Consider the following 57,671-nt stretch of genomic DNA (forward strand, 5'->3'; position numbering starts at 1 on the left):
GCAGTGACATCGACCCCAGCGGTGCCGTCAACCCAGCGAAATCGGCCGAGGAAACCCTTCCGGCCCAACGGTTTTCGGTCAATACCAGCGGTCGCGGGTCGGACGGGTCGTTGGCCGCTTCCAGGACAACGGCCAGTCCGCCGCGACGCCCCTGGTTGATGTTGATGATGTCGCCTTTTCGCAACGCCGCCAGCGCGTCGGCGGTGGCCCGCCTGCGCTGCAGCCGCGACGCCCGGGATTGCGCACGTTCCCGCTCGCTGATCTTGGCGCGCAGCCGCACGTAGTCGAGGATCGCCGGCTCGCGGTCGGGATTTGCCCGGCGGTCCCAGCCCAGCTCGGCGGCGATGTCGCCCAGCATCTTCTCGCCCCGTTCGACACCGCGGACCAAACCCACCACCGACCGGTCGGCTTGATACTGCGCGAACGACCGCTCCAACAGCTGATGGGCCTGCTGGGGGCCCATCTGATTCACCAGGTTGATCGTCATGTTGTACGACGGCGCGAAGGAGCTCTTCAGCGGGAACGTTCGCGTCGACGCCAGCCCGGCGATTTCGGAAGGATCCGCTGTATCTTCGCCGGGATGCCACAGCACGACGGCGTGGCCCTCGACGTCGATCCCGCGCCGCCCAGCGCGCCCGGTCAACTGGGTGTACTCCCCCGGCGTCAGCGGCATGTGCTGTTCGCCGTTGAACTTGACCAGCTTCTCCAGCACGACGGTGCGGGCCGGCATGTTGATGCCCAGCGCCAGCGTCTCGGTTGCGAAGACGGCCTTCACCAAGCCTGCTGTGAACAATTCCTCAACGGTGTGGCGGAACACCGGCAGCATGCCGGCATGGTGAGCGGCGAGCCCACGCAGCAGGCCCTCACGCCATTCGTAATAGCCCAGCACCGCCAGGTCGGGATCGGCGAGATCGCCGCAGCGGCGGTCGATCACCTCGGCGATCCGCTTACGGTCCTCGTCATTGGTCAGCCGCAATGGGCTGCGCAGGCACTGCTTGACCGCGGCATCGCAGCCAGCGCGGGAGAAGATGAATGTGATGGCCGGCAACAGCCCCTCCCGGTCCAGCGAGGCGATCACGTCGGGGCGGGCCGGCGGACGGTACAGACTCGATCGGCCTCCTTGGCGCCCCGGACCGCGCCGGCGTGGTTCCCAGTCGGTCAGGCGTTCGGCCTCACGCCGATGCGCGATATGCCGGATCAGCTCCGGGTCAACGAGGTGCTGCTTCCCCTCACGGTCGTAGTCGAATAGGTCGAACAGCCGCTTGCCGACCAGAACGTGCTGCCACAGCGGCACCGGCCGGTGCTCGTCGACCACGACGGTGGTATCGCCGCGCACGGTCTGGATCCAGCCACCGAACTCCTCGGCATTACTGACCGTGGCCGACAGGCTGACCAGCCGCACATCCTCGGGCAGGTGCAGGATCACCTCTTCCCACACCGCGCCGCGCATCCGATCGGCGAGGAAGTGCACCTCATCCATCACCACGTGGGACAGCGCACGCAATGTTTCTGAACCGGCGTACAGCATGTTGCGCAGCACCTCGGTGGTCATCACCACCACCGGCGCGTCGCCGTTGATCGACTGATCGCCGGTCAGCAGACCGATGTTCTCGGCGCCGTAGCGGCGCACCAGATCGTTGTGCTTCTGGTTGCTCAGCGCTTTGATCGGCGTGGTGTAGAAGCACTTTCGGCCCGCCGCCAACGCCAGGTGCACCGCGAACTCGCCGACGACCGTCTTGCCCGCGCCGGTCGGGGCGCACACCAGCACGCCGTGGCCGCGTTCCAGGGCCTCACACGCCTGCACCTGGAACGGGTCTAGCCGAAACGTCAGCAGCTCGGTGAACTCCCCAAGCTGGGACTCAGGTGATGTCGTCATGCTGTGCCGCAAACGTCGTCGGGGCGGCTACCGGAGTGGGCGCCTCGATCGGTGCGGCCTGGTCGTCGGGAATCTCGGCTTGCCCTTCCCGCTTGGCCTTTCGCCGGTCGTGCAGACGGGCGATCTGGATCGCGAACTCCAGCAGCACCGTCAGCGCCAGACCGAGAGCCAGCATCGAGAACGGATCCGAGCCCGGCGTGGCGAAGGCGGCGAAGACGAACACCCCGAAGATCAAGCCGCGACGCCACAACTTGAGCTTGGCGTACGGCAACATGCCGATCATGTTGAGCATGATGATCAGCAGCGGGAATTCAAAGCTGACGCCGAAGATCAGCAGCAGGTTGATCAGGAAGCCGAAGTATTGGTCGCCGGACAGCGCGGTGACCTGAACGTCGCTGCCGACCGTCAGCAGGAAGTGCAATGCCTTGGACAGCACGAAGTAGGCCAGCACGGTGCCGGACATGAACAACAGAGCCGCGAAGAAGACGAACACCGACGCGAACCGGCGTTCGTTGCGGTACAGACCGGGGGTGATGAACGCCCACAGCTGGTGCAGCCACACCGGGCAGGCCAGCACGATGCCCGCGGTCAGGCCGACCTTGAGCCGCAGCATGAATTGGTCGAACGGCGCGGTTGCCAGCAACCGGCAGCCGCCGTCGGCGCTGATATCCGCCCGGGCCGATTGCGGCAGCGAACAGTAGGGCTCGCGCAGCCATTCACCCAGGCTCTCCACCCCGAAGAAGCCGTGGCTGTACCAGAGGAAGCCGATGATGGTGGTCAGCGCGACGGCACCGATCGAGATCAGCAGCCGGGTCCGCAGTTCCCGGATGTGGTCGACGAGGGACATCGTCCCGTCGGGATTGGTGCGGCTGCGGCGTTGTCGTGGGTCGAGCCGCGACAGGATCTTAGGGGAGCGCACGGCAGCGTCTAACTACGGCGCATGAGCGCCTGATCGTCGTCGGGTTCAGGCTGGTTTGGCGTCGGTGTGGCTCTGGGCCGGCGGTGTCACCGGGGCCTCGACGCGCTCGGACTGAACCTGGGTCGGCGGCTGCGCAGGCGTGACGGGAGTGTCCGTCTTGCTCTCGTTCTGCAGCTCCTTGACCTCCGACTTGAAGATGCGCATCGACTTGCCCAGCGAACGGGCAGCGTCAGGCAACCTCTTCGACCCAAAGAGCAGCACGACCACGGCGATGAGAATCAGCCAGTGCCACGGTTGTAGAGCACCCAATTTGGTCACCTCCAGACGTTGGTTTGATGCTACCCCACCGGCCCCTGACGAGCCGGGATGCAGGTCAGCCGGTGAGATCGGCGTACGCGGCCAGCGCCGCCTCCGCGCGTGCACGCACCCGGTTCACCAGCGATTCGGGCTCCAGCACCCGAACATCGGCGCCGAATCCCAGTAACACCCTGCCCATCCACTCCTCGGAGGCATAGGTCATCACGGCCTTGTGGTAGCCGTCGGGCAGCTCCTCGAGAATCCGCATCGGGTAGTACTCGAGCATCCAGGACGCCGCCGGGGCCAGCAGCAGGGTCGCCGCAGGGAGGGCGGGGTCGGCGTCGAACAACGACGTGTCCGGCGGCGCCTGCACGGCCGGTTCCGGCGGGACCGCGGCCTGGTCGAGCACGGTCGCCTCAACGATGCGGTCGAACCGGAACAGCCGCACCCCGTCCGCGTCGCGTGACCAGGCGTTCAAGTAGCTGTGGTCGCCGACGATCACCACCCGGATGGGGTCGACGACACGGCTCGACAGGGTGTCGCGGGAGGCCGAGTAGTACTCGATGCACAGCGCGCGACCGTCACGGACCGCCGCGCGTACAGCCGCGGCGGTATCGCTTTCGATGGGCGCCCGCTCCTCCACGGCGGCGACGGCGTGGGTGTGGTCATGGCTGACAGTGCCCGCCGCCGACTCGATCTTGGCGATGGCGGACAGGGCAGCCTGCGGATCCACCACGCCGGGGATGTCGATCAAGGCGCGCAGCGCCACCAGCAGGCCGGTGGCCTCCGGCGAAGTCAGCCGCAGCGGCTCGTCCATCCCCGCCGAGAACGTCACCTTGATGGTGTCCCCGGAGAACTCGAAGTCGATCAGGTCACCCGGTCCGTAACCCGGCAGTCCGCACATCCAAAGCTGGTCGAGGTCCTGCTGGAGTTGCTTGCGGCTCACGCCGAGATCGGCAGCGGCCTCGCCATAGGTGATGCTGGGGTTGGCCTTCAGGTACGGCACCATGTTCAGCAGCCGCACCAGCCGCGTCGAAACGGGGGTCATGCGCGATCCGCCTGCGCCCGCAGCCGCGCCAGCACGTCGTCGCGCAACGTCGCCGGTTCCAACACCAGGGCATCGGCCCCATAGCCCGCAACCTCGCGGGCAAGCCGGTCGCGGGTGCCGATGTCGAGTTCGATGACTTCACCGGCGCGCCCGCCGATGGTACGCGCACCCGCGGATCTTCCGTTGCGGCGCAACGACATTGCCCGGCCATCGGCCACCCACACCGAGGCTTGGACGCCGCTGGGCGTCTCGCCGATGACCTGGTCGACGATCGCCCGCAGGTCGACACCATCCGGCCGGGTCACCGATCCAGACGCCCCAACGGTTTTGATGTCGGCACCGATGCGGGACAGCCGAAACGTCCTGGTGGCGTTGCGGTCCCGGTCATGGCCGACCAGATACCAGCGGCCCTTGTCAGTGACCACGCCCCACGGCTCCACCGTGCGCACAGTGTAGGGATCGGTGGGCAGGGAGCGGTGCCGGAATTGCACTGCATGACCGGCATCGATGGCCGACAACAGGTTCCCCAGCACATCCTCCGACCCACGCAGCCCGGGCGGGCCGGCGGCGGTGGTGATCGCCACGGCGGCGTCAGGGTCGACGTCGACGCCGGCCGCGCGCAATTTCAGCAGCGCACCCTGGGTCGCGGTGATCAGCTCGGGAGACTCCCATAGTTGGGTGGCGATCGCCACGGCCCCGGCCTCTTCGTCGGTCAGCTCGATGTCGGGCAGCGCATACGCATCCCGGTTGATGCGGTAGCCCTCGGTGGGGTCGAACGCCGAGACCCGTCCGGTCTCCAGCGGGATGCCCAGATCACGCAGTTCGTTCTTGTCGCGTTCGAACATCCGGGAGAACGCTTCGTCGCTGGGGCTGTCGGCGTAACCGGCCACATGAGAGCGGATGCGCTCTGCAGTGATGTAGCCATGGGTGGACAGCAGCGCGATGACGAGATTCATCAACCGCTCTACCTTGGATGTCGCCACTCGGAAAACCTTAGCCGGGATCGACGCGTCGCTCGTGCGGCGCGCTCGTCACATGCTGGCGATGAGCCGTTTGACCCGCTCGTCCACCGAACGGAATGGGTCCTTGCACAGCACCGTGCGCTGCGCCTGGTCGTTGAGCTTGAGATGCACCCAGTCCACCGTGAAATCGCGGCCGGCTTCCTGGGCGGCGCTGATGAATTCGCCGCGGAGCTTGGCCCGAGTGGTCTGCGGCGGCGTGTCGACGGCCGCCTCGATCTCTTCGTCGGTGGTGATCCGCGTCGCCAAACCCTTGCGCTGCAGCAGGTCGAAGACCCCGCGACCGCGCTTGATGTCGTGATAGGCCAAGTCGAGTTGGCTGATCTTGGGGTCGGACAGCTCCATGCTGTAGCGGTCCTGGTAGCGCTGGAACAGCTTGCGCTTGATCACCCAGTCGATCTCGGTGTCCACCTTCGCGAAGTCCTGGCTCTCGACAGCGTCGAGTTGGCGGCCCCATAGGTCAACGACCTGGTCGATCTGGGTATTGGGCTCGCGGGTCTGCAGGTATTCCACCGCGCGGGCGTAATACTCGCGCTGAATGTCCAGGGCGCTGGCCTGCCGCCCGCCTGCCAGCCGGACCGGCCGGCGCCCGGTCAGGTCGTGGCTGACCTCCCGGATGGCGCGGATCGGGTTGTCCAGCGAGAAATCGCGGAACGCCACGCCGGCCTCGATCATTTCCAGCACCAGCGAGGCGGTGCCGACCTTGAGCATGGTCGTGGACTCGCACATATTGGAGTCCCCGACGATCACGTGCAGCCGGCGGTACTTCTCGGCATCGGCATGCGGTTCGTCGCGGGTGTTGATGATGGGCCGGGATCGAGTGGTCGCGCTGGACACTCCTTCCCAGATGTGCTCAGCGCGCTGAGAGAGGCAGAACGTCGCGGCCTTGGGCGTCTGCAGCACCTTCCCGGCACCGCAGATCAGCTGGCGGGTGACCAGGAACGGCAACAGCACATCGGAAATCCGGGAGAACTCCCCCGCACGCACGATCAGGTAGTTCTCGTGGCAGCCGTAGGAGTTTCCGGCCGAATCGGTGTTGTTCTTGAACAGGTAGATGTCACCGCCGATGCCCTCATCGGCCAGACGCTGTTCGGCATCGATGAGCAGGTCTTCCAGCACCCGTTCACCGGCGCGGTCGTGAGTGACCAGCTGCACCAGGTTGTCGCACTCGGCGGTGGCGTACTCCGGGTGGCTACCCACGTCGAGGTACAACCGCGCACCGTTGCGCAGGAACACGTTCGAGCTGCGGCCCCACGACACCACCCGGCGGAACAGATACCGGGCGACCTCGTCCGGACTGAGCCGGCGATGGCCGTGGAACGTGCAGGTGACACCGAATTCGGTTTCGATGCCCATGATTCTCCGCTGCACGACACCGAGCCTACTGGTTCGTTTGCACTCACGGTGGCCAAGCGGTACGCGAAACGCGTTCGAAATGCCTGTGGATTGCCGAGAAAACCCGACCAACTGACATGCCACCATGAGCCGTGCCCAAGCCGGTCGCCGTCGATACCGCCACGCTGTGGGTACTCACGGACCGTCTGACCCGCACCGCTGACGAACTTGCCGACATCCCGATTCCCGGCCTCGAGGCGCTACCCGGTTCTGCGCTGAGCAGTTTGAACACGCCGCTGCGTGTCACCGCTGAAGTGCGCCGACTCGCTACGGCCGTACAGGATTGGGTTTGCTCGACACGCCGGTCGGTCGACGAACTGGCCGCGGCCGACGACGCCGGCGCCGAGCGCCTCCGACCACGGTGACCCACCCGAACGTCTCCCAGGTGCTCACCTGGCGACCGGAGGCACTGACCGAACTGGCCGACGCCTGGGACAGTGCCGCGGGCCGGCTGCAGGCCCGGGCTGACGCAGTCGACGACGCGATCGCCGGCACCACGGGCGTGTTCATCGGATCGGCGGCAGGCGCGGCCCGCCACGCGATCGGCCCGACTGCAGCAGGATTGCGCCGGATGTGCCAGGCGCTGGTTCTGGCCGCCGTCGAAGCGCGAGACGCCGCCGACATCATCGGTCGCGGCCGGGATCGGGTGCTGGGGTTACTGGCTGATGCGCGGGCCGAGGGCTGCCCGGTCGCCGACGACGGGACCGTGTGGCCGCCGGCCGAACCGTCAGCGCTGCTGGCGGTCTGCAGTGGCGGATCCGTCACGGTGGCCCAGGCGATGCTCGATAAGCGCGCAGCCACGCTGACGCGCGTGCTGCAGGGTGCATTGAGCGCGCTCGGCGCGGCCGACTCCGACGCCGCAGCGGCGATCGATGCGGCGTTCGATGCCGCAGCGGCCGGCTCGGCAGCGGTCCGGCCGGCCGCGGCGGCCGGCGATCCGGTCGCCGACTGGCCACGGATGAGTCAGGACACCATCGCCGGCCAGATCGCAGCGATGACAGAGTCCGAGCAACAGCGTCTGATCGAACACAATCCTCATGCGGCGGGCAACACAGATGGTGTTCCGTGGGAGCTGCGTATGGCGGCCAACCGGATCAACATCGCCAACGCGATCCTCGACGAACACCGCACCATCGACATTCCCGAAGAGGTGAAGTTACGGGCCACCGTCGCGGCCATGCGTGATCCGGCCGACGCCGAACGGCTATGGGCGACACTGCACGTCGATCCGGCGCTACGGGCCGCGACCATCACCGCCTATGACCGCCACGCCCGGGCGCGCATCGAGTACTACGAGACGCTGCTCGCCGACGTCCCCGATCCGTTGGACCACGACCGCCGGGTACCGCGCCAGATCCTGGCGTTCGACCCCGAGCGAGAATCCCTCATCGAGTTATCCGGTGATCTCGGCCGCGCACGCGCGCTGGCGGTGCTGGTGCCCGGACTGAACACCACATTCGACGGTTCAGCCGACGACGTCGCGACCGCGCGACGATTCGTCGCCGGCTCCGGCGGCGACGTGGCCATGATCAGCTATCTCGGCGGGCACTTCCCGACCGGTCCGCTGCTCGCCGGCGTGGTCGACGCGGCCGATCCCCGCTACGCCCTGCAGATGGCGCCGCGGCTGGCAGCGTTCAGCGAGGATGTCGAACGGCGAGCCGGGGCGATTCCGGTGACCTACCTGGGCCACTCCTACGGCGGGTCGATCCTGGGCACTGCGGAACGATTCGGCCTGACCGCCGATCGGGTGGTCTATGTCGAGGCGGCGGGAGCCGGTGTGGGCGTGCATGATCCGTCTGATTGGCACGATCGTAACCCCGGTGTGTCGCGATTCTCCATGACGGCGCCCGGCGACCCGATCGCCCTGGTGCAGGGCATCCCGTTGGGGCCGCACGGCGCCGACCCGGACCGGATGCCCGGTGTCATCCGACTCGACACCGGGCGCCGCCTCACGGGTGTGCCGATGGCGGGACCGTCTGCACACAGCGACGTCATCAACGAACCGTCCGATGCCTGGCACAACATCCTGGCGGTGATCACCGGCGATCGCGAACACATTCGGGTGAAATGACTTGCTAGCCAGGCAGATCCCGGGTCGTGAACGGATGGCCTCCGAAGGCTTCCATCGCGGCATACGTCGGCTCGAATGATCCGATGCCGGTGTTGTCGTTAGCGCTCTTGAACGTTCCGACGATCGTGATCGTTCCGTTCGGGTTGTACGTGTAGGCCGCGGCGCCCGAATCACCATGGTCGCCGGGATATCCGTCACTTCGATCGGCGCGCACGGACACCACACACGTACTCGACCCGTTGTTCGGTGTGCAATGTGAGGTCGCGCCGACCACGATCACCTGACCGCAGACTTCGTGCATAGTCGCCGTGACCTCGTTCTGCCCACTGTGGCAAACACGTTGCCCCACCTTGATTTCGCCGGCGTCAGCGTAATCGGTCGCGATCAGGCGGGTGCCGTCCGACAGCTGCACCACCGGTGCCAACCTGTCGTCAACAGGGCCGATGACGGCGACATCGGCGTTGCCGGTCGTTTTCAGCACCGGAACCTGTGGGTTGGGGGGCATCGGGAAGTTGTCCGTCGCTTTGACGTCCACGTGGTCGCTTTCCACCGCATCCGGGGTGCTGGTGTCGCGGACCAGATGGTCGACGGTCAGGTGGCCCATGACCGAACCCGAATCGTCGGCCCACCCGTAGCCGATGGTGCCCAGTCCACCGGCTCCCTCGGCAGCGAATCCGCCGCTGACATAAGCCGACTCGTCGATAGCCGGCACTGGCGCGTCAGCCGGGTCCGGGGTAGCGTCGGGCTCCTCGGCCGGCGAATCCTCAGCCGGCGCCTCAGCCTCAGCGACCGAGACGGTGGCTGAAGCCTGCGACTCAGCGGCCGGCCCATCGGATTCACTGGCACAGCCGACCAACGCGACGGCGGCCACCGTCAGCACCGCAAGCACCTGCCAGCGTCTACCCGTCATCTCAGACCTCATCCTCGACGAAGAACCGTGCCGCAACCTGCACGATGAGCGAGCCCTGTGCCGCCGGCCCCGATGACCAGTCGAGTCAGGAGTCGTCTCCTGCCGCGGGCTCATCGACTCGGGCGATGTCCGCTTTGGGCAGAAGCGCTTCCAGCGCCGACCCGGTGATCCGCCGGAACGCCCGCCGCGGCCGGCTGGCGTCCAGGATGGCGACCTCGAGCGTGGCGGGGCCGAGCACGCGCGGTTCGGCCGGCGGTGTACCGCTGCTCCCGCTGCCGCCGGTGCCGTTGATACCTGCCCGCAACGCCTCGACGGCGATCCGGACCGCATCGCCGAGTGCGGCATTCTCGGAGTAGGTCTCCTTGAGCGCGGTGATGATCGGTTCGGTGGTACCGCCCATCACCACGAAATGGGGTTCGTCGGCGATCGAGCCGTCATAGGTGATGCGGTACAGCTCAGGGGCTTTCGTCTCGCCGTAATGGGCCACTTCGGCCACACACAGCTCAACCTCGTACGGCTTGGCCTGCTCGGTAAAGATCGTCCCGAGCGTCTGCGCGTAGACGTTGGCGAGCTGACGACCCGTCACGTCGCGACGGTCGTAGGCGTAGCCGCGGGTATCGGCGAACTGAATACCGCCCCGGCGCAAGTTGTCGAACTCGTTGAACCGCCCGACCGCAGCGAAGCCAACCCGGTCGTAGAGCTCACTGATCTTCTGCAGCGACCGCGACGGGTTCTCCCCGACGAACACCACGCCGGAATCATAGGCGAGCACGACCACACTGCGGCCTCGCGCAATCCCCTTGCGCGCGAGCTCGGAACGCTCACGCATCGCCTGCTCAGGCGAGATGAAATATGGAAAGCTCACTTAGTCCACCCGCGGTGCTTCGTTGCTGGGGCCGCCGCCGGGCCCGAATGAGTTGGTCCTGGAACGCTTTTCGATCACCTCACGAGCCAGCGCCGATATCCGCTGCTCAGGCACATCGGCCGCACCTTCGGCCTCGATGGTGACAGCAGTCGGGAAGATGCCGCGCACCAGATCGGGGCCACCAGTCGCAGAGTCGTCATCGGCGGCGTCATAGAGAGCTTCCACCGCGGCCCGTAGCGCCGAATCAGCGTCGGTAACAGCGGAATACAGTTTCTTGATCGATGACTTGGCGAAGATCGAACCGGAACCGACCGACTGGTAGCCCTCTTCTTCGATGTTCCAGCCGCCGGCGGCGTCGAACGACACGATCCGTCCCGCCGTATCCGGATTCGAATCGTCGAGGTCATAACCCACCAGCAGCGGCAGTGCGACGAATCCCTGGAGCGCCGCACCGAGATTGCCGCGCACCATGGTCGAGAGCCGGTTCACCTTGCCGGGGAACGTCAGCGGGACGCCCTCGACCTTCTCGTAGTGCTCCAACTCGACCGCATACAGCCGGGCGAACTCGACGGCGATGGCCGCGGTGCCGGCAATGCCGGTGGCCGTGTAGTCGTCGGTGATGTACACCTTCTGCACATCGCGCCCGGCGATCATGTTGCCCTGCGTCGAACGGCGATCGCCGGCGATCAGGACCCCGCCCGGATATTTCAGCGCGACGATCGTGGTGCCATGCGGCAGCGCGTCACCCGGCAGCAAACCGGTGGCGCCGGTGCTGGTCGGCAGCAGCTGCGGAGCTTCCCGCCGCAGGAAATCGGAAAAAGAAGACAGATCCGTCAAGGGTGAACTAGTGGTCAGGCGATCGGAGAAAGGCCAGGTCACTGTCCGCCCTTTTGGACATATGCGCGCACGAAGTCCTCAGCGTTCTCCTCGAGGACGTCATCGATCTCGTCCAGCAGGTCGTCGGTCTCCTCGGCGAGCTTGTCGCGACGCTCCTGGCCGCCGGCGGCGTTGCCAGAGAGGTCGTCGTCCTCACCGCCACCACCACCACGCTTGGTCTGCTCTTGAGCCATCGCTGCCTCCTGCTCATTATCGGCGACTGTGTCGTGCCATTCGGCCGGGCCGCCGGTTCCTTCACACTACCGGTCGAGACCGGTATTGCTCCCTCTAACGAATGTCAGGTCGTGAGTTGTTCCACGAGTTGCACTGCGCTGTCGACCGAATCGAGCAAGGCGCCGACGTGGGCTTTGCTACCCCGCAGTGGCTCGAGGGTAGGAATCCGCACCAGCGAATCGCCGCCCAGGTCGAAGATCACCGAGTCCCAGCTCGCCGCCGCGATATCCGCACCGAACCGGCGCAGGCACTCGCCGCGGAAGTACGCCCTGGTGTCCGTCGGCGGGTTGTCGATGGCGTCGATCACCTGCTGCTCGGTCACGAGGCGCTTCATCGATCCACGCGCCACGAGCCGGTTGTAAAGGCCCTTGTCGAGCCGAACGTCGGAGTACTGCAGGTCGACCAGATGCAGTCGCGGTGCCGACCAGCCGAGGTTTTCCCGCTGCCGGAAGCCCTCCAGAAGGCGCAGCTTGGCCGGCCAGTCCAGCAGCTCCGCACACTCCATCGGATCACGCTCCAGCAGGTCCAGCACATGCGCCCAGGTTTCGACGACGAGGGAGGCGGCCGGATCGGGATCCCGGGCGTCCACCAGCTTGGCCACCCGGTCCAGGTAGATGCGCTGCATGGCCAGCGCGGTCAGCTCGCGGCCGTCGGCCAGCGCCACCGTGGCCCGCAGCGACGGGTCCCGGCTGATCACATGAACCGCATGCACCGGCCGGGCCAGCGCCAGATCCGAGAGATCCAGGCCGAATTGGGGGCCTTCCTCGATCAGATCGAGTACCAGCGACGCGGTGCCCACCTTCAGATACGTCGACGTCTCGGCGAGGTTGGCATCGCCGATGATGACGTGTAGCCGCCGGTACTTGTCGGCGTCGGCATGGGGTTCGTCGCGGGTGTTGATGATGCCGCGCTTGAGGGTGGTCTCCAGGCCGACCTCGACCTCGATGTAGTCGGCACGCTGGGACAGCTGGAAACCGGGCTCGTCACCGGAAGGTCCGATACCCACCCGGCCCGAACCCGTGACGACCTGGCGGGATACCAGGAACGGCGTGAAGCCCGCGATGATCGCTGAGAATGGCGTCTGGCGGCTCATCAGGTAGTTCTCGTGCGTGCCGTAGGAGGCACCCTTGCCGTCGACGTTGTTTTTGTACAGCTGCAGCTTGGCCGCACCGGGCACGCTGGCGACGTGCCGGGCCGCGGCCTCCATCACCCGCTCGCCGGCCTTGTCCCAGATCACCGCGTCCATCGGATCGGTGACCTCGGGGGCCGAATACTCCGGGTGCGCGTGGTCCACATAGAGCCGAGCGCCGTTGGTCAGGATCATGTTGGCGGCGCCAACCTCGTCGGCGTCGACCACCGGCGGCGGTCCCGAGGCCCTGCTGAGGTCGAATCCCCTGGCGTCGCGCAGCGGCGACTCCACCTCGTAGTCCCAGCGGGTGCGCTTGGCTCGCTGAATACCTGCGGCCGCGGCGTATGCCAGCACCGCCTGTGTCGAGGTCAGGATCGGATTGGCGGTCGGATCGGACGGCGAAGAGATGCCGTATTCGACCTCGGTCCCAATGATCCGTTGCATGGCCGCCAGCCTACGGGGCCTGCGGTAAGCGGTGTCGCGCGCCTCGCGCGTGGACAGGCTGACTTCCCGCTAGGGTGACCTCACCCAGACGCCTCCACATCGGAGCCACGCAACGATGACATCACCCGACCGCCATGCCGAAGAGCGGTGGTTTCTGGTTCGAGGGCTTCCGGCCGTGGTGCGCCGCGGCGCCCTGATACGGCGGGTGTGGGGTCGCTCGGCTCCTGCGCTGGCCGGCCTGGCGGTGGTGGCCGCGAACTCCATTCTGGTGGTGGCCTTGTCGGGCAAGCACACCATCGACATCGACGGCCATCCGACGGTGACCGAAGGATTCCTGCTTGCCCTCGTGGTGCTGGTGCTGCCGGTGGCCGGGCTGGCCGGCTGGCTGGTGTCGCGGATCGCCACGCCCCTGAAGCGTGTTGTCGCCGCCAACGTATGCCTGGTGGTCATCGTCCTGGGCTGCATTTTCGGCGGTCCCAGCCCGCGGGAGTTCGTGAATCTGGTCATGTCGGCGATCGCCATCGGCATCATCCTGGCGGCCACGGCCTCGGGTATCGGCTCGATTCTGGGCTGGGCGGCGCGTGACACGATGTCGAACCTCGCGCTGGCCAGCGGCATGTTCGTCCGGGCACTGCCGGTCGTGCTGCTCACCTTCCTGGTGTTCTTCAACACCTATGTCTGGTTGATGGCCGCGCTCGTGAGCCGTGGGCGGCTGTGGCTGGCCATCGGCTTCCTGTTCTTGATCGCCTCGGCCTTCTTGATCTCGAGCACTCTGGAACGGGTCCGCCCGATCCTCGAGTCGCCCGAACCCGCGCTCGAAGACCAGGATCGCCTGGCCGGCACACCGTTCGAGGGCATCGCCGACGAGCCCGGTGCCGATCCGTTGTCCCGGCCCGAACGCGCCAACGTGGTGTTCGTCGTCGCCGCCTCGCAAGTGGGTCAGGTGCTGACCGTCGCGCTGGCCACCGGCGCGATCTTCCTGGTGCTCGGTCTGATCGTGCTCAGCCCACCACTGCTGGACTCCTGGACACGAGGTGCGGGCAGCAATGACGGCCATATCCTCGGCATGACACTGCCCATCCCCGACCCGCTGATCCAAACGACCATGATGCTGACGGCGATCACCTTCATGTATTTGGCGGCAAAGGCGGTGACCGACAAGGAATACCGCTCCCAATTCCTCGACCCATTGCTGGACGATTTGCGTCTCACATTGGTGGCGCGGGATCGGTACCGCTCGTCACGCATGGGCAGATGATGACCGCCGCGACGCGTATCACGAGATGAAGATGGAGACACACGATGACAGAGCGCAATGATGTGTTCGATCGGCGTTACGGCGAGGTGCTGCTGGTGACCGCTAGCGAGGGCGGGCCGGAAGCTACTGTCTACAACAGCTTTCCGCTCAACGACTGCCCGGCCGAATTGTGGGACAAGCTCGACGCCGAGGCGATCGCCAAGGAACACGACGCGATCGCGGCACTGTTGAACGGCCCACGGCACTGGCTGATGAGCAGCATCGAGAAGGACGCCCAGGGCCAGCCGGATACCAAGACATTCGGCGGTATCGAGATGATGCGGCAGGCCACGGTCAAGCTGTCGTCGATGAGTCCCGCTCCGTACAGCGTCAATCAGGTCGATCGCAAGGCGGTGTTCAACTTCGACGCTGGGCGGCCGGTCTTCGAACTCGTCGACCCGCAGGGGCGGCGCTGGGTCATGCAGACCTATAGCCAGGGCGTGGACGCCAGCCTGAGCCTGGCCGGTCTGCCGGACTTGGCTGGACGCCTGACCCTGCCAGACGGCTGGCGGTATGAAACCCGCACGCTGAAAGAGCGGTTGAGGGTGGACACCACGACCCGCGATGCGCACGTCACCCAGGACAACTTCGCGAACAGCTATTCGCTGGAATTTTGAATTCATAAAGTGCCCTGTAACGAACTTACGTGGACGACGATATCGCTCCCGTAAGGCGTTTCTTCCCCTATGCTGCGGCCATATTGCGCGGCAACAAATCGGATGAAGCGCGCAACTCGGGGTAAAGGAAACAACATGAAGAAATTTGTGATCACCGGCATCGCCGCGCTGGGACTTGGCGTCGCACTCGCGGCTCCGGCCTACGCGGACCAGGACAGCTTCATCAAGGTACTCGCCAATGACGGCTGGACTGGACCGGTCGCCACCGCGGTGGCCGTTGGCCAGCACATTTGCAGCGATATCGCCGCCGGCGTGCCACAGGCGACCACGCTGCAGACGATCTCGGACAACACCTCTGATGGTGTGGAGCCGAAGGACGCCGCGTTCTTCTACAGCGCCGCAGCCACGAATCTCTGCGGACACTGACCTCGAGGCGACCTGGGCCGGTACGCCCTAGAGGTACTGGCCCAGGTTGCTCTCGGTGTCGATGGCTCGGCTCGCACTGCTGCTCTTGCCGGTGACCAGCGTGCGGATGTAAACGATCCGCTCGCCCTTCTTGCCCGAGATCCGGGCCCAGTCATCCGGATTCGTGGTGTTGGGCAGGTCCTCGTTCTCGGCGAACTCGTCAACGATCGAGTCGAGTAGGTGCTGGATCCGCAGACCTCTCTGCCCGGTCTCCAGGACCGATTTGATCGCGTATTTCTTGGCTCGGTCGACGACGTTTTGAATCATCGCTCCCGAATTGAAGTCCTTGAAGTACATGACTTCCTTGTCACCATTGGCGTAGGTGACTTCCAGGAACCGGTTGTCGTCGATCTCGGCGTACATCCGGTCGACGACCTTCTCAATCATCGCCCTGATGCATTGCCCTCGATCGCCACCGAATTCGGCCAGATCATCGGCGTTCACCGGCAATTCTTCGGTGAGGTACTTGCTGAAGATGTCCAGTGCCGCTTCGGCATCGGGCCGCTCGATCTTGATCTTGACGTCCAGGCGGCCGGGCCGCAGGATCGCCGGGTCGATCATGTCCTCGCGGTTGGAGGCGCCGATCACGATGACGTTCTCCAGCCCCTCCACACCGTCGATCTCGGAGAGCAACTGGGGAACGACCGTCGTCTCCACGTCGGAGCTCACGCCGGTGCCGCGGGTACGGAAGATGGAGTCCATCTCGTCGAAGAACACGATCACCGGTGTTCCCTCAGAAGCCTTTTCGCGGGCCCGCTGGAAGATCAGCCGAATGTGGCGTTCGGTCTCGCCGACGAACTTGTTCAGCAGCTCCGGGCCTTTGATGTTGAGGAAGTACGACTTCGCCTCGCGCGCGTCCTCGCCACGCACCTCGGCCATCTTCTTGGCCAGTGAATTCGCAACCGCCTTGGCGATCAACGTCTTACCGCAGCCGGGAGGACCGTAGAGCAGCACACCTTTTGGTGGCCGCAGTGCGTACTCGCGGTAGAGCTCCTTGTGCAGGAACGGCAGTTCGACGGCGTCGCGGATCTGCTCGATCTGCCGGGTTAGGCCGCCGATGTCGTTGTAGGCGACATCAGGCACCTCTTCCAGCACCAGGTCCTCGACCTCGGCCTTCGGGATGCGCTCGAACGCATACCCGGCCTTGGTGTCGACCAGCAGCGAGTCGCCCGGCCGAAGTCTGCGGGGCCGCTGGTTCAGCTCCGCCTCGGACAGGCCGGCAGCGAGTTCCGGCGGCAGATCTTCCTGGGTCACCAGCGGCTCTGCCAGCCACACAATGCGTTCCTCGTCGGCGTGCCCCACGACCAGCGCACGGTGGCCGTCGGCGAGGATTTCGCGCAGAGTGCTGATTTCGCCGACGGATTCGTAGTTGCCGGCCTCGACCACCGTGAGTGCTTCGTTGAGGCGGACCGTCTGACCTTGTTTGAGCGACTTGACGTCGATATTGGGAGAGCAGGTCAGCCGCATCTTGCGACCCGAGGTGAACACGTCGACGGTGTCATCGTCGTGGGAAGTCAACAGAACGCCGTATCCACTCGGCGGCTGCCCCAGCCGGTCAACTTCCTCCCGGAGTGCGAGCAGCTGTTGGCGGGCCTCCTTGAGAGTGTCCATCAGCTTGGCGTTGCGCGCCGCCAGAGAGTCGATGCGGGCCTCGAGCTGATGTACGTCCCGAGCGCTGCGGGCGCTACCTTGTCCTAACGCGTTCTCAAGCTGCTCACGAAGAACCGACGCCTCCCGGCGCAGCTCCTCCAGTTCGGCAGCATCCTCGCTTGACAGTTGGGGGTCCTGAGCCTCGCTCATGTTGCGCTCCTCTCCCACACCGAGAGTTGGTGCGGCGGATACCTCAACGCTACCGGCCGAACCCCGATCATGTGCGTTCGGGGAATTTCGACACACTGGCAACACTGTTAATCTTTCTAATGAGTCGGGCCGAACGAGAGGACAGCCGTGACCCTGAAACTGCTAGCCACGGGCGTTGCCGCCGCCGCGATCGTCGGCGGTGTCGCCGCCGGTGTGACATCGGTTGCATTTAGCTCGCCGGTGGCGCCGACGGTGCAGCCCGTCGCCTTCGGCGCACCATTGCCGCAGACGCCGGCTCCCGACCTCCAAGGCCAGCTGGTCGCCACCCTCGACGGCCTTCAGGGCGGCGGATCGTTCTCCGGCAACAAGGCCTCCTACATCCAGTTCGGGCTGGGCCGATTCGAGGGCATCGCCGCCGATCGGGCGTTCAGCAACGCCTCGGCCAAGGGCCTGTTCCCGCTGAACTTCAATGTCGCTGACATCGACGAGGAAGGCCCGACCGCGACGGCCAACGTCACCGCGACGGCACCCAACGGTCAGACCGCCACCCAGAGCATCCAGTTCATCCAGGGGCCCAGCCCCACCGGATGGCAGCTGACCAAGCAGTCGGCGCTGGCGCTGATGCAAGGCGCCGGTTAAGTCGCCACTGGATGCACCATCCCTTGTTCGGAGTTCTGAGCGCCGCCACAATCGTGGCGGCGCTCAGCCTCTCGGGGTGTTCGGAGCACGTCGAGTCGAAGTCGACGCAGGGCCCGTTCGAGCGGTCGTCCACAGCGCTGGCTCCGCCAGAGCCCACCGCGGCGGCGCTGCCGAGCCCCGATGCGCTGACCGACGTGCTCTACCGATTGGCCGATCCGACGGTCAAGGGCACCGACAAGCTCCAACTCGTCGAGTCGACCACGCCTGATGATGCCGCGACGATCGACAAGTTCGCTGCCGCGCTGCGCGACGGTGGCTTCACCCCGCTCACCTTCAGCGCCACCGAGATTCGGTGGTCTGATCGCCAGCCCGGTGATGCGCTGGCGTCGATCAACGTCACCACGTCGAATCCGGCCAACCCGGGCAACTTCACCTTCCCGATGGAGTTCCGCCAGGACAAGGGCGCCTGGCAGCTGTCCAGGGAGACGGCGAACATGCTGCTGGCATTCGGCAATGCCCGAGGCGGCGCCAACACCGCCAGCCCAGCCAGTCCTGCGAGCCCGACCCCGACACCCTGAGAGTGGATCTCGGCGCGAAGGTTGTCCTGCGTGACAATCAGGCCGGGATCTGGCGCTTGCGGCGCAACGGGGTCGGCGTGACGGTGCCAGGAGCAAGCCGGCGGGCCGAGATCAGGAATGCCGTGTGGCCACGCATGTTGTGCTGCGGACGCACCGCGAGCCCCACGACGTTCCAGCCGCGCTGTAGCGACTCCCAGGCCCGCGGTTCGGTCCAGCACTGCTGTTCGCGCAACGCCTCAACCGTCTTGGACAGCTGAGTTACGGTCGCCACGTACACCATGAGAACGCCGCCTGGGATCAACAACCGGGCGACGGTGTCGAGCACATCCCAGGGCGCCAGCATGTCCAGCACGATCCGATCGACGGAAGCCTCGGCCAGGTCGGAGTCGACGAGGTCGCCGATGATCAACTTCCAGTTGTCCGGATCCTGCCCGAAGAAGGTCGCCACATTCCGCTGGGCGTGCACGGCGTGGTCGTCGCGCACCTCGTAGGAGATCACCTGGCCGCCGGGGCCGACGGCACGCAGCAGGGAGCACGTGAGCGCCCCCGAACCGGCTCCAGCCTCTAGGACCCGGGCGCCGGGGAAGATATCGCCCTCATGGACGATCTGGGCCGCATCCTTGGGGTAGATGACCTGAGCGCCGCGCGGCATCGAGAGCACGTAGTCGATGAGCAGCGGCCTCAGCACCAGGAACGCGTCGCCGTTGGTCGACTTGATCACACTGCCCTCGGGCAGGCCGATCACGGCGTCGTGCTCGATCGCGCCGCGGTGGGTGTGGAACTCGCTGCCCGGGTTCAGGACCATCGTGTAGTGACGACCCTTGGGGTCGGTGAGCTGCACGCGGTCCCCGACGACGAAGGGACCGGTCGGTCGCGGAGTGGCAGCGTCGTCAGTCACAGCCGTCCAGCCTGCCATAGCGGACTCGCCGCATGACGTGCCGTCTGGTTGTCGGGGCGCCGTCCTAGGCTTCGCTTATGTCACCGGGGTCGAGCGAAGCGACGGGAAGGACGGACGCCGGGACCGCGGAACGACCGCGTCCCGCGCTATCGCCGTCGCGGGCCGCCGACTTCAAGCAATGTCCGCTGCTGTATCGCTTCCGCGCTGTCGACCGCCTGCCTGAGCCGCCGTCGACGGCCCAGCTACGCGGTTCAGTTGTGCATGCTGCGCTCGAGCAGCTCTACGGCATGCCGGCGGCGGACCGCGGGCCGCAGACGGCGTTGTCACTTGTCGACTCGGCCGCCGACCGAGTGCTGGCTGAGCATCCCGACCTCGCCGACGGCTTCACCGCCGAGCAGCGCAGCGAGCTGCTGACCGCGGCGCGCGCACTGCTGACTGGCTACTACCGGCTCGAAGACCCGACCCGGTTCGACCCGCAAAGCTGCGAGCAGCGCATCGAGGTCGAGCTCGCCGACGGAACACTGCTGCGCGGCTTCGTCGACCGGATCGACGTCGCCGGCACCGGTGAGCTCCGAGTCGTCGACTACAAGACCGGCAAGGCGCCGTCCGCGGCCTGGGCGGCGGCCGAGTTCAAGGCGCTGTTCCAGATGAAGTTCTATGCCGTCGCGTTGCTGCGCTCGCGCAATGTGCTGGCGACCCGATTGCGGTTGATCTACCTCGCCGACGGCCAGGTGCTGGACTACACCCCCGAGCTCGAGGAGCTGCTGCGCTTCGAGAAGACCCTGATGGCAATCTGGCGGGCGATCCAATCCGCCGGCGCCACAGGAGATTTCCGGCCCAACCCGTCGAAGCTCTGCAGCTGGTGCAGCCACCAGGCGCTGTGCCCGGCCTATGGCGGCACCCCGCCGCCCTACCCGGGCTGGCCGCAGCAGCTGGGCGAGCCGGCCGCATGACCGACTGTTATTACCGCCGACTCGGCACCGACGGCGACATCCACAGTTTCGAAAGCACCAAATTCACTGCTAGCAACTGGGATTCGTCGATCCAGCATGGGTCGCCACCCCTGGCGCTGATGACCAAACTGATCGAGGAACACGCCGCCGGTTCTGGTCAGCGAATCGGCCGGGTGGTTCTCGATATCCTCGGCGCGATTCCGGTGGCACCTGTGCGGGTCCGGTCCTGGATCCAACGACCGGGCGCCCGGATCTCGCTGCATCAGGCCGAGATGACAGCACAACGACCAGACGGTACCTGGCGAGCCGTCGCGGCGCTGTCGGCTTGGCTGCTCACGTCCAGCGATACCGCCGCCATCGCCTCGGATCGGTACGCGCCTATCGTCGAGGGCCCGCCCAGAGCCGAGGCGCACGGCTGGCAGGGCGCACCCGGATACCTCGAGTCAATCAGCTGGCGTGGACAATCCGACACCGATGACGGCGCGGCCGTCGCATGGATGCGTCCACTGTTCTCGCTGGTCGACGACGATCCCCTCACCGACGTCCAGCGACTGGCCATGGTGGTCGACTCCGCCAACGGGGTCGGCGCGGCGCTCGATCCGACCAGCTACATGTTCATGAACACCGATACCGCTGTGCATCTACACCGGGTGCCTCGGGGAAGCGATTTCGGTGTGCGGGCCCGCGGTTCGATCGGACCGGATGGCATCGGAGTAACGACGGCCGAACTCTTCGACCGCGACGGATTCATCGGCACCTCAGCCCAGACCCTGCTGGTGCAACCGCGTTAGTATTTGCTTGTGCCTATATACACCTAGCGTAATGCTGGCGAGATGCACGTTTTTGAGGCGATCGCCGAACCGAGTCGCCGGGTGCTGCTGGACACGTTGGCCACCGGGGACCGCACGGCCGGTCAACTCGTTGCCGCACTGCCGGACCTGACCCAACCTTCGGTGTCGCGACACCTGCGCGTCCTGCGCGAGGCCGGGCTCGTCGAGGTCCGCCCCGACGCCCAGCGCCGCATCTATGCGCTGCGCGCCGACGGCTTGGTGGCCATCGACAGCTGGATCGAGCACTACCGCCAGTTCTGGACCAACCACCTCGACGCACTCGAACAGCACCTGAACGACACCGCCCAGGAGGACTCAGGACGACCCGCGAGGGCCAGATCGGTATCGATAACGAACGGGCGGTGCTGACTTTCGAGCGCCGGTTGCCACATCCCATCGACCGGGCGTCGGCGAGCACCGCTAGGTGAGGGGAATCATCTCCTGCAGCATGGTCGGTACCAGCTCACTGACGGTCGGATGGATGTGCATGGTGCGCGATATCGCGGTGTAGGGCAACCTAGCGGACATGATGTCGAGGATCGAATGGATGACCTCGTCACCGCCGACGCCGAGGATGGCCGCACCAAGGATCTCCTCGGTGTCGGCGTCGACAACGATCTGCATGAAGCCTTGTGTCTCACCCTTTTCCACCGCCCGGCCGACCCTGGTCATCGGCCGCTTGCCGACCAGTGCGCGCCGCCCGGAGGCGCGGACCTGCTCGACGGTCATTCCGGCGCGGCCCAGTGGCGGATCGATGTAGAGGGCATAGGTGGGCACCCGGTCGCTGACCCGACGTGGGTCGTCGTCGAGCAGGTTGGCGGCCACGATCTCGAAGTCGTTGTAGGAGGTGTGGGTGAAGGCGCCCTTGCCGTTGCAGTCCCCCATCGCCCAGATGTGCTCGGCGCTGGTGCGCAGCTGGTCGTCGACGACGATGTAGCCACGGCCGTCGACCTCGACTCCAGCCAGGTCCAGGCCGAGGTCGTCGGTGTTGGGTCGGCGCCCCACCGCCACCAGCAGGTGCGAGCCGGCGATGGGTTGCGCGCCGTCGGTCGGGATGACCTCGAAGCCCTTGGCCCGCTTGGTGAATCGCAGCCCGGTGGCGCCGGTGACGACGGTGATCCCTTCGGTCGTCAGGATCTCTTCGATAGTCGCCGAGACGTCCTCGTCCTCACGGGGGGTGAGCCGCGGACCCCGCTCGAGCACGGTGACCCCTGCGCCGAATCGGCGATACATCTGGGCGAATTCCAGCCCGATGTAGCTGCCGCCGATGATGACCAAATGCTCGGGCACCGTGTCGAGTTCGAGGATGCCGACATTGGTCAGGTAGTCGATGTCAGACAGGCCCGGCAGATCAGGCACTACCGCCCGACCTCCTACGTTGAGGAAGATCCGGTCGGCCTGCACGACTTCGTCGCCGACCCGAAGGGTGTGCGGGTCCTCGAAGCGGGCGTGGCCGCGGATCAGCGTGCCGCCGGGCATCCCTTCCAGCCATGACTCGACTCCGCTGCGGTCGCCGGTCACGATTCCGTCCTTGCGCGCCTTGACCTTTGCCATATCGACGGCGACGTCCCCGGTGGACACCCCGTAGTCGGCGCCGCGGCGCGCGGTGTGCGCGGTGTGCGCGCTGGCGACCAGTGTCTTGGTGGGGATACAGCCGGAGTTGACGCATGTTCCGCCGACGAGTTTGCGTTCGATCACCGCGACCGTCTGGCCCGCGGCCGTCAGCCTGCCGGCCAATGGCGGGCCAGCCTGCCCCGCGCCCACGACGATCGCGTCGTAGTGGGCTGCCGTCACAGCAGACTGGTCAGGTAGACCACCAGGAAGCCGCCGCCGACCGCGATGATGTCCTCGCTCACCGCCACCGGCAGGTCGCGGCCACCGGTGGCGGCGACCAGCCGCGAGCGCGCTTCGTAGCCGCCGAGGGTGCCCAGCACGGCGCCGATGATGCCGGCACCCAGCGAGCTGAACGTGTGGAAGAAGGCACTGCCGATGACAGCGCCGGCGAACGCACCGGTCAGGAGGCGGGCCAAGAACTGCGGCGCGCTCTTGCGGCTGGGTGTCTTCGGCAGCTGATCGGTGACGAGTTCCACGAACAACAGCACGGTCAGCACCGTCACGGTGATGGGGTGGGCCACCCACTCCGACCACTTATTGCTGACGTCGATCCACCCCAGAAACGCTCCCCAGGCCACCACCGCAGGGGCGGTCATGGCGCGTAGGCCGGCGATCACGCCGATCAACAGAGCCAATAACAGAACGAGAACGTGCGTCATGGCGGTCCTCCGGGCCGGCGGCAACTAATGGGACGCTAACACGCAGTCGCGCCGCGGGCCGGGCCAACTTCAGAAGCGGCAGAACCTGATGTCGGACGCCAGAATCGCCTTGGCCCCGATGGCCGTCAGCTCGTCCATGATCGCGTTGACCGCACGCCGCGGCACCAATGCGCGCACTGCCACCCAGTCCGGATCGGCCAGCGGCGCGATGGTCGGCGATTCCAGGCCGGGAGTGATCTCGGTCGCGCGATCGAGTACCGAACGCGGGCAGTCGTAGTCGAGCATCAGATACTGCTGACCGAAAACCACACCCTGTACCCGCGCGGCCAATTGGTCGCGCGCGGCCCGGTTGGGATCGTCGCCGTTGCCGGCGCGCTCGATCAGCACCGCTTCCGAATCGCACAATGATTCACCGAAGGCCACCAGATCGTGCAGCCGCAGGGTGCGCCCTGACCCCACCACATCGGCGATCGCGTCGGCGACACCCAGCTGTATCGAGATCTCGACAGCACCGTCAAGCCGGATGACCGTCGCCTCGATTCCCTTGCTCGCCAAGTCTTTCCGGACCAGGTTCGGGTAGGCAGTGGCGATTCGCTTACCGGCAAGATCCCCGACGGTCCAATCGCGGCCGGCGGGCGCGGCGTAGCGGAATGTGGAGGAACCGAAGCCCAGCGCCAGCCGCTCGTCCACCGGGGCGTCGGCTTCGGCGGCCAGGTCCCGGCCGGTGATACCGAAGTCGAGCTGGCCGGAACCGACGTAGATCGCGATGTCCTTGGGGCGCAGGAAAAAGAACTCGACGCCGTTGACCGGGTCGATGACGGTGAGATCCTTGGGGTCGGTGCGCCGGCGGTAGCCTGCCTCCGACAGGATCTCGGCGGCCGATTCGGACAGTGCCCCCTTGTTGGGGACGGCAACGCGCAACATGGCAGTCACTAGAGCTTCCGGTAGATGTCGTCGAGGGTCAGGCCGCGTGCAACCATCAGCACCTGTGTCCAATACAGCAGCTGGCTGATCTCCTCGGCCAGGGCCTCGTCGGGTTCATGCTCGGCCGCCAACCACACTTCGCCAGCCTCTTCGAGGATCTTTTTGCCGAGGGTGTGCACACCGGCATCCAGTGCGGCGACAGTGGCGCTGCCCGCGGGTCGGGTGCGGGCACGCTCCCCCAGTTCAGCGAACAACTCCTCGAAGGTCTTCACGGCCTGCGATTGTTCCATGTGGGCCGACTCGCCGTCACGGCGGTTTCCGGTCGGAGCCCGTTCGGTGCCGATGCGGGCACGGAGTGTCCGAGGAGAAGGCGCACCGTCAGGGCTAAGCTGGCGTCTCGTGCGAGGATCCCGGGCAACGACGGTGGCGGCTGTCGCCGCCCTGGCGCTCACCGCCTGCTCGAACCCGATCGTCACCACCAGCGATACCAGTCAGCAAACCGCTCCACCCGCTCCTGCGACGACTTCCGCGCGACCCAGCAATGACAAGCTGGTCAATGCGTTCGACTACTACACCAGGGCCGATGACGTCCATTCGGGCTATTACTTCACCAGCCCAAGCGGCAGCTGGCGGTGCGTGATCGTGCCTCGCACCTGGGCCGGCTGCCAGTCGAGCACCGGCACCGGGCGCATCGGTGTGACAGGCGCACCGCAAACGGTGACCAATGAGACCGGGCAGAGTGTCGCCCCCAACTCGATCCTGGTGCACACGCTGGACGACCCGCTGTTCGCGGCGGTCCCGGCGGACCAGTTCAAGCAGCCGTCGGGGACGGCGAAGACCTTGCCGTTCAACAAGATTCTCGCGGCCGCCGGATTCCGCTGCAACACTCAACAGGAGATCGGTATCTCCTGTGTGAGCGAGCAGACCGGCAAGGGTTTCACGTTCTCGAATACCGGGGTGAGCTGGCAATACACCGACGTTCCGTAGCGGGTCAGGCCGGTGTGGGTTTGTCCTGATGCAGCAGCTCGGCGTGCATGTCTTCCAGGGATACCCCCTTGGTCTCCATGACCCACTTCCACACGAACAGTCCCGACAGGATCGCGCACAACCCGTAGAACCCGTATGCGAGACCCAGGTGCTCGCGTAGCCCCGGGAAGGTCACGGTGATCAACCAGTTCGCCGCCCACTGCCCTGCGGCGGCCAGCCCCAGCGCGGCGGCCCGGATCCGGTTGGGGAACATCTCACCCAAGAGCACCCACACCACCGGGCCCCAGGACATACCGAAGGCCACCACGAACAGGTTGGCGGCGACCAGGGCGATGACTCCAGAGGCACCGGGGAGGTTGGGCTTGCCGTCGACCAGGGTGGCGTTGGCGAAGATGACCGACATGGTGATCAATGTGACTGCCATCCCGGATGACCCGATCAGCAGCAGTGGCTTACGCCCGATCTTGTCAATCAGCGCGATGGCGATCAGTGTGGTCGCCACATTGACCACCGATGTGATCACCGTGTAGATGGCCGACTGGTCCGCATCGAACCCGACCGCCTGCCACAGCACATTGGAGTAATAGAAGATCACGTTGATGCCGACGAACTGCTGGAAGATCGACAACCCCAGGCCGACCCAGACGATGCCGTAGAGGCCGCCGGCCGGCTTACGCAGATCCCGCCACGACGGCTTGTCCTCGCGCTCCAGGGTCTCCTGGATTCGGCTGATCGTGATCTCGAGGTTCTTCTCCCCCAGTAGCATCGTCAGTACCCTGCGGGCTTCGGGAATCTTGTGGCTGGCAACGAGATACCGCGGCGACTCCGGAATGGTGAACGCAAGTGCCCCGTAGAGGACCGCCGGCAGGGCCATCGCCAGGAACATCCAGCGCCACGCGTCAAGCCCGAGCCACAGCTCTTTGTTCGGGCCGCCGGCGATGTGCTGGAGAATCCAGTTGATGACGAACGACAAGAAGATGCCGGACACGATCGCGAGTTGTTGGAGTGAGCCCAGCCTGCCGCGGATGCGCGGCGGCGAGGTCTCGGCGATGTAGGCGGGTGCGATCACCGACGCGATGCCAACGCCGATACCGCCGACGACCCGGAAGACGACAACCGTCACGACGTTCGGGGCCAGCGCCGTACCGATCGCGCTGACAAGGAAGAACACGGCGGCGATCTTCATCACCGAGATGCGGCCGATCCGATCTGCGATCCGGCCGGCCGACATCGCGCCCGCGGCGGCACCGAGCAGAGCCGAGGCGACGGCGAAACCGAGTTCAGCATTGCCGATGCCGAAGTCTTCCTGGATCGAATCGACGGCCCCGTTGATGACCGCGCTGTCATAGCCGAAAAGCAGACCGCCCAATGCGGCCACCGAGGCGATTCGGATGGCCGTACCACCCGAGGAGAAGTCGTCATCGGTGATCGCGGATGGTGTTTGGTCGATGGGTCCTTGGCCTGCCATAAGGCGTCCTTTCCGCAGCACTGCGAAACCTGGTGGCACCTACGATCGCACAGTCGCAGTCACACCACCGCGATATCGGGTCAGCCGTTCAGGCCGAGCGTTCGCCGAGGCCGAGCTGCAGGTCCGCATAGATCTGCCGTAGCTGTGGAATGCCCAACCCGGTCAGCGAAGAAACGTGGCGTCGGCGCGGAGTGCTGGGCACCTCGACCTCGTTGGGCACCACCAACACCGGGCATCCGGCATCCTCGGCGGCGGCGGTGCCGGTGACCGAGTCCTCGACGGCCAGACAGTCGCCCGCGCTGAACCCCAGCAGGTCGGCGGCGCGCAGGTAAATGTCCGGGGCGGGCTTGCCCTCAGCTACCTCGTCGCCGCAAACAGTGATCGAGAAGTACTGCCTGCCAATGCTATTCAGTGCATTCTCGGTCAATGCCCGGCGAGTATTGGTCACCAGCGCCATCGGGACGTCAGCGGCCAGTAGCGTGTCGAGCAGTTCCCGCGCACCCGGACACCAGGGCAATCCGCTGGTGAACAGCTCACCGACGTAGTCATGCATCCAGTCGACGACCTCTGTCATGTGGTCGGGGTCCGGGTCCAGACCCAGATCGTCGAACACGATGCGGATCACGCCTTCGGCCGAACCGCCCACCGTGGCGTCGCGGACTTCGGGAGTCAGCACCCGACCACGACGGCTGTACAGCTCATTGATCGCGACGTCCCATAGCTTTTCGGAGTCGACGAGGGTGCCGTCCATGTCCCACAAGACCGCTCGCACTGAACGATTGTGCCACGTAACCGGTGACGACTTCGAATCGCGAAGTCGCCGTCCGCTGGTGAACGTCGGCACGTTCCACCGCGAATGCCCCGGCATTCACGCCGACGAAACACTAGGGTGGCGAGCGTGGATACCGACCACCAGAATCCGTCGAATGGTTCCGCCGAACGGATCCGCCTCGGCGAATGGGCGGGCGGTATCGCCGACGAACCCGCCCAAATCCCGTCCATCCGGATCGGCCGGCGGTGGATCAGCACCCTGTGGCTCGTCCCGCTCGGCGTTGCGGCGCTGGTGATCGGCGTTGCCGTCGCCCAGCATCTGCGGCAGTTCGAATGGATGCAGGAGTTCATCGATCGCTACCCGGGAACGGTCGCCCCACGTGGCGCCATCGAACCCGGCATTCCGGCATGGCTGAGGTGGGGACACCTCTTCAACATCGTCTTCATGATGTTCATCATCCGGGCCGGCCTACAGATCCTGGCCGACCATCCGCGCCTCTACCTGAATTCGGGCAGCACGCCGGGTACCGCCTGGCTGCGGCTACGCGGACCCATCCCGGCGGACCGCCTCGATCCCGCCAACCCGGCAACGGTGTGGACCGCAAAGGACGACTCGGTGTCCTTGCCGAAGTGGCTCGGCATACCCGGTGTCCGCCACACCATCGGCCTGGCCCGGTGGTGGCATTTCACCTTCGACTGCCTGTGGCTGCTCAACGGAATTGTGTTCTATGTGCTGCTGTTCGGCACCGGCCAGTGGCGCCGGATCGTGCCCGAGTCGTGGGAGGTCATTCCCAACGCCGCCTCGACGGCCGTGCAGTACCTGTCGCTGGACTTCCCCGTCAACGACGGGTTCGTCGCCTACAACGGACTGCAGCTGATCGCCTACTTCCTCACCGTGTTTGTCTTCGCGCCGCTGGCGTTCGTCACCGGGCTCCTCCAGGCACCGGCGATCGCCGCCCGATTCGGTCTCGGGCACGGGCCGGCGAACCGCCAAGTTGCGCGGTCTGTGCATTTCATCGTGCTGCTCTGGATGGTCTTTTTCATCCTGGTGCACACCGTCATGGTGTTCGCCACCGGTCTGATCGGAAACCTCAACCACATCGTTTTCGGAACCAACACCAACTCGTACTGGGCGTTGGTCGTCTATCTCATCGCGATGGCGGTCATCGCCGCGCTCTGGCTGTGGGCGTCGCCGTTCACGTTGCGCCATCCACGGGTCGTCCAGAAGGTCGGCCGATATGCCATCGGCTGGCTCAAAGGCTTCATGGAGTGGTTTCATCCGCACGCCAACTACAGCGAGAAGGACATCTCCCCCTATTTCTGGCCCAATGGCACCCCGCCGGCATCGCAGGAATACCAGAATCTGCGGGCAGGTGGCTGGCGCGATTACCGCCTCCAGGTCGGCGGGTTGGTCGAGAACCCGCGGGAATTCAGCTATGCCGACCTGCTGGCTATGGCCAAGCATGAACAGATCACCCAGCACTACTGCATTCAGGGCTGGTCGGGCATCGCCAAATGGGGTGGTGTACGCGTGGCCGATCTCCTCGACATCGTCCGCCCGCTGCCGAGCGCGCGCTGGGTCGTCTTCTACTCACTCGCCGACGGGTCCGAGCCCGGGGGCGGCCGCTACTACGACTGCCACAAGATCGAACACATGCGTCATCCGATGGCGTTGTTGGCCTACGAGATGAATGGCGATCCGCTCTCCGAAACCCACGGCGCCCCATTGCGGTTGCGCAATGAAGTGGAGCTGGGCTTCAAACAGGTGAAGTGGATCGGGGCGATCGAGTTCGTCGACAGCTTCGAGCGGATCGGCAAGGGACAAGGCGGTTACAACGAGGACCACGAGTTCTTCGGATACCGGATGCCGATCTGAGTGGTGCGCGCAGCGAGGGCTCAACGATACGTATTGGCGTTAGCGGCGATCCTGTTCGCGTTGATGGCGACCGCGCCGGTGCCGCTGGCCTCGGCAGACCCGGACACCGACACTGCGGCTGCTCCGGTGAAAGTGGCCGTCCACCCACTGGAACCCTTCGTCATGCAGACCAGTAGTGGTGAGCTCACCGGGTTCAGCGTCGACCTGTGGAACGAGGTTGCCAAGCGGCTCAAGTTGACCACCGAGTTCGTCGACACCGAGGATGTCCGTGGACAACTCGCCGCAGTCCGCGACGGACGTGCCGATGTCGCGATCGGCGCGATCTCGCTGACCTACGAGCGGGAGCGCTCCTTCGACTTCTCGCAGCCGACCCTGGACGCCGGACTGCAGATCATCGTCCCGGTCGAGGACACCCGACCGGCAGTGCCCGGACTGGGCGGCTACCTCGAACTGTTGTTCTCGCGCACGATGCTCATCTGGCTCACCGCCGCAATTGTCGTCAGTGTGATTCCAGCCCACGTCTTTTGGCTGATCGAACGTCGTCGACCCCCCGCCGACCCCGACGAAAAGCCAAAAGTGTCGCGATCCTATTATCCCGGCGTCTTTCAGGCGTTCGGTTGGGGCATCGGATCTTTGGTGGGGCGTCAGACCACGCAGCCGACCAGTGCGATCACCAAGATTCTGGCCATAATCTGGGGTTTTGCGGGCGTCGTGTTCATCTCGTTTTACTCGGCGAATCTCAGTGCCACCCTGACCGTGACCAAGCTCGCCGCGAAAATCAGCGGACCGGCCGATCTCTACGACAAATCTGTCGCCACGGTGGCGGGCACAACCGCCTCGGAATTCCTACGTGGCATGGGAATACGCGCGACCGAGACATCGACCATCGAGGATTGCTACGAGTTGCTGCGCAATGAGGGCTATGAGGCTGTGGTGTACGACGCGCCGGTTCTGCGGTATTACGTCGCCCACCGGGGAGAAGGTGTCGCCGTGATGGCCGGCCCCGTCTTCCAGGAGGAAGACTTGGGGTTTGTCCTGGCCATCAACAGCCCGCTTCGGAAACCGATCAACCAGGCGTTATTTCAGATGCGCGAGGACGGCACGTACAGCCTGCTCAAGGAGAAGTGGTTCGGCGACGATGTCGCCACCGCCAACCGCGCGTGAAGGGGACCCGTCAATTACACAGGTATACAACAGATTAAGGAGATGGGATGACGAGCTCGGCACCGATGCAGCTTGGTATGGTCGGCTTGGGACGGATGGGAGCCAACCTGGTTCGACGGTTGATGCGGGACGGCCACCGATGCGTCGTCTATGACGTGAATCCCGCCGCGATCAGCGAACTGGCCGCCGAGGGCGCCACCGGCGCCGCCACCCTCGAGGAGTTCGTCGCCAAACTCGATGGCCCGCGGGCCATCTGGCTGATGCTGCCCGCCGCGATCGTGGACTCGACCCTCGACGCCCTGGTCCCGCTGCTTTCGTCCGGGGACACCGTGATCGACGGCGGAAACTCCTACTACCGCGACGACATCACCCGGGCGCAGAAGCTCGCCGAAAGTGGCCTGCACTACGTCGATTGCGGCACCAGTGGCGGTGTATGGGGCCTGGACCGCGGTTACTGCCTGATGATCGGCGGGGAAACCGATGTGGTGGCCCACCTCGATCCAATCTTCAAGACCATCGCACCAGGGATCGGAACCGCCGAACCGACCCCGAGTCGGCCGGCCGATGCTGGTGGTACCGCACCGGAGGGCTACCTGCACTGCGGCCCCAACGGCGCCGGGCACTTCGTGAAGATGGTCCACAACGGCGTCGAGTACGGGATGATGGCCGCGATCGCCGAAGGGCTCAGCATCATCAAGCACGCCAATGTCGGACAACCGGATCGCGACAACAAAGAAGTCGACGCCGAAACCACGCCGCTGCGCGACCCGTGGGCCTATCAGTACGACATCAATGTTGGCGAGGTCGCCGAGGTCTGGCGCCGCGGATCGGTGGTGGGCTCCTGGCTGGTGGACCTGATCGCCGACGCGTTCGCCGCCTCCCCCGCGCTCGACCAGTTCTCCGGGCGGGTATCCGATTCCGGCGAAGGACGATGGACGGTGCTCGCCGCCGTCGATGAGGGCATCCCCGCCCCGGTCATCACCACCGCGCTGTACGAACGCTTCCAGTCACGTCAGCTCGGTGAGTTCACCGACCAGATCTGCTCGGCGATGCGCAGCGAATTCGGCGGCCACGCGGAGAAGAAGTGATGCCGGTGAGCGCTCACAATGCCAGTCCCGCTGATGTTCTGGTGGTCTTCGGCATCACCGGGGATCTGGCGAGGAAGATGACCTTTCGGTCGCTGTACCGCTTGGAGCGGCGCAAACTGCTCGACTGCCCAATCGTCGGCGTGGCGATCGACGATTGGTCCGCCGACACCTTGCGGGAACACGCCCGCAGTGCTGTCGAAGCCACCGGCGAGCCGGTGGACGACGACGTCTTCGCCCGATTCGCTGCCCGGCTGTCGATGGTGTCTGGCGATTTCGCCGATCCGGCAACCTACGGCAAGGTGGCCACGGCCATCAGCGGATGCACCAATCCGGTTTTCTATCTGGAGATTCCGCCGTTCCTATTCGGCCGGGTGGTGGAGGGCCTTGCCGGCGCCGGCCTCACCGCCAACGCGCGCGTGGTGGTGGAAAAGCCATTCGGGCATGATCTTTCGTCAGCCAAGGCGCTCAACGATCAGTTGAGCGCTCACCTGCAGGAGTGGCAGATCTATCGCATCGACCACTTCCTGGGCAAAGAGCCGGCGATGGACATCCGCTACATCCGGTTCTCCAACTCGATCATCGAGCCGCTGTGGAATCGCGATCGAATCGAGGCCGTGCAGATCACGATGGCCGAAGACTTCGACGTGGCGGACCGTGGCCGCTTCTATGACCCGGTCGGGGCGTTGCGCGACGTCGTGCAGAATCACCTGCTACAGCTGATCGGACTGATCGCCGCCGAACCATCCAGCGGCGGCCCAGACGGGTTCCGGGACAAGCGGGTCGAGCTGTTCAAGAGCATCCGTCCTGTCGACCCCAGCCATTACGTGCGCGGCCAGTACGCCGGCTACCTGGACGTCGACGGTGTCGCGCCCGGTTCTACGACCGAGACCTTCGCGGCTTTGAAGTTGCACATCGACAACTGGCGCTGGTCGGGTGTGCCCTTCTTCATCAGAGCAGGCAAGGCTCTTCCGGTGCGCGCCACCGAGATTCGGGTGATCTTCAAGCGGCCGCCGCCACTGCCGTTTCTGCCGCCGGCCAAAGAGCCCAACCAGCTGATCTTCCGGATCGACCCCGATGCCGGCGTCGATCTGGTGTTGCAGGCCAAGGAAAGCGGCGACGACGCCACCCGCGCTGTCAATCTCTGTCTGGTATTCGCCGACGAAATGGCGGACGCACCCGAACCCTATGAGCGCCTCCTCGGGGATGCCATGCGTGGCGACTCCAGCCAGTTCATCCGCGAGGACGCTGTCGAAGAGACCTGGCGAATTGTGCAGCCGCTGCTGGAATCTCCGCCGCCGATCGAGGTCTACCAGCCGGGCTCGTGGGGACCGTCGGGAGCCGACGCACTGGTCGCCGGCTACCCGGCATGGCCTGAGCCCTGGCTGCCAGCACAGAAGTGAGCACCGCCGAACAGAGACGCCTCGACGAGGCCAACGCCGGGACGTCGCCGTGGCGCCGCTGGGGAACCTACCTGAGCGAGCGCGCCTGGGGCACCGTCCGGGAGGACTACAGCGCCGACGGCGATGCCTGGGCGTACTTTCCGTTCGACGACGCCCACAGCCGCGCGTACCGGTGGAGTGAGGACGGCCTGGCGGGCTGGTGTGATGACGAGCAGACCATCTGTCTGGGCGTCGCGCTGTGGAACGGTCGCGACAGCGTCCTCAAGGAGCGGCCCTACGGGGTGGCCAACGAGGAGGGCAATCACGGCGAGGACGTCAAGGATTACTGGTTCTATACCGACAACCTGCCCTCACACGCCTACGCGTCCATGGTCTACAAGTACCCGCAAGCCGCGTTCCCCTATGAGGATCTGCTGCGCACCAATCAGCAACGTGGGCCCGACGATGACGAGTATGAATTGTTCGATGCGTTGCGCCAACAATGGCTGGAGCAACGCTATTTCGATGTCGACGTGGCCTACGCCAAGGACGGCCCAGAAGACCTCTACTGTCGGATCACGGTAACCAACCGAGGGCCTGACGCCGCACCGATCCACGTACTTCCCCAGCTCTGGTATCGCAACACCTGGTCATGGGACCCAGACCGACAACGGCCGCGGATCACCGCCTGCGGTGACGGCGTAGCGCGCACGTGGCACAGCAAGCTCGGACAACGGTCGTTCACGGTCACCACGTCGACCGGGGATGCTCCGCGACTACTGTTCTGCGAGAACGAGACCAACAATCGCCTGTTGTTCGGATCGGCCAACGCATCGACCACCACCAAGGACGGCATCAACGACTACGTCGTCAACGGGATCTCCGAAGCCGTCGATATGGCCGAGGGCAGCAAGGTCGCCGCCCACATCTCGACGACCCTGCCACCCGGCGAAACCTTCACCGTCACCGTGCATTTTGCCGCCGCCGATACGGGTCATCGGCCCGGTCGCGCCGATGCGGTGCTGGCAGAACGTAAACACGAAGCCGACGAGTTCTACCTCGCTGTCGCTTCGGCAGAGCTGAGCGACGACGAACGGCTCGTGCAACGTCAGGCATTTGCCGGACTGCTGTGGTGCAAACAGTTCTACAACTACGCGGTGCGGCGCTGGCTCAAGGGCGATCCGGAACAACCGACACCCCCACGGCAACGATGGGCCGGCCGCAACAACAGCTGGCAACACTTCGCCGTCCACGATGTCATTCTGATGCCCGACGCGTGGGAGTACCCCTGGTTCGCCGCCTGGGACCTGGCGTTCCACTGCCTCGCCATGGCCCTGATCGATCCCGAGTTCGCCAAGGCGCAGGTGCTTGTGCTGCACGATTCCACCGCACAACATCCGCACGGCCAGATCCCGGCGTACGAATGGAAATTCGGCGACACCAACCCACCCGTCCACGCCTGGGCGGCCTGGCAGATCTACCAACTCGACCAGCTTCGCACCGGCGTCGGAGACTGGGATTTCTTGGCCACCGCCTACCGGTCGTCCACCCTGAACGCCATGTGGTGGCTCAACCAGAAGGACGACACCAACCGGGGGGTGTTCGGCGGTGGGTTCCTCGGCATGGACAACATCGGGGTGTTCGACCGCGACGAGCCATTGCCCACCGGTGGTGAACTCGCTCAAGTCGACGGTACGGCATGGATGGCGGCATTGATATTCCATCTCCTGGAGATGGCGATCGAACTGTCGCACCAGGACCCCAGCTACACCGATATGTTCAGCCGTTGGGTGTGGGATGCCTGGCTGGTCGCCAACGCACTGGAGAAGGGCACCTATCGGGTCAGCTTCTGGAACGATGACACGAACTTCTATCACGACGTCATCGAGATGCCGGACGGCACAAGCAGATCGCTGGAAGTGTTTTCCATGCAGGCGATCGTTCCGCTATTCGCGGCAATCGCCATTCCCTCCAGCGCGACCGAGGTGACAACGACCATCCAGGACTGTCTGGAAGCGTTGGCACGGACCTATGAACACACCGACGATGATGTTCAGCTGGTGATGTCGGGCGGTGACGGTACACATCTCATGATCGGCGTCGTTCATCAGGATCGGCTAACGAAGATTCTGGCGCGACTCCTGGACCCTGAACAGTTCCTCTCCCCCAACGGAATCCGCTCACTGTCGAGATATCATCGCGACCACCCGTACACCTACCACGCCGGCGGTGCAGACTACGTCGTCGATTATCAGCCTGCTGAATCACGCAGCCGGATGTTCGGCGGAAACTCCAACTGGCGCGGGCCCGTCTGGTTGCCGACGAATTTCCTTCTGGTCCAAGCGCTCAACTCCTACGCCAGGTTCCTCGGAGAGGCCTACCGCGTGCCCGATCCGGCGGGGTCGGCCGATCAGGTGTCCCTGCAGGTGGTGGCCGACCGGTTGGCCCGGCAACTCACCGGTCTTTTGGTTCGCGATGAGGCCGGCCGACGAGCGGTGTTCGGCGACAACGAGTATTTCCAAACCGACCCGCACTGGCGTGACCTGGTCCCGTTCCACGAGTACTTCGACGGGGACACCGGTAAGGGACTGGGGGCCAGCCACCAGACCGGCTGGACGGCGACTGTCGCCCTGCTGCTCCAGTTCCGGGGGAATCTGTACTTCCGGGCCGGGCACGGGTAGCTGGCGGGGCGGGAGTAGGGCTCAGTCTTCCGGGTTGTAGCCGAGGTTGGGGGCGAGCCAGCGCTCGGCTTCGGCCAGCGTCCAACCCTTGCGCCTCGCGTAGTCGGCCACCTGGTCCTGCGCCATCCGGCCGACCACGAAGTACTGCGACTGCGGGTGCGAGAAGTACCACCCGCTGACCGCAGCTCCGGGCCACATCGCCATCGACTCGGTCAGCTCGATGCCGGTCCGTTCCTGGACGTTCATCAACGTCCAGAGCGTCGCCTTCTCGGTGTGCTCCGGGCAGGCCGGGTAACCGGGGGCAGGACGGATGCCTGAGTATTTCTCGTCGATGAGCGCATTGTTATCCAGCTGCTCGTCGGGCTGATATCCCCAGAACTCCTTGCGGACTCGCTGGTGCATCCGTTCGGCGAACGCCTCTGCCAGCCGATCGGCGATCGACTCCAGCAGGATCGCGCTGTAGTCGTCGTTGGCTGCCTTGAATTCAGCGATCTTGTCTCCGCCGCCGAGCCCCGCTGTGACGGCGAACGCGCCGACGTAGTCCGCCAGACCCGTTTCTTTGGGGGCGATGTAGTCGCCGAGGCTCCGGTTCGGGACGCCGTCGCGGTGCTCGCCCTGCTGGCGCAGATTGTGCAACGTGGTCAGCACCTCGGTACGAGTTTCGTCGGTGTAGACCTCGATGTCGTCGCCGACCACGTTCGCCGGGAAGAAGCCGATCACCCCGTTGGCCGTCAGCCACTTCTCCTTGATCAGGGTGTCGAGCATCTCCTGGGCATCGTCGTACAACTTGCGGGCGGTCTCGCCCGAGACCGGGTTGTTGAGGATGTCGGGGAAGCGGCCCTTCATCTCCCAGGCGTTGAAGAACGGCTGCCAGTCGATGTACTCGCGCAGCTCCGCGAGGTCGTAGTCGAGAAACTCTCGCACCCCCAGACCTTGCGCGGGTACTGGCGGTGTGTAGCCGGCCCACTCGATCGGCGTCCGGTTCGCGCGGGCCTTCTCCAGTGTCAGCATCGGTCGCTCGTTCTTCTGGGCGTGCCGTTCGCGAAGCGATGCGTAATCCTTCTCGGTGGCCTCCAGTAGAGCTGGACGCTGCTTGTCGTCGAGCAGTGCGGCAGCCACCGGCACCGACCGGGACGCGTCCTTGACCCAGACGACGGGACCGGACCGGCGCGGGGCCACCTTCACCGCCGTGTGGGCGCGCGACGTGGTCGCGCCACCGATCAGCAGCGGGATCTGGAGCCCCTCGCGTTCCATCTCGGCCGCGAAATTGACCATCTCGTCCAGCGACGGGGTGATCAGTCCCGACAAGCCGATGATGTCGGCGTTGTGCTCCTTGGCCGCGTCCAGGATCTTGCTCGCTGGCACCATCACACCGAGGTCGATCACGGTGTAGTTGTTGCACTGCAGGACAACTCCGACGATGTTCTTGCCGATGTCGTGGACGTCGCCCTTCACGGTCGCCATGATGATCGTGCCGTTGGTGGACGACAGATCGCCGGGCTGCTTCTCCGCTTCGATGTAGGGCAGCAGATAGGCAACGGCCTTCTTCATCACCCGGGCCGACTTCACGACCTGGGGCAGGAACATCTTGCCTGCGCCGAAGAGGTCGCCGACGACGTTCATACCGTCCATCAGCGGGCCCTCGATCACCTCGATCGGCCGGCCACCGGCCGCGGCGATCTCGGCCCGCAATTCCTCGGTATCGGCGTCGACGTGGGCATCGATGCCCTTGACCAGGGCATGCGTAATTCGCTCGCGGACCGGCAGGCTGCGCCATTCGGCGGCTTTTGGATCTTCGGTCTTCTCCGACTTGTTGAATCGCTCGGCGATCTCCAACAGCCGCTCGGCCGCGTCCTCGCGACGGTTCAGCACGACATCCTCGATGCGGTCCCGCAGTTCCGGGTCGATCGAGTCGTAGGGCACCAGCGCACCGGCGTTGACGATGCCCATGTCCAGGCCGGCCTTGATGGCGTGGAACAGGAACACCGCGTGGATCGCCTCGCGGACCGGGTTGTTGCCCCGGAACGAGAACGACACATTCGAGATGCCGCCCGAGATGTGTACCCCGGGCAGGTTCTCCTTGATCCAGGCGCAGGCCTCGATGAAGTCGATCCCGTAGGTCGCGTGCTCTTCGATTCCGGTGGCCAGCGCGAAGCAGTTCGGATCGAAGATGATGTCCTCGGCCGGGAAGCCGACCTCTTCGGTCAGGATCCGGTAGGCCCGCCCGCAGATCTCCTTGCGGCGCTCCAGGTTGTCAGCCTGCCCCTGCTCGTCGAAGGCCATCACGACGACGGCCGCGCCGTACTTGCGGCACAGCCGTGCCTCGCGGATGAACTTCTCCTCGCCCTCCTTCATGGAGATCGAGTTGACGATCGGCTTGCCCTGCACGTTCTTCAGGCCCGCCTCGATGACCTCGAATTTCGAGGAGTCGATCATCACCGGGACGCGGCTGATATCCGGCTCGGCCGCGATCAGCTTGGTGAACCGGTCCATCGCGGCGACGCCGTCGATCATGCCCTCGTCCATATTGATGTCGATGACCTGCGCACCGACCTCGACCTGCTGCAGGGCCACCGACAGAGCGGTGTCGTAATCCTCGGCCTTGATCAGGTTGCGGAACCTCGCCGAGCCGGTGATGTTGGTGCGCTCACCGATGTTCACGAACAGGGAGCCCTCGGTGATGTTGAGCGGCTCCAGGCCCGAGAGCCGGGTGGCCACCGGGATGTCGGGCAACTCGCGCGGCGGCTTACCCTCGACGACCTTCGCGATCTCGGCGATATGGGGCGGCGCCGTCCCGCAGCATCCGCCGACCAAGTTGACCAGGCCCGCCTCGGCGAACTCCGCGATGTAGCCGGCCTGAGCCTCCGGAGACTCGTCGTACTCGCCGAACGCGTTGGGCAGACCGGCGTTCGGGTAGCAGGAGACGTAGGTGTCCGCGATCCGCGCCACCTCGGCGATGTAGGGCCGCATCTCCGGCGCGCCAAGGGCGCAGTTGAGTCCCACCGCGAGCGGCTTGGCGTGCCGGATCGCGTTCCAGAACGCTTCGGTGACCTGACCGGACAGCGTCCGCCCGGAGGCATCGGTGATGGTGCCCGAGATGATCAGCGGCCAGCGACGTCCGCGCTCCTCGAACAGCGTCTCGACGGCGAACACCGCGGCCTTGGCGTTCAGCGAGTCGAAGATCGTCTCGATGATGAGCAGGTCGGCACCACCGTCGACCAGGCCGTTGGCAGCTTCGAGGTAGGCGGCGACGAGCTGGTCGTAGGAGACGTTGCGGGCTCCGGGATCGTTGACGTCGGGCGAGATCGACGCGGTCCGCGTAGTCGGCCCGATGGCGCCGGCGACGTAACGGGGCTTGTCCGGGGTGCTGAACTCGTCGGCGGCCTTACGCGCCAGGGCTGCACCGGCGTAGTTGAGCTCGTAGGCCAGCTCGTGCATGTCGTAATCGGAGAGTGAGATCGCGTTCGCATTGAACGTGTTGGTCTCCAGGATGTCGGCACCCGCCTCGAGGTACTCGCGGTGGATTCCTTCGATGATCTGGGGCTGCGTCAGGGTGAGCAGGTCGTTGTTGCCCTGAAGAGCGGTCGGCCACTCGATGAAACGCTCGCCGCGGTAGCCGGCCTCGTCCGGCCGGTCCCGCTGGATCGCCGTGCCCATCGCGCCGTCGATCACCATGATCCGCTGGCGCAGCGCGGCGGTGAGTTCGTCGGTGCAGTCTGGGCGGATGTGCGGTTCGAAGCGATTTCCCGTCACTTCGCTCGCCGTGGTCGCGTCCACGTACGCTCCTTCCATTACGGAAGGCGTCCTTGACTCTGCCGAGCGTGGCGGTCACCGGCATGGGCCGGAGAACCGTTGCAACGCCTCTCGACGGTGAAAAGTCTACGTCGTCGCCCGGCGACGGGACGCCCAGCTCAACTCGATCCGCATGGGGTAGCGCATCGTGTCGGCATCGCCATAGTTACCCAGGTTAACCAGTTTGCAGCCGAAGGTATTTCGACGTCGGCGCCTTGGCCGCGATCGTTGTACCGGTCACCACGCCGGAGCAGTCGGTCCGAGAAGGCTCATCTCAGCCGATCACCCCTTACGCTGAACTCGTGACCCCGTCGAACTTCAGCGGCACGAAAGGCCCGGACCTGCCCGAATTGCAGAACACCATCATTGTCGCGGCTTTCGAGGGGTGGAACGACGCCGGTGACGCGGCCAGTGACGCGCTCGAGCACCTGGATGCCATCTGGGAAGCCGACACGCTCATTGAGATCGACGACGAGGCCTACTACGACTACCAGGTGAACCGTCCGGTGATCCGACAGGTCGACGGTGTGACACGCGAATTGGTGTGGCCGTCGATGCGGATATCGCACTGCCGGCCACCGGGGTCGGACCGCGACATCGTGCTGATGCACGGCGTGGAGCCCAATATGCGGTGGCGCACGTTCTGCGCGGAGCTGCTGGCGATCGCCGACAAGCTCAACGTGGACACCGTCGTGATTCTCGGAGCCCTGCTGGCCGACACCCCGCACACCCGCCCGGTGCCGGTGTCGGGCGCGGCCTACTCCCCCGAGTCGGCGAAGTTCTTCGGCCTCGAGGAGACCCGTTACGAGGGTCCAACAGGTATCGCCGGGGTGTTCCAGGACGCCTGCGTCGCGGCCGGCATCCCGGCCGTGACGTTCTGGGCCGCGGTTCCGCACTACGTGTCGCAGCCGCCCAATCCGAAGGCCACCGTCGCGCTCCTGCGCCGCGTCGAAGACGTCCTCGACATCGAGGTGCCGCTGGCCGACCTGCCCATCCAGGCCGAGGAGTGGGAGCAGGCGGTCACCGAGATGACCACCGAGGACGAGGAGATTGCCGAGTACGTGGCCTCCCTCGAACAACGCGGTGACGCCGACGTCGACATGAACGAGGCGTTGTCGAAGGTCGACGGCGACGCGCTGGCCGCCGAGTTCGAGCGGTACCTGCGCCGGCGCGGTCCCGGCTTCCGGGGCCAATAGCCTGGGAGTTGGCCGATGATCCGCTCGCGACAACACCCGACGCGGCAATACCTAAAATTGTTGAACCACAAGACTTTTGGGTGGATCACATCGGCGCAGCGGTTCAGCTGATGCCAGGAAGTCGACGCCCGGCAGATCCGTGACGATGGCAACGGGATTGAAGCCTGGCCGAACCCAATGCTAGCGTCTGGCCTTGTTGATACGCCTCAGGCGTGTCCCCGGACGAGATGTGCGCCGTACCCGGCTCGTTAAGACGACGCACCTTGGAGGGTTCATGTCTGACGTTGCCGAACAAGCCGCCGTCCCCGTTACGCGACCTATCGTCGCGCAATGGATTCACGGGTCCGTGTCCGCAAAGCACAACACTGATCCAGATCTGCAGGCCTACTGGTACGACGATGACACGGTCATCCTGCGGCAGAACAAGGCCATCGATTACGAAGCGCCGTTCTTGTTCCTGATTTTTGGACGTAAGCGTGTGGCGCTGCTGGACACCGGAGCGACCGCCTCACCCGAATACTTTCCGCTGCGGACGGTTGTCGATGACCTCATTGAGAAGTGGCTCGACCGCCACCCCCGCAGCGGCGACACTCCCTATGAATTGCTGGTCCTGCACACACATTCCCACGGCGATCACGTCGCCGGCGACGCGCAGTTCGCAGATCGCCCCGAGACGACCCTCGTGACGGCAGACAAGGCGACGGCATGGGACTACTTCGGCTTCGCCGACGATCCTGACGCGACCAGAACAGTCGACCTCGGCGACCGCGTCCTCAAAGTCCTTGCAACACCAGGTCATGACTCGGCAGCCGTCACCTTCTACGACCCGGCGACGGGCATCTTGTTAACCGGTGACACGGTGTACCGGGGCCGGCTCTACATCGATGACTGGTTGGCGTTCACGCGAAGCATCGATCGCCTCATCGAATTCTGCCGATCACACCCCGTAACGCACGTCCTGGGCTGTCACATCGAAATGACCACGACTCCGGGCGTCGACAACCCCGTACTAACGACATTTCAGCCCGACGAACCGCCCTTGGAAATGGCCGTCGAGCACCTCTATGCGGTCCGCGCGGCGCTGCGTGAAGCCGGTCCCGAACCCGTCCGATGTACCTGCGACGACTTCATCCTGTGGCCAGAAGACGAATGCTAGACACCGCCACGCCACCAAACAGACCCCACAGATAGCCGTCCTCGGCTACGCGGCGGGCGAGGGCAACCGGACCCTGGGAACGCATGTTCGAATGATATGGGTGCCCACAGCCACCATAGGGTTCGAGCAGGGGTCCTGCCGACCAGTTGGTAGGGCTGCGATAACGTGCAGTGGATACCGCCGAGTAACAACGAATTGAGGTTGCGCTCGTGAAACTGGCACTAAGCGACGAGGACGCGAAGTTCCGCGACGAGTTGCGCGAGTTCTTCACCACCCAGATCCCCGCCGACATTCGTGAGCGGGCGCGCACCGACACCATGCGCTACCCCGACGACGCGATCGCGACACAGCGGATCCTGAACAAGGCGGGCCTCGGCGTGCCGAACTGGCCCGTGGAGTGGGGCGGCAAGGACTGGACGCCGCTGCAGCGCCAGATCTGGGCCGACGAGATGCGTCTGGCGTGCGTGCCCGAGCCGCTGGCCTTCAACGCCAGCATGGTCGGACCGGTGATCGCCCACTTCGGCTCGCAGGAGATCAAGGAACGCTTCCTGCCCCCGACCGCGAACCTCGATATCTGGTGGTGCCAAGGCTTTTCCGAGCCGGAGGCCGGCTCGGATCTCGCCTCGCTACGGACCACTGCGATCCGCGACGGCGACGAGTACGTCATCAACGGGCAGAAGACCTGGACGACACTTGGCCAGTACGCGGACTGGATCTTCGTGTTGGCCCGCACCAATCCCGACGCACCGAAGAAGCAGGCTGGGATCTCGTTCATCCTCGTCGAGATGAACACCCCGGGCATCACCATCCGGCCGATCAAGCTGATCGACGGCAGCTACGAGGTCAACGAGGTCTTCTTCTCCGACGTCCGGGTGCCGGTCAACCAGCTCGTCGGCGAGGAGAACCAGGGCTGGACCTACGCCAAGTTCCTGTTGTCCAACGAGCGCACGGGTATCGCGCGCATCGGCACCACCAAGCTGTGGCTCGCCGACGTCAAGGAGCGCGCCGCGCAGACCAAGGTCGGCGCCGGCAGCCTGCTCGAGGACCCACTGTTCGCCGCCAAGGTTGCTGAGATCGAAAACGAGTTGCTTGCACTGGAACTCACGCAGCTGCGGGTCAGCGGCGACGAAGCCACCGGCAAGCCGAACCCGGCATCATCGATCCTGAAACTACGGGGCAGCCAGTTGCAGCAAGCGATCACCGAACTGCTGGTGGAAGTCGCGGGGCCGGACGCGCTGCCGTTCGACGGTGGCGTGGACATCGAATCGCCGCTCTGGGCGCAGCACGCCGCACCGAAGTACCTGAACTACCGCAAGACCTCGATTTACGGTGGAAGCAACGAGGTCCAGCGCACCATCATCTCCTCGACGATCCTGGGACTGTGACATGAAAGACGGAGACATGAAAGCGGGAGAGGGCCGGCCATGAACTTTGACCTGACCGACGAACAGGAACTCCTGCGCGATACCGCTCGCGAGGTGTTCTCCCGCACCTATGACACCGAGAGCCGCAACAAGATCGTCGACTCCGAGCTCGGCTGGAGCCGTGAGGTCTGGCGGCAGCTGGCCGATATCGGCATCCTGGGCCTCGGCTTTGACCCCGAGGAGTCCGGCCAGATCGAGATCATGGTCGTGATGACCGAGATCGGTCGCCGTCTGGCGCCCGAACCGGTGGCGACCGCAGCACTGATCCCGGGCGGCCTGATCGCCGAACTCGGCTCCGACGAACAGCGCGCACTGCTCGATGAGGTCGCCGCGGGCGAGCGGCTGCTCGCGCTAGCCCACGCCGAGAAAGGATTGCGAGGCCTGGACGAACTATCCACCCGCGCAACCAAAAGCGGCGCCGGCTGGACCATCACCGGACGTAAGAACCCGGTGCTGGCCGGTGGCAGCGCCGACGTCCTCGTCGTCACCGCCAGCCTTCCCGATGGCGGGGTGGGCGCCTTCCTCGTCGATGCCGCGGCGACCACCCGCCGTCCGTATCGGACGTTCGACGGGCTGCGCGGCGCCGAGATCGATTTCGCCGACGCCCCAGCACAACAGCTCGGCGACGGCGACGTCAGCGACCGCATCTACGCCACGTTGATCCGCTATTCCTCGGCGCTGTGCGCCGAGGCCGTCGGCGCGATGGACGAATCACTGCGGCTGACGACGGAATACCTGAACGCGCGCAAACAATTCGGCGTCCCGCTCAAGACGTTCCAGACGCTCACCCAGCGAGCGGCGGACATGTACGTATCGCTGGAACTGGCCCGCAGCATGAACTACTACGCGGCGATGTGCGTCACCGACGGCCGGCTGGACCCGGTGGTTGCTGCCCGGTCCAAGCTGCAGATCGGACGCTCGGGACGCCACATCGCCCAAGAGTCCATCCAGATGCACGGCGGTATCGGCGTCACCGCGGAATACCCGGTGGCGCACTACGCCGCGCGGCTGACGGCTATCGACCAAACCCTGGGCTCGGCCACCGATCAGTTGCGCTTCCTCAGCACGCAGGTCGTCAGCTACGGCGTCGTCACCCTGTAAGCGCTACAGGGGAACACCCAGCAAAGCGTCGACCGCGGCCGCGACCGCGGCCGGGGCGGTGGCATCATGGCCGCCGTACTCCAGCGAGTCAGTGACCCAACCATCAATGGCGACAAGCGCTTTGGGAGTGTCCAGGTCGTCGGCGAGATATTGGCGCAGCCGCCCGATGACGTCGGCCGGATCCGGGCCGGCGGGCAGCGCGGCGGCGGCCCGCCAACGGTGCAGCCGCGCGTTGGCCTCGTCGAGCACCGCATCGCTCCAGGACCGGTCGCTGCGATAGTGCCCGGCCAGCAGGCCCAGCCGAATGGCAGCCGGGTCCACTCCCTGCGTACGTAGCCCGGATACCAGCACCAGGTTCCCGCGGCTCTTGGACATCTTGTGCCCGTCCCAGCCGATCATCCCCGCGTGCACGTAATGGCGCGCGAACCTGCGCTCGCCGGTGACACATTCGGCGTGCGCGGCGGAGAACTCGTGGTGCGGGAAGACCAGGTCGCTACCGCCACCCTGGACGTCGAACCCGAACCCGATGCGGTTCAACGCAATCGCCGCGCACTCGACATGCCAGCCCGGCCTACCCGCGCCGAACGGGGCCGGCCAGCTGGGCTCGTCGGGGCGGGCCGCCCGCCACAGCAGCGCGTCGAGGGGATCCGCCTTGCCCGCACGGTCCGGGTCACCACCACGCTCGGCGAACAGCCGCATCATGGTGTCGTGGTCGTAGCCCGACTCGTAGCCGAACTGCGTGGTCGCGTCGGCGCGATAGTAGATGTCTGGATACTCGGCGTCGTCGACCACGTAGGCCGCCCCGGACGCCAGCATCTTCTCGACCAACTCGACGACCTCGCCGGTGGTGTCGGTAGCCGCGACGTAGTCGTGCGGCGGTAACACCCGCAGCGCGGTCATGTCCTCGCGGAAGAGCTGGGTTTCCCTGGCGCCGAGTTCGCGCCAATCGATCCCGTCCCGATTCGCCCGCTCGAACAGCGGGTCATCGACATCGGTGATGTTCTGCACGTAGTGCACCCGGTGCCCGCCATCCAGCCAGATCCGGTGCACGAGGTCGAAGGCCAGATACGTCGCCGCGTGGCCGAGGTGCGTCGCGTCGTAGGGAGTGATCCCACAGACGTACATCGTCGCGGTCTCCCCCGGCGCGGTCGGGCGCACCTGCCGGTCGGCGGTGTCGTAGAGGCGCAGCGCCGGACCACGGCCGGGCAGCTGCGGGATATCGACGGCCGGCCACGACTGCATGGCGTCGACTCTAAGGGGTTCGCTGTTCACTGCACTCCGGGGTGGTGAGGGGACCGACCTTCTCGCCACACAGTGACAACGCGAAGACCCGATTGATTCCCTGGACAGAGCCTCAACTGGCCAGCCACATGGCATCGAGCAGCAGATCGGCCACTTCGGCCCGGCACATCAGCAGATCCGGTAGGTAGGGGTCGGGCTGGTTATAACGCAGGGGAGCTCCGTCGATGCGGGTCGCGTGCAGGCCCGCAGCCTGGAGTACGCCCGCCGGCGCGGCCGAGTCCCACTCCCATTGACCGCCGGCGTGGATGTAGGCGTCGGCGTCACCACGCACCACTGCCATGGCTTTCGCACCGGCCGAGCCGATCCGGATGAAGTCGATGTCGAGGCGATCGCGCAGCCGCCACAGCACCGCGGGCGGACGGTTGGAGCTGGCCGTGATCCGGATGGGCCCGGGCGACGGCGGCGGCGGGGCCGTCACGGTGTCCGAACGATAGACCTCGCCCATCGCCGGCAGCGCGACGGCAGCGTCGGTGATGCTGCCCTCCGGCCCTCCCCGGTCCGATGTCGCCGGCCCAGCGGCTCCGCTCCGCTGCCACAGCGCGATATGCACCGCCCAATCCTTCCGGCGTGGCATCGAGAACTCACGCGTCCCGTCGAGCGGGTCGATGATCCATACCCGATCGGCGTTGAGCCGCTTCAGATCGTCGTAGGCCTCTTCGGAGAGCACCGCGTCGCCCGGCCGCTCCGCACGCAGGCGGCGCAGTATCAGCGAGTTGGCGCGGATGTCACCGGCGTCGCCCAGCGCGGGCGGAAAGTCGAAACCGACCTCCTCACGCACCGACAGCAGCAGCCGGCCAGCCTCCTCGGCGAGCTCGGCGGCCAGCGCCGCATCGGTCATGCTCATCCCGCCAGTATCGCCGAATCATGATCAGTCCCGGCGGTCGCCCCGCGGGACGAGGCCTCAGAAGGCCGGCCAGGGAATCGGCCGGTGCCGATCGGGGCCGGGCATCACCGGCTCGCTCAGCAACGTGCGGATGCGTTTACGCAACGCGGCGACCTCGGCGGGGGTGATGTGTTCGCGCAGCTCATCGGCCAGCGGGCCGGCCAACTGCTCACCGAGGGCGGCGACCGACTTCAGCGTCTCATCGTCGATCGGCTTACCGGCCCAACCCCACAACACGGTGCGTAGCTTGTCCTGGACGTGCAGCGACACCCCGTGGTCGACGCCGTACACCCGGTTGTCGACGCCGGTCAGGATGTGACCGCCCTTACGGTCGGCGTTGTTGACGATCACGTCGAAGATCGCCATCCGCCGTAGCCGCTGATCGTCAGCGTGCACCAAGGTGACGTCGTTGCCGGCGTAGTCGTAGGCGTGCAGCACCGAAAGATAGCCTGGCGGAATCGAATCCGGCGGACACAGATCGACTAGATCAGGGCCGTCAGGTCGGGATTCATCACTATCGCCGGGCTGGTCGACCCACAGCTGCACCATGCCCGGGCCGGCCGGTCCGTCGCGAATAATGGTGTACGGCACGATGTTCCAGCCCAAAGCCGTCGACACCAGATAGGAACCAAGCTCACGGCCGGCCAGCGTGCCGTCCGGGAAATCCCACAGTGGCTGCTCACCGGCGACCGGCTTGTACACGCAGTGCACGACCTCGCCTGAGGACGTCGCCTCACAGAGGAAGGTGGCGTTGCTCGCCGAGCGGATACGCCCGATGAGCGTCAGTTCGCCGCAGCGCAACGCCTCGTGGGCCGACCCCTCGCCGGTGCCCGTCACGAGTCGAGATCGTCTTGGACCCCACCCAGTGCGCCACGCCGATAACCGTTGGTACGCACGCAGATGTGCCCCTCGGGATCGAGCGGCTCGTCACAGAGCGGGCAGGGCGGACGGCCAGCCGAGATCACGCGATGCGAGCGGGAGGCGAACTGCCGGGCCGACTCGGGAGTGAGGAAAACCCGCACCGCGTCCGGGCCTTCCTCGGCGTCATCGAGCACCACTGATGCATCGAATTCGGTTTCGGACACCGCCAGCAGCTCGACGACGACAGTCTGCGCCTCGGAATCCCAGCCCAGCCCCATCGTGCCGACTCGGAACTCCGCGTCGACCGGAGTGACCAGCGGGCTGAGGTCGTCGATATCAGTCTCCGGCGGCAGCGGCGTGCCGAATCGGCGGTTGATCTCGACCAGCAGCGCCCCGATCCGCTCGGCCAACACCGCGACCTGCTGTTTCTCCAAGATGACCGATATCACCCGGCTGTCGTGCACAGCCTGCAGGTAGAAGGTCCGGTTTCCGGGTTGCCCGACGGTCCCGGCGACGAATCGGTCGGGTGTGCGGAAGACGTGAATTGCGCGGGCCATGTTATTTCCAAAATACCGGCAGATGCAGCTGAGCCGTAATTCGGCGCGGGCAGGCGCAGTCAGTCCGTCGACCCGCCCACGACGGCGTCGTCGGTGGACGTGTCATCGGCAGCGGGTGGCGGTGCGGATAACGCCGATGCGAGTTCGGCTCCGGTGTGGTTGACGTGCACCACAAATGGGCGAATCGCTGTGTACCGGATCACGCTCATCGAGGCCGGGTCGGCGGTGATCCGCTGGAAGCTGTCCAGGTGGGTGCCGAGTGCGTCGGCGACGACGGCCTTGATCACGTCACCATGCGTACAGGCGATCCACAGCACGTCGTGACCGTGCTCATCGGCGAGTCGACGGTCATGTTCGCGAACTGCGGCCACCGCCCGCGCCTGCACCTGAGCCAGGCCCTCGCCGCCGGGGAAGACGGCCGCACTCGGCTGATGCTGCACCACCGACCACAGCGGTTCCTTCATCAGATCCTTGAGAGCGAGACCCGTCCACTGCCCGTAGTCCACCTCCGCGAGCCGCTCATCGATGACCGGCTCCAGACCGAGCTCGGCGGCCAGCGGCTCCACGGTGAGCCGGCAGCGCAACAGCGGGGACCGAACCACGGCCTTGATCGGCAGGCTCTTCACCCGCTCCACCAGCGCCCGCGCCTGACCTTGGCCCTTCTCGTCGAGTTCGACGCCCTCGGTGCGACCGGCCAGGGTGTGCGCGGTGTTGGACGTCGAACGGCCGTGCCGCAGCAAAATCACCGTCATGCAGCGGCCACCACGCCCGTCGCCAGCAGCGCCATCACCACCAGCGCCAGCACGACGCGGTAGCCAACAAACCAGTACATCGCGTGGTTGGCGACGAAGCGCAGCAGCCAGGCGATCGCCGCGTAGCCGACGACAAAGGTGATGATCACCGACACCAGCAGTTGCGGCCCGGTGGCGCTCATCCCTTCGGTCACCGGATGGAACGCGTCGGGTAGCGAAAACAGCCCCGAAGCCAGAACGGCCGGAATGCCAAGCAGGAAGCCGAATCTCGCCGCCAGCGGGCGGTCGAGGCCCAAGAACAGGCCGGCGCTGATGGTCGACCCGGACCGGGACACCCCGGGAATCAGGGCAAGACACTGGGCAACGCCCACGATCAGGCCGTCCTTCCAGGTCAATTGCTCGACTCGGCGGGTCTGCTTGCCGACGTACTCGGCGGCGGCGATCACAGCCGAGAACACCAGCATCGCGGTGGCGATCACCCAGAGATTGCGAATCTCAGAACGGATCGCGTCCTTGAACACCAGACCGAGCACGACAATCGGCAGGGTTCCGATGATGACGTACCAGCCCATGCGATAGTCGATGTTGTCCCGGTGAGCCTTGACGAACAGTCCGTTGAACCAAGCCTTGAGAATCCGCCCGATGTCACGCGCGAAATAGATCAACACGGCGGCCTCGGTACCCAGCTGGGACACCGCCGTGAATGACGCGCCGGCATCTGCCGAGAAGAAGACCCGGGAAACGATCGCGAGGTGGCTCGACGACGAGATCGGCAGGAACTCCGTCAGACCCTGAACAATCGACAGGACAACGACCTGTAACCACGACATCGGCTCCACGCCGCCGACCGTACTGGATAGACCTGGAACTTCAGCGCGCTGGGCGGGCCACCGGCTGGGCGGCCGCCACGGCATCACGCACGGCAGCAGTCAGGCTGCGCTCGTCGTCGACATCGAAGTCGGTGAGGCTGCGGGCTGCCGTCGCTACCACATCCTCTTCGTGCGGCACCGGACCCGCGAGACGCGGGTGGTAGACCTCAACGAGGAGCTGACCGCGGTGGACCTGGAAAGAAAAGCTGCGGCCATCGCCGAGGTGACCGAATCCACTGGCGAACACGCCAGTGGAAATGTCCTCGAGAGCAAACTCGCGCCTGTCGGACTCAGGAGTCACGGCCAACGTCATCAGGACACCATAACGCGAGTTACGGAAGGCGAGAAGACAATCGCATCAATTTGTCTCCGCCGCGCACGCCTAGACTTGCTGATCGACAGAAGGCGACTTGCTCGCCTGATCTTGAACACGTCCAGGGGCTACCCGTTGACAATGCTCGTAAACAGAGCCGGTTTGCGCAGGTCAGCCGCGGCGCTTCTGGCGTTCGCCGCCCTCACGGCCGGCTGCTCGTCGAATCCACTGACCGCGCCACCGCCGACCATCGAGCCGGCCGCACCGGCTTTGTCTCCCCCGCCGGCGACCCACCCGGCAGGCGAGATATTGCCGCTCGCCGGCCGCCCAGAAGCCGCGATCTTCGACGAACGCACCGGCTCACTGGCGGTCCTGGCCCCCGGAGCCGACCCGCAGTCACCGTCGACGCTGACCATCTTCGCCGTCTCGGGTGGCACCCGCGAGCTCACCCTGCCCGGCCCGGCAACCGCCTTGGCCGGTGACGGCCAGGGCGCGGCCTATCTGTCCGCCCGGGGTGGGTACTTCACCGTCGATCTGGCGGCAGGATCCGCCACACCGGTGTCGATCAACGAAGAGACCGACACCGACTTCACCGCGATCGCCCGGCGAGCCGACGGTCGCCTGGTCCTCGGCAGCGCCGACGGCACCGCCTACACCCTGGGTTCGGAGACGGCGGTGGCCGAGAAGGTGAAGATCTTCGCGCGCGTCGACGCGATCGTCACCGAAGGGAACAACGCCGTCGTCCTCGACCGCGGCCAAACGTCGGTGACATCGCTGAACAGCGACGGCCGCAGCCAGCAGGCGCTGCGCGCCGGCGAAGGGGCCACCACGTTGGCGGCTGACCCGATGGGCCGGGTGCTGGTGGCCGACACCCGCGGTGGCCAGCTGCTGGTGTTCGGTGTCGACCCGCTGATCGAGCGGCAGGCCTATCCGGTTCCGCAGGCACCGTATGGACTGGCCGGATCGCGGAATCTGGCGTGGGTTTCTCAGACCGCGGCGAATATGGTTGTTGGTTACGATTTAACGACTGGTATTCCCGTGGAAAAGGTGCGTTACCCGACCGTGCAGCAACCGAACTCGTTGGCTTTCGACGACACCTCCGACACGTTGTATGTCGTGTCGGCAACGGGTGCCGGCGTGCAGGTGATCCGCAACGCGGCCGGTGCCCGGTGAGCGCGGCACACCGGGCACGGATGCCGGCAAGCTGGGAAGTCGAGCTGTCCGACGACTACGAGCGGATCCCCCTGCGACTGCCGCCGGACGTGACCCGCGTCACCGCGTCGACGCGGCTGTCGATCGAGGCCGAATACCGCGGCTGGGAGCTGACCAGGGTGCGACTTTACACCGACGGAAGTCGACGAGTTCTCCTGCGGCGTAAGAAGTCTCGTCTCAACGGCCAGACCGCCGACCAGCCAGCGCTGTGATGTACGCAGCGCTGCGGCGGGCCTTCTTCCTGGTGCCTGCCGAACGTGTCCACACGCTGGTGTTCGGCGCGTTACGCGCCGCCACGGCCACCGAGTTGACCCGCAGGCCCCTGCGCCGCCGGCTCGCTCCGCAGGATCCGGTGCTGGCCAGCACGGTGTTCGGCGTGCGCTTCCCCGGCCCGCTCGGGCTGGCCGCCGGCTTCGACAAGGACGGCCTGGGCCTGAACACCTGGGAGACACTCGGGTTCGGCTACGCCGAGGTGGGCACCGTGACCGCCCAGCCGCAGCCGGGCAACCCGGCGCCGCGGCTGTTCCGCCTGCCCGAGGACCGTGCACTGCTCAACCGGATGGGGTTCAACAATCACGGCGCCGGGCAGCTGGCGCTGCAGCTGGCCCGCCACCATCCCGAGGCGCCCATCGGAGTGAACATCGGCAAGTCCAAGGTCACCCCACCGGAGCTGGCAGCCGACGATTACCGAGCCAGCGCACGGCTTCTCGGCCCGCTGGCCGACTACCTGGTGGTCAACGTCAGCTCCCCCAACACCCCCGGGCTGCGTGACCTGCAGGCGCAGGCATCGCTGCGGCCGATCCTGTCGGCTGTGCTGGCGGAAACCACCACCCCGGTGCTGGTGAAGATCGCACCCGATCTGTCCGACGAGGACGTCGACGCCGTCGCGGACCTGGCTGTGGAACTGGGGCTAGCCGGCATCGTGGCAACCAACACCACGATCTCGCGGGCCGGCCTGCGCACACCCGGTGTCGACGACCTCGGGCCCGGCGGGATCTCCGGCGCGCCGGTGGCGCGCCGCGCACTGGAGATCCTGCGCCGGCTGTACGGCCGCGTCGGCAGCGACCTGGTGTTGATCAGTGTCGGCGGGATCGAAACCGCCGACGACGCCTGGGAGCGCATCACCGCCGGGGCGTCACTGCTACAGGGCTATACCGGGTTCATCTACGGCGGTGGCTTGTGGGCCAAGCAGATTCATGACGGCATCGCCGCACGACTGCACGCAGGAGGCTTCAGTTCACTGAGCGAGGCGGTTGGGTCGGCTCACTGCGGCCGCAGTCCCAAGAATCCGCCGTCGGCGTCGTAGAGCAGGTCATAGTGGCCCAGCGCCCGCAGGCCAGTGTTCACGAACGTGCCGTTGGCCGCTCTCGCATGATGAACTCCGATCGGCGTCTGCGCGCCGCCGTCCCCTACCGCGAAGCTGTAGTGCACCTCGCCGACGTCGATGGTCATCGCGGTGCCGTCCGGCACCGCCCCGCTCGACGGCAGACCTTCACCCTCGACGATCATGTCCAACAGGCCGGTATCGATCAGAACCTTGCCGGAAAGAGCTGGGCCGGAACCTAACTGGAACCCACCCGCCGGAGTCAGCCAGTCGTTGTGGACGCCCTCGGCCGGCGCGCCGGCACTGGTCAGGTGCTGCATGGTCCACGCACCCGTGACGTTGGCCGCCGTGAGCCCCAGGGACAGACCGCCACGGCCGATGAGGTATCCGCGCCGCATCGTGCCTGCCGCCATCTCCGTCAGGTTCAGGAAGGGGTTGTAGGTGGGTGGCCGGTTCGGTCCACGGCCGAATCCGACGCCGAGCATGTGCGGGATCCCACCCGTGCAGCCACGCGAATTGACGCCATCACCAAGGCATTTGGAGCTGGTGACGGCAAGCACCGGCACGGTCGCATCCGCGGGCGCACCGGCGCCGGCGGCATTGACGGCCTGCGGGAACCGCACCGGCAGCCTCACCCACACCCCGGTCAGCTGCAGACCACTGGAACTGTAGGTCAGGCTCCCAGCCGGCGCGCCGGCCGGGATGTTCGGCACCTCAGAGGCCGGTACGACCACACCCACCGACCCGGTGTCCACGGTGAACGGTGACGCCGGTCCCCCATTCACCGACGCCTCGACTTTGAGCGTGCGCCTCAAGTTCGCGAAGTCCGGCGACCCGACCCACGGCACCGTATAGCTCTGGGTGAACGGGCTGTACGTCCCTACAGCCTGCGAGGTGGACGCTGGCACAGCGCTTGGGGCGCAACCACATCCGGCCACCAGTAACCCCGTCGACAACGCCGCAAGGATCGATCGCCTGGTCAGCACGTAGCGCCTTTCGGTGGCAGTGCGAGATTGATCAGATACGCCGCGGCGAACTTGTCGACACAGGTTTGGCCCTGAAACACCACCGTGTGTTGTGTGCCGTTGAACGTCAGCAACTCGCCGCCGAGCTCCTTGGCCAGCTCGACACCAGCCTGATACGGCGTCGCTGGGTCGTGAGTCGTGGATACCACCAATACCGGCGGTAAACCGGGCGCGCTGACCGTGTGTGGGCCGCTGGTCGGCGGAACCGGCCAGAACGCGCAGGAATCCAGCGGTGCGTTGCCGGTGAACGGCCCGTAGCTGTTAAACGGTGCCAGCTGCCGCGCCCGCCGGTCCTCGTCGATCGCCTTGGCTCGGTCGGTGTTGGGCGGCTGATCGACACAATTGACGGCGGTCAGAACATCGTTGGAGTTGGTGTAGTGCCCCTGTCCGTCGCGATTCCAGTATGCATCGGCCATTGCCAAGAGGGTGTCCCCACTACCGGTGGACAGCTCGGTCAGACCGTCGGTGAGTTGCGTCCACAGGCTGGGCGAATACATCGCCATGATCGTGGCGGTGATCGCGTCGCCATAACTCAATCCACGCGGGTCGTCGGTATGAACAGGCTTGGCCACCAAGGGATCCACTAGGTGGTGGTAGATGTCGACGGCCTTGGCCGGATCGGTGCCCAGCGGGCAGCGGGGATCCTTGGCGCAGTCGGCGGCGTAATCGTTGAAGGCCTTCTGAAAGGCCGCGTCCTGATCGAGATCGGCCTGGATCGGATCGGCATTCGGATCGACGGCGCCGTCAAGGATCATCGCGCGAACCTTGTCCGGGTAGGCCTCGGCGTACGCCGAACCGATCTCGGTGCCGTAGGAGTAGCCCAGGTAGGTCAGCTTGTCGTCGCCGAGCGCCGCGCGCAGCCGATCGAGGTCTCTGGCGACGTTGACCGTGCCCATGTTGGCCAGGAAGTCCGTGCCCACCTTGTCGACGCACCGTTTGGCCATCTGTTTCTCGAGGTTCTCGATGTGCGCGACACCCGCCGGGCTGTAGTCGACCTGCGGGTCGGCGCGGTATGCATCGTTGTCCGCATCGGAGTTACACCACAGCGCCGGCAGCGACGACCCGACACCCCTGGGGTCGAAACCGACAAAGTCGAACCGCTGACGGATCTCCGGGGGCAGCGACGTCACCAAATCCATCGCCGCGTCCACCCCGGACTCACCTGGCCCACCGGGATTGACGACCAGCGAGCCGATCTTCTGCCCCGTGGCCGGAAAACGGACGAGTGCCAGGTGAGCCGACGGGCCGTCGGCTTTGGAATAGTCGACGGGTACCTCGATCTCGCCGCATTGTGCGCCGGCGGGTATATGCGAGGCGTCACCGCCACCCACAACGCGGCACGGCGACCACGCCACCGGCGCGGGCTGCCCCATCGGCGGCCCCATCGGCGTCGGCAGTCCCGCAACCGATGTGCTGCAGCCGGCTATCAGCACGGCCCCAACAGCCGCCCCGATACGTGCGACGCGGTGACCGCCGATGCGCGCCAAGGTGGTCAGTTCTGCTCGTAGGTACCGTGAATGACCGCGCGGGCAATCGAGTTCATGAAAAGGTTGAACCCGAGATAGGCCGGGCTGGCGTCCTCGGAGAGCTCCAGCTTCTCCACCTTCACCGCGTGCACGGCGACGTAGTAACGGTGGTAGCCGTGCCCGGCCGGCGGGGCGGCGCCCAGGAAGCGGCGGATACCGGCGTCGTTGACGAGCGTCACGGCGTCGCCGGGCAGCACCGAGCCGTCACCGACACCGGCCGGCAGATCGGTGACGGTGGCAGGCAGGTTGGCCACCGCCCAGTGCCAGAAGCCGGACGCGGTGGGGGCGTCCGGGTCGTAGACGGTGACCGCGAAGCTGCGGGTCTGTTCCGGGAAGCCCGACCAGCTCAGCTGTGGGGAGACATCCTCGCCGCCGGCGCCCATGATCCCGCTGACCTGAGCATTGTTCAGCGGTTGGCCGTCGGTGATGTCGGTGCTGGTCAGCGTGAAACTGGGGAGCTGCGGCAGAAACTCGTACGGGTTGTAGGGAAATGCCATGTGATGGGCTTCCTTTCGGTTTTGTCAGCAGTTCTTCAAGAAGTGCTCAAGCACGCGGACGCCGAAATGCAGTGCGTCCACGGGTACTCGCTCGTCGACGCCGTGGAACAGCGCCGCGAAGTCCAGCTCCGGCGGCAGCCGCAGTGGGATGAATCCGAAGCAGCGGATACCAAGGCGGGCAAAGGCTTTCGCATCGGTCCCACCGGACAGCATGTAGGGCACGGTCCGAGCTTCCGGGTCGACGGCCAGCAGTGCCTCATTCATCGCGCCGACGAGGTCGCCGTCGAACGTCGTCTCGTAGGACGGCAGGTCACGTTCCCAGGACCGGGTGACGTCGGGACCGATGAGTTCGTCGATCTCCCGTTCGAAGGCTTCCTTGCGCCCCGGCAGCACCCGGCAGTCGATGACGGCCTCGGCGGTCTGCGGGATGACATTGGCCTTGTAGCCGGCCTTGAGCATGGTGGGGTTGGCGGTGTCGCGCAGAGTCGCACTGACGATGCGGGCGATACCGCCGAGCTTGGCGATCGTGCCTTCGAGATCCGGCGAGGCCGGGTCGAAGCTGTAGCCGGTCTCCTCGGCGACCGCGGTGAGGAACTGTTCCACGGATTCGCTTAACACCAGCGGGAATTGGTGACGCCCCAATCGGGCAACGGCCTCGGCGACGGCGGTCACGGCGTTGTCGTCATGCACCATCGAGCCGTGGCCGGCGCGGCCGCGGGCGGTCAGCCGCATCCAGGACAACCCTTTTTCCGCGGTCTCGATCAGGTAGAGCCGGCGCTCCCCACCGTCCTTGTGCGGCACCGTGAGCGAGAAGCCACCCACCTCGCCGATGGCCTCGGTGATGCCCTCGAACAGGTCGGGCCGGTTGTCCACGAGCCACTGTGCGCCGTAGGTGCCACCGTGCTCCTCGTCGGCGACGAAGGCGAAAACCAGATCACGCGGGGGCACGATGCCCGCCCGCTTGAATCCCCTGGCGACCGCGATCATCATGCCGCACATGTCCTTCATATCGACCGCGCCGCGGCCCCAGACATAGCCGTCGGCGACGGCGCCGGAGAAGGGATGCACGCTCCAGTCCGCCGGTTCGGCGGGGACGACGTCGAGGTGGCCGTGGATCAGCAGCGCACCGCGGCTGCGGTCAGCACCGGGAAGGCGGGCGAAGACGTTCCCGCGACCCGGCGCGCCGGACTCGACGTACTCCGTGGCATACCCGACCGCGGACAGCTGTTCGGCAACCCAGAGCGCACACTCTGCCTCGCCCTTGGTGGTCGCCAGCTCACCGGTGTTGGAGGTGTCGAACCGGATCAGGGCGCTGACGAGATCGACGACCTCGTCGACGGGTTGAGTCACAGTCCCCCTTCCTACCACTGGCGCGGCACGCCCGTGGGCGCGGAGGTCGGGCATTATCACAAGTTTCCCTTCAACCACTCGCGCAACACGCCGATATAGGGTTTGATTTACCGGGTGACCCCCCGCCTCCCTGTGCTCGCAACGGCGCTGTGCCTCACGGTCAGTGGCTGCTCAGCCGTCACGACAGGGACCGCGATGCCCGCCGGAAAAGTGCCACTGACCAGCCCCGATGCTCTACCGACCCTGCTGTTGTCGGCTCCCGACGTGGGTGCGGCACTGTCCAGCGACGACGTCGTCGTCACCACCGACGTCAACAAGGCCTGGAACGACAGCGCCCACTTCGCCGACGTGAACTGCCTGGCCATCGCCGGTGCGGCCCAACAGGGCGTCTATGCGAGCAGCGGATCGACGGCCGTGCACGGCCAGGTGCTACGGGATCCGCCGACCGCGCCGGAGTGGTCGCACTACGCCGTACAGGCGGTGGTGGCCTTCCCCAGCGCCCAGGCCGCCGCGGATTTCTTCACTGCCTCGCAGCGCGGCTGGGCAGCCTGCTCCAACCGCGAACTGAACTACGCCCAGCCGATCGGGCCTCCCCAGGTGTGGTCGGTCGGCCAGACCAGCACCAGCAATGACGTGTTGGCGGTCTCGCGGGTGCAGCAGAGCCCGCAGCGCTGGGCCTGCCAGCGGGCGTTGACCGTGCACAGCAATGTCGCGGTGGACGTCGAGGCGTGCAGCCTCGACGGCCCGACGGCGGCGGCCA

Annotated in this window: 55 protein-coding genes and 1 riboswitch (2 of these 56 only partly in view); of the genes, 24 read left to right on the forward strand and 31 right to left on the reverse strand. The window is 65.8% G+C overall.

The features are described from left to right. The 6 genes from G6N38_RS28625 to pafA all read right to left on the reverse strand — a co-directional run. Positions 1 to 1,876: the 5' portion of a DEAD/DEAH box helicase gene (locus tag G6N38_RS28625; RefSeq protein ID WP_163751461.1), read on the reverse strand. It extends 938 nt beyond the left edge of the window; the window shows 1,876 of its 2,814 coding nt (coding positions 1–1,876); the start codon lies at positions 1,874 to 1,876; the stop codon falls past the left edge of the window. Further along, positions 1,860 to 2,723 carry a twin-arginine translocase subunit TatC gene (tatC, locus tag G6N38_RS28630; RefSeq protein ID WP_407663027.1) on the reverse strand — a complete coding sequence of 288 codons (864 nt, stop codon included), beginning with the start codon at positions 2,721 to 2,723 and terminating at the stop codon, positions 1,860 to 1,862. The genes G6N38_RS28625 and tatC overlap by 17 nt, the downstream gene beginning before the upstream one ends. Positions 2,724 to 2,840: 117 nt before the next feature. After that, entirely contained in the window at positions 2,841 to 3,104 is a 264-nt protein-coding gene (tatA, locus tag G6N38_RS28635; RefSeq protein WP_163752520.1) for a Sec-independent protein translocase subunit TatA, read from the reverse strand. A gap of 64 nt (positions 3,105 to 3,168) precedes the next feature. Further along, the gene (locus tag G6N38_RS28640) at positions 3,169 to 4,140 is read right to left on the reverse strand and encodes a helix-turn-helix transcriptional regulator (RefSeq protein ID WP_163751463.1); all 972 of its coding nucleotides are present in this window, start codon (positions 4,138 to 4,140) and stop codon (positions 3,169 to 3,171) included. After that, positions 4,137 to 5,123, reverse strand: a complete 987-nt coding sequence (locus G6N38_RS28645) for a helix-turn-helix transcriptional regulator (protein ID WP_163751464.1) — start codon at positions 5,121 to 5,123, stop codon at positions 4,137 to 4,139. Before G6N38_RS28645 ends, G6N38_RS28640 begins: the two co-directional genes overlap by 4 nt. 48 nt (positions 5,124 to 5,171) lie before the next feature. Next, positions 5,172 to 6,530, reverse strand: a complete 1,359-nt coding sequence (gene pafA / locus G6N38_RS28650; protein WP_179968459.1) for a Pup--protein ligase — start codon at positions 6,528 to 6,530, stop codon at positions 5,172 to 5,174. 116 nt (positions 6,531 to 6,646) lie between these two features. Between pafA and G6N38_RS28655 the strand changes: the two genes are divergently transcribed. Next, a complete protein-coding gene (locus G6N38_RS28655) occupies positions 6,647 to 6,919 on the forward strand; it encodes a DUF7162 family protein (RefSeq protein ID WP_163751465.1) in 273 nt (90 codons plus the stop codon). A 20-nt stretch (positions 6,920 to 6,939) separates the two neighbouring features. Continuing rightward, positions 6,940 to 8,625: an alpha/beta hydrolase gene (locus G6N38_RS28660; protein WP_407662853.1), complete on the forward strand. Its 1,686-nt coding sequence runs from the start codon at positions 6,940 to 6,942 to the stop codon at positions 8,623 to 8,625. A gap of 4 nt (positions 8,626 to 8,629) precedes the next feature. On the opposite strand, the gene G6N38_RS28665 is transcribed toward G6N38_RS28660, so the two are convergent. The 5 genes from G6N38_RS28665 to dop all read right to left on the reverse strand — a co-directional run bounded on the left by G6N38_RS28665 (position 8,630) and on the right by dop (position 13,083). Continuing rightward, positions 8,630 to 9,535, reverse strand: coding sequence for a chymotrypsin family serine protease (locus G6N38_RS28665; RefSeq protein WP_163751467.1), 906 nt, complete (start codon positions 9,533 to 9,535; stop codon positions 8,630 to 8,632). Between the two features lie 85 nt (positions 9,536 to 9,620). Next, complete coding sequence (gene prcA / locus G6N38_RS28670) at positions 9,621 to 10,400, reverse strand: proteasome subunit alpha (protein WP_163751468.1); 780 nt, start codon at positions 10,398 to 10,400, stop codon at positions 9,621 to 9,623. Further along, a complete protein-coding gene (gene prcB, locus G6N38_RS28675; RefSeq protein WP_163751469.1) occupies positions 10,401 to 11,279 on the reverse strand; it encodes a proteasome subunit beta in 879 nt (292 codons plus the stop codon). It lies immediately after the preceding gene. Beyond that, positions 11,276 to 11,470 (reverse strand): ubiquitin-like protein Pup, encoded by a 195-nt coding sequence (locus tag G6N38_RS28680; protein ID WP_099247286.1) that lies wholly within the window; start codon positions 11,468 to 11,470, stop codon positions 11,276 to 11,278. The genes prcB and G6N38_RS28680 overlap by 4 nt, the downstream gene beginning before the upstream one ends. Before the next feature lie 104 nt (positions 11,471 to 11,574). Continuing rightward, on the reverse strand, positions 11,575 to 13,083 hold the full coding sequence (gene dop, locus G6N38_RS28685) for a depupylase/deamidase Dop (protein ID WP_163751470.1): 1,509 nt from the start codon (positions 13,081 to 13,083) through the stop codon (positions 11,575 to 11,577). A 115-nt stretch (positions 13,084 to 13,198) separates the two neighbouring features. On the opposite strand from dop, the gene G6N38_RS28690 reads away from it, so the two are divergent. From G6N38_RS28690 to G6N38_RS28700, 3 genes are all read left to right on the forward strand, one after another. After that, complete coding sequence (locus G6N38_RS28690) at positions 13,199 to 14,341, forward strand: hypothetical protein (protein WP_163751471.1); 1,143 nt, start codon at positions 13,199 to 13,201, stop codon at positions 14,339 to 14,341. Positions 14,342 to 14,385: 44 nt separating this feature from the next. Further along, positions 14,386 to 14,997 carry a hypothetical protein gene (locus tag G6N38_RS28695; protein WP_163751472.1) on the forward strand — a complete coding sequence of 204 codons (612 nt, stop codon included), beginning with the start codon at positions 14,386 to 14,388 and terminating at the stop codon, positions 14,995 to 14,997. 135 nt (positions 14,998 to 15,132) lie between these two features. Continuing rightward, on the forward strand, positions 15,133 to 15,423 hold the full coding sequence (locus G6N38_RS28700) for a DUF732 domain-containing protein (RefSeq protein WP_163751473.1): 291 nt from the start codon (positions 15,133 to 15,135) through the stop codon (positions 15,421 to 15,423). Between the two features lie 27 nt (positions 15,424 to 15,450). Here G6N38_RS28700 and arc read toward each other — a convergent pair whose 3' ends face one another. Beyond that, positions 15,451 to 17,262 carry a proteasome ATPase gene (arc, locus tag G6N38_RS28705; protein WP_179968460.1) on the reverse strand — a complete coding sequence of 604 codons (1,812 nt, stop codon included), beginning with the start codon at positions 17,260 to 17,262 and terminating at the stop codon, positions 15,451 to 15,453. A 147-nt stretch (positions 17,263 to 17,409) separates the two neighbouring features. Here arc and G6N38_RS28710 point away from each other — a divergent pair, with 147 nt between their 5' ends. Then, positions 17,410 to 17,901, forward strand: coding sequence for an MTB12 family secreted protein (locus G6N38_RS28710; RefSeq protein ID WP_163751474.1), 492 nt, complete (start codon positions 17,410 to 17,412; stop codon positions 17,899 to 17,901). An 11-nt stretch (positions 17,902 to 17,912) separates the two neighbouring features. Continuing rightward, positions 17,913 to 18,479, forward strand: a complete 567-nt coding sequence (locus G6N38_RS28715; protein WP_163751475.1) for a lipoprotein LppK — start codon at positions 17,913 to 17,915, stop codon at positions 18,477 to 18,479. 37 nt (positions 18,480 to 18,516) lie between these two features. Here the strand turns inward: G6N38_RS28715 and G6N38_RS28720 are convergent, their stop codons facing one another. Continuing rightward, the gene (locus G6N38_RS28720) at positions 18,517 to 19,377 is read right to left on the reverse strand and encodes a tRNA (adenine-N1)-methyltransferase (protein WP_246227495.1); all 861 of its coding nucleotides are present in this window, start codon (positions 19,375 to 19,377) and stop codon (positions 18,517 to 18,519) included. Between the two features lie 77 nt (positions 19,378 to 19,454). Here G6N38_RS28720 and G6N38_RS28725 point away from each other — a divergent pair, with 77 nt between their 5' ends. The 3 genes from G6N38_RS28725 to G6N38_RS28735 are packed head-to-tail and all read left to right on the forward strand — an operon-like array spanning position 19,455 to position 21,529. Further along, a complete protein-coding gene (locus G6N38_RS28725) occupies positions 19,455 to 20,330 on the forward strand; it encodes a RecB family exonuclease (RefSeq protein ID WP_163751477.1) in 876 nt (291 codons plus the stop codon). Beyond that, positions 20,327 to 21,121: a thioesterase family protein gene (locus tag G6N38_RS28730; RefSeq protein ID WP_163751478.1), complete on the forward strand. Its 795-nt coding sequence runs from the start codon at positions 20,327 to 20,329 to the stop codon at positions 21,119 to 21,121. The genes G6N38_RS28725 and G6N38_RS28730 overlap by 4 nt, the downstream gene beginning before the upstream one ends. Before the next feature lie 42 nt (positions 21,122 to 21,163). Then, entirely contained in the window at positions 21,164 to 21,529 is a 366-nt protein-coding gene (locus G6N38_RS28735; RefSeq protein ID WP_163751479.1) for an ArsR/SmtB family transcription factor, read from the forward strand. A gap of 51 nt (positions 21,530 to 21,580) precedes the next feature. On the opposite strand, the gene G6N38_RS28740 is transcribed toward G6N38_RS28735, so the two are convergent. The 4 genes from G6N38_RS28740 to G6N38_RS28755 form a co-directional block, all read right to left on the reverse strand. Continuing rightward, positions 21,581 to 22,954, reverse strand: coding sequence for an FAD-containing oxidoreductase (locus tag G6N38_RS28740; RefSeq protein WP_163751480.1), 1,374 nt, complete (start codon positions 22,952 to 22,954; stop codon positions 21,581 to 21,583). Next, the gene (locus G6N38_RS28745) at positions 22,951 to 23,433 is read right to left on the reverse strand and encodes a DUF4126 family protein (RefSeq protein ID WP_163751481.1); all 483 of its coding nucleotides are present in this window, start codon (positions 23,431 to 23,433) and stop codon (positions 22,951 to 22,953) included. Before G6N38_RS28745 ends, G6N38_RS28740 begins: the two co-directional genes overlap by 4 nt. Before the next feature lie 69 nt (positions 23,434 to 23,502). Then, positions 23,503 to 24,357 (reverse strand): ATP phosphoribosyltransferase, encoded by an 855-nt coding sequence (gene hisG, locus G6N38_RS28750; protein WP_163751482.1) that lies wholly within the window; start codon positions 24,355 to 24,357, stop codon positions 23,503 to 23,505. An 8-nt stretch (positions 24,358 to 24,365) separates the two neighbouring features. Continuing rightward, the gene (locus G6N38_RS28755; RefSeq protein ID WP_163751483.1) at positions 24,366 to 24,647 is read right to left on the reverse strand and encodes a phosphoribosyl-ATP diphosphatase; all 282 of its coding nucleotides are present in this window, start codon (positions 24,645 to 24,647) and stop codon (positions 24,366 to 24,368) included. Positions 24,648 to 24,756: 109 nt separating this feature from the next. Here G6N38_RS28755 and G6N38_RS28760 point away from each other — a divergent pair, with 109 nt between their 5' ends. Then, positions 24,757 to 25,344 (forward strand): hypothetical protein, encoded by a 588-nt coding sequence (locus tag G6N38_RS28760; protein WP_163751484.1) that lies wholly within the window; start codon positions 24,757 to 24,759, stop codon positions 25,342 to 25,344. Positions 25,345 to 25,348: 4 nt separating this feature from the next. On the opposite strand, the gene G6N38_RS28765 is transcribed toward G6N38_RS28760, so the two are convergent. Next, positions 25,349 to 26,812 carry a sugar porter family MFS transporter gene (locus tag G6N38_RS28765; RefSeq protein ID WP_163751485.1) on the reverse strand — a complete coding sequence of 488 codons (1,464 nt, stop codon included), beginning with the start codon at positions 26,810 to 26,812 and terminating at the stop codon, positions 25,349 to 25,351. Positions 26,813 to 26,900: 88 nt separating this feature from the next. After that, on the reverse strand, positions 26,901 to 27,584 hold the full coding sequence (locus G6N38_RS28770; RefSeq protein ID WP_163751486.1) for an HAD family hydrolase: 684 nt from the start codon (positions 27,582 to 27,584) through the stop codon (positions 26,901 to 26,903). 126 nt (positions 27,585 to 27,710) lie between these two features. On the opposite strand from G6N38_RS28770, the gene G6N38_RS28775 reads away from it, so the two are divergent. The 5 genes from G6N38_RS28775 (at position 27,711) to G6N38_RS28795 (ending at position 35,771) form a co-directional block, all read left to right on the forward strand. Then, a complete protein-coding gene (locus G6N38_RS28775) occupies positions 27,711 to 29,459 on the forward strand; it encodes a molybdopterin-dependent oxidoreductase (protein ID WP_246227496.1) in 1,749 nt (582 codons plus the stop codon). Between the two features lie 33 nt (positions 29,460 to 29,492). Continuing rightward, complete coding sequence (locus G6N38_RS28780; protein WP_246227498.1) at positions 29,493 to 30,623, forward strand: transporter substrate-binding domain-containing protein; 1,131 nt, start codon at positions 29,493 to 29,495, stop codon at positions 30,621 to 30,623. Positions 30,624 to 30,688: 65 nt separating this feature from the next. Beyond that, positions 30,689 to 31,711 carry a phosphogluconate dehydrogenase (NAD(+)-dependent, decarboxylating) gene (gene gnd / locus G6N38_RS28785; protein WP_179968605.1) on the forward strand — a complete coding sequence of 341 codons (1,023 nt, stop codon included), beginning with the start codon at positions 30,689 to 30,691 and terminating at the stop codon, positions 31,709 to 31,711. 5 nt (positions 31,712 to 31,716) lie between these two features. Further along, a complete protein-coding gene (zwf, locus tag G6N38_RS28790; protein WP_179968461.1) occupies positions 31,717 to 33,111 on the forward strand; it encodes a glucose-6-phosphate dehydrogenase in 1,395 nt (464 codons plus the stop codon). Beyond that, positions 33,108 to 35,771, forward strand: coding sequence for an MGH1-like glycoside hydrolase domain-containing protein (locus tag G6N38_RS28795; protein ID WP_163751490.1), 2,664 nt, complete (start codon positions 33,108 to 33,110; stop codon positions 35,769 to 35,771). The genes zwf and G6N38_RS28795 overlap by 4 nt, the downstream gene beginning before the upstream one ends. Before the next feature lie 21 nt (positions 35,772 to 35,792). On the opposite strand, the gene metH is transcribed toward G6N38_RS28795, so the two are convergent. Next, positions 35,793 to 39,563, reverse strand: coding sequence for a methionine synthase (gene metH, locus G6N38_RS28800; protein WP_163751491.1), 3,771 nt, complete (start codon positions 39,561 to 39,563; stop codon positions 35,793 to 35,795). A gap of 302 nt (positions 39,564 to 39,865) precedes the next feature. Between metH and G6N38_RS28805 the strand changes: the two genes are divergently transcribed. From G6N38_RS28805 to G6N38_RS28820, 4 genes are all read left to right on the forward strand, one after another. Next, positions 39,866 to 40,759 carry a PAC2 family protein gene (locus G6N38_RS28805; RefSeq protein ID WP_163751492.1) on the forward strand — a complete coding sequence of 298 codons (894 nt, stop codon included), beginning with the start codon at positions 39,866 to 39,868 and terminating at the stop codon, positions 40,757 to 40,759. Positions 40,760 to 40,954: 195 nt separating this feature from the next. Next, positions 40,955 to 41,022: riboswitch (guanidine-III (ykkC-III) riboswitch) on the forward strand. A gap of 11 nt (positions 41,023 to 41,033) precedes the next feature. Beyond that, positions 41,034 to 41,915, forward strand: a complete 882-nt coding sequence (locus G6N38_RS28810; protein WP_163751493.1) for an MBL fold metallo-hydrolase — start codon at positions 41,034 to 41,036, stop codon at positions 41,913 to 41,915. 209 nt (positions 41,916 to 42,124) lie between these two features. Further along, entirely contained in the window at positions 42,125 to 43,300 is a 1,176-nt protein-coding gene (locus tag G6N38_RS28815) for an acyl-CoA dehydrogenase family protein (RefSeq protein WP_163751494.1), read from the forward strand. A gap of 39 nt (positions 43,301 to 43,339) precedes the next feature. Beyond that, entirely contained in the window at positions 43,340 to 44,440 is a 1,101-nt protein-coding gene (locus tag G6N38_RS28820) for an acyl-CoA dehydrogenase family protein (protein ID WP_163751495.1), read from the forward strand. Between the two features lie 3 nt (positions 44,441 to 44,443). On the opposite strand, the gene mshC is transcribed toward G6N38_RS28820, so the two are convergent. From mshC to G6N38_RS28855, 7 genes are all read right to left on the reverse strand, one after another. Then, the gene (mshC, locus tag G6N38_RS28825) at positions 44,444 to 45,682 is read right to left on the reverse strand and encodes a cysteine--1-D-myo-inosityl 2-amino-2-deoxy-alpha-D-glucopyranoside ligase (RefSeq protein WP_163751496.1); all 1,239 of its coding nucleotides are present in this window, start codon (positions 45,680 to 45,682) and stop codon (positions 44,444 to 44,446) included. A 112-nt stretch (positions 45,683 to 45,794) separates the two neighbouring features. Then, positions 45,795 to 46,586, reverse strand: coding sequence for a 3'(2'),5'-bisphosphate nucleotidase CysQ (locus G6N38_RS28830; protein WP_163751497.1), 792 nt, complete (start codon positions 46,584 to 46,586; stop codon positions 45,795 to 45,797). A gap of 57 nt (positions 46,587 to 46,643) precedes the next feature. Beyond that, positions 46,644 to 47,462 (reverse strand): Rv2133c family protein, encoded by an 819-nt coding sequence (locus G6N38_RS28835; RefSeq protein WP_163751498.1) that lies wholly within the window; start codon positions 47,460 to 47,462, stop codon positions 46,644 to 46,646. After that, positions 47,459 to 48,043: an Rv2134c family protein gene (locus tag G6N38_RS28840; RefSeq protein ID WP_163751499.1), complete on the reverse strand. Its 585-nt coding sequence runs from the start codon at positions 48,041 to 48,043 to the stop codon at positions 47,459 to 47,461. The genes G6N38_RS28835 and G6N38_RS28840 overlap by 4 nt, the downstream gene beginning before the upstream one ends. A 59-nt stretch (positions 48,044 to 48,102) precedes the next feature. After that, entirely contained in the window at positions 48,103 to 48,795 is a 693-nt protein-coding gene (locus G6N38_RS28845) for a histidine phosphatase family protein (RefSeq protein ID WP_163751500.1), read from the reverse strand. Beyond that, entirely contained in the window at positions 48,792 to 49,625 is an 834-nt protein-coding gene (locus tag G6N38_RS28850) for an undecaprenyl-diphosphate phosphatase (protein WP_163752529.1), read from the reverse strand. The genes G6N38_RS28845 and G6N38_RS28850 overlap by 4 nt, the downstream gene beginning before the upstream one ends. 40 nt (positions 49,626 to 49,665) lie before the next feature. Next, positions 49,666 to 49,971: a hypothetical protein gene (locus tag G6N38_RS28855; protein WP_179968606.1), complete on the reverse strand. Its 306-nt coding sequence runs from the start codon at positions 49,969 to 49,971 to the stop codon at positions 49,666 to 49,668. 147 nt (positions 49,972 to 50,118) lie between these two features. On the opposite strand from G6N38_RS28855, the gene G6N38_RS28860 reads away from it, so the two are divergent. From G6N38_RS28860 to G6N38_RS28870, 3 genes are read left to right on the forward strand one after another with little or no spacing between them, the layout of a single operon-like run. Further along, positions 50,119 to 51,150, forward strand: coding sequence for a YncE family protein (locus G6N38_RS28860; protein WP_163751502.1), 1,032 nt, complete (start codon positions 50,119 to 50,121; stop codon positions 51,148 to 51,150). Further along, positions 51,147 to 51,401 (forward strand): DUF5703 family protein, encoded by a 255-nt coding sequence (locus G6N38_RS28865; protein ID WP_163751503.1) that lies wholly within the window; start codon positions 51,147 to 51,149, stop codon positions 51,399 to 51,401. Before G6N38_RS28860 ends, G6N38_RS28865 begins: the two co-directional genes overlap by 4 nt. Then, on the forward strand, positions 51,401 to 52,495 hold the full coding sequence (locus G6N38_RS28870; protein ID WP_163751504.1) for a quinone-dependent dihydroorotate dehydrogenase: 1,095 nt from the start codon (positions 51,401 to 51,403) through the stop codon (positions 52,493 to 52,495). The genes G6N38_RS28865 and G6N38_RS28870 overlap by 1 nt, the downstream gene beginning before the upstream one ends. Here the strand turns inward: G6N38_RS28870 and G6N38_RS28875 are convergent. From G6N38_RS28875 to G6N38_RS28890, 4 genes are all read right to left on the reverse strand, one after another. After that, positions 52,453 to 53,421 carry a hypothetical protein gene (locus G6N38_RS28875; protein ID WP_163751505.1) on the reverse strand — a complete coding sequence of 323 codons (969 nt, stop codon included), beginning with the start codon at positions 53,419 to 53,421 and terminating at the stop codon, positions 52,453 to 52,455. The genes G6N38_RS28870 and G6N38_RS28875 overlap by 43 nt on opposite strands. A gap of 71 nt (positions 53,422 to 53,492) precedes the next feature. Further along, positions 53,493 to 55,016, reverse strand: a complete 1,524-nt coding sequence (locus G6N38_RS28880) for an alpha/beta hydrolase (protein ID WP_407663028.1) — start codon at positions 55,014 to 55,016, stop codon at positions 53,493 to 53,495. A 14-nt stretch (positions 55,017 to 55,030) separates the two neighbouring features. Beyond that, the gene (locus tag G6N38_RS28885) at positions 55,031 to 55,561 is read right to left on the reverse strand and encodes a YbhB/YbcL family Raf kinase inhibitor-like protein (RefSeq protein WP_163751506.1); all 531 of its coding nucleotides are present in this window, start codon (positions 55,559 to 55,561) and stop codon (positions 55,031 to 55,033) included. Between the two features lie 24 nt (positions 55,562 to 55,585). Beyond that, positions 55,586 to 56,965 (reverse strand): M20/M25/M40 family metallo-hydrolase, encoded by a 1,380-nt coding sequence (locus G6N38_RS28890; RefSeq protein ID WP_246227503.1) that lies wholly within the window; start codon positions 56,963 to 56,965, stop codon positions 55,586 to 55,588. Between the two features lie 141 nt (positions 56,966 to 57,106). On the opposite strand from G6N38_RS28890, the gene G6N38_RS28895 reads away from it, so the two are divergent. After that, positions 57,107 to 57,671, forward strand: partial view of a sensor domain-containing protein gene (locus G6N38_RS28895; RefSeq protein WP_163751508.1) — the 5' portion only. The gene runs 44 nt beyond the window's last position; only the first 565 of its 609 coding nucleotides appear in the window; it begins with the start codon at positions 57,107 to 57,109; its stop codon lies off the right edge, out of view.

It is taken from the genome of Mycolicibacterium helvum (genome assembly GCF_010731895.1).
Taxonomy (GTDB): domain Bacteria; phylum Actinomycetota; class Actinomycetes; order Mycobacteriales; family Mycobacteriaceae; genus Mycobacterium; species Mycobacterium helvum.

Coding starts and splice junctions, on each gene's coding strand:
- G6N38_RS28640 (WP_163751463.1), bottom strand. CDS start 4,140: ATGACCCCCGTTTCGACGCGGCTGGTGCGGCTGCTGAACATGGTGCCG.
- G6N38_RS28840 (WP_163751499.1), bottom strand. CDS start 48,043: ATGGCCCGCGCAATTCACGTCTTCCGCACACCCGACCGATTCGTCGCC.
- metH (WP_163751491.1), bottom strand. CDS start 39,563: ATGGAAGGAGCGTACGTGGACGCGACCACGGCGAGCGAAGTGACGGGA.
- dop (WP_163751470.1), bottom strand. CDS start 13,083: ATGCAACGGATCATTGGGACCGAGGTCGAATACGGCATCTCTTCGCCG.
- G6N38_RS28690 (WP_163751471.1), top strand. CDS start 13,199: ATGACATCACCCGACCGCCATGCCGAAGAGCGGTGGTTTCTGGTTCGA.
- G6N38_RS28700 (WP_163751473.1), top strand. CDS start 15,133: ATGAAGAAATTTGTGATCACCGGCATCGCCGCGCTGGGACTTGGCGTC.
- hisG (WP_163751482.1), bottom strand. CDS start 24,357: ATGTTGCGCGTTGCCGTCCCCAACAAGGGGGCACTGTCCGAATCGGCC.
- G6N38_RS28735 (WP_163751479.1), top strand. CDS start 21,164: ATGCACGTTTTTGAGGCGATCGCCGAACCGAGTCGCCGGGTGCTGCTG.
- G6N38_RS28850 (WP_163752529.1), bottom strand. CDS start 49,625: ATGTCGTGGTTACAGGTCGTTGTCCTGTCGATTGTTCAGGGTCTGACG.
- G6N38_RS28885 (WP_163751506.1), bottom strand. CDS start 55,561: ATGGCATTTCCCTACAACCCGTACGAGTTTCTGCCGCAGCTCCCCAGT.
- mshC (WP_163751496.1), bottom strand. CDS start 45,682: ATGCAGTCGTGGCCGGCCGTCGATATCCCGCAGCTGCCCGGCCGTGGT.
- G6N38_RS28745 (WP_163751481.1), bottom strand. CDS start 23,433: ATGACGCACGTTCTCGTTCTGTTATTGGCTCTGTTGATCGGCGTGATC.
- G6N38_RS28810 (WP_163751493.1), top strand. CDS start 41,034: ATGTCTGACGTTGCCGAACAAGCCGCCGTCCCCGTTACGCGACCTATC.
- G6N38_RS28890 (WP_246227503.1), bottom strand. CDS start 56,965: ATGCCCGACCTCCGCGCCCACGGGCGTGCCGCGCCAGTGGTAGGAAGG.
- gnd (WP_179968605.1), top strand. CDS start 30,689: ATGCAGCTTGGTATGGTCGGCTTGGGACGGATGGGAGCCAACCTGGTT.
- G6N38_RS28730 (WP_163751478.1), top strand. CDS start 20,327: ATGACCGACTGTTATTACCGCCGACTCGGCACCGACGGCGACATCCAC.
- G6N38_RS28845 (WP_163751500.1), bottom strand. CDS start 48,795: ATGACGGTGATTTTGCTGCGGCACGGCCGTTCGACGTCCAACACCGCG.
- G6N38_RS28870 (WP_163751504.1), top strand. CDS start 51,401: ATGTACGCAGCGCTGCGGCGGGCCTTCTTCCTGGTGCCTGCCGAACGT.
- G6N38_RS28715 (WP_163751475.1), top strand. CDS start 17,913: ATGCACCATCCCTTGTTCGGAGTTCTGAGCGCCGCCACAATCGTGGCG.
- tatC (WP_407663027.1), bottom strand. CDS start 2,723: ATGTCCCTCGTCGACCACATCCGGGAACTGCGGACCCGGCTGCTGATC.
- G6N38_RS28695 (WP_163751472.1), top strand. CDS start 14,386: ATGACAGAGCGCAATGATGTGTTCGATCGGCGTTACGGCGAGGTGCTG.
- G6N38_RS28765 (WP_163751485.1), bottom strand. CDS start 26,812: ATGGCAGGCCAAGGACCCATCGACCAAACACCATCCGCGATCACCGAT.
- G6N38_RS28820 (WP_163751495.1), top strand. CDS start 43,340: ATGAACTTTGACCTGACCGACGAACAGGAACTCCTGCGCGATACCGCT.
- G6N38_RS28665 (WP_163751467.1), bottom strand. CDS start 9,535: ATGACGGGTAGACGCTGGCAGGTGCTTGCGGTGCTGACGGTGGCCGCC.
- G6N38_RS28830 (WP_163751497.1), bottom strand. CDS start 46,586: ATGAGCATGACCGATGCGGCGCTGGCCGCCGAGCTCGCCGAGGAGGCT.
- G6N38_RS28860 (WP_163751502.1), top strand. CDS start 50,119: ATGCTCGTAAACAGAGCCGGTTTGCGCAGGTCAGCCGCGGCGCTTCTG.
- arc (WP_179968460.1), bottom strand. CDS start 17,262: ATGAGCGAGGCTCAGGACCCCCAACTGTCAAGCGAGGATGCTGCCGAA.
- G6N38_RS28755 (WP_163751483.1), bottom strand. CDS start 24,647: ATGGAACAATCGCAGGCCGTGAAGACCTTCGAGGAGTTGTTCGCTGAA.
- G6N38_RS28680 (WP_099247286.1), bottom strand. CDS start 11,470: ATGGCTCAAGAGCAGACCAAGCGTGGTGGTGGTGGCGGTGAGGACGAC.
- G6N38_RS28725 (WP_163751477.1), top strand. CDS start 19,455: ATGTCACCGGGGTCGAGCGAAGCGACGGGAAGGACGGACGCCGGGACC.